Origin of the sequence: Pseudoalteromonas sp. FUC4 (assembly GCF_008370255.1) — a bacterium.
Taxonomy (GTDB): Bacteria; Pseudomonadota; Gammaproteobacteria; order Enterobacterales; family Alteromonadaceae; genus Pseudoalteromonas.
In genome coordinates this window covers 346,029-403,699 of record NZ_SEUI01000003.1, presented here as the reverse complement: position 1 = coordinate 403,699, position 57,671 = coordinate 346,029, and the positions used below count along the sequence as shown (strand labels likewise).

50 protein-coding genes, 1 tRNA gene and 1 pseudogene (2 of these 52 cut by a window edge) are annotated in these 57,671 nt (G+C 38.9%); 20 read left to right on the top strand and 32 right to left on the bottom strand.

All coding sequences use genetic code 11. The features are described from left to right. Together EU510_RS11370 and EU510_RS11365 are read right to left on the bottom strand one after the other, a co-directional pair. On the bottom strand, positions 1-350 hold the 5' portion of the coding sequence (locus EU510_RS11370) for a hypothetical protein (RefSeq protein WP_149593586.1). It extends 13 nt beyond the left edge of the window; the window shows 350 of its 363 coding nt (coding positions 1-350); the start codon lies at positions 348-350; its stop codon lies beyond the left edge, outside the window. Positions 351-426: 76 nt separating this feature from the next. Next, positions 427-675 (bottom strand): TIGR03643 family protein, encoded by a 249-nt coding sequence (locus EU510_RS11365; RefSeq protein WP_024595124.1) that lies wholly within the window; start codon positions 673-675, stop codon positions 427-429. Between the two features lie 123 nt (positions 676-798). Here EU510_RS11365 and EU510_RS11360 point away from each other — a divergent pair, with 123 nt between their 5' ends. From EU510_RS11360 to EU510_RS11350, 3 genes are all read left to right on the top strand, one after another. Further along, positions 799-1,488, top strand: coding sequence for a substrate-binding periplasmic protein (locus EU510_RS11360; protein ID WP_149593585.1), 690 nt, complete (start codon positions 799-801; stop codon positions 1,486-1,488). Between the two features lie 29 nt (positions 1,489-1,517). After that, complete coding sequence (locus EU510_RS11355; RefSeq protein WP_149593584.1) at positions 1,518-2,174, top strand: YoaK family protein; 657 nt, start codon at positions 1,518-1,520, stop codon at positions 2,172-2,174. 74 nt (positions 2,175-2,248) lie between these two features. Beyond that, a complete protein-coding gene (locus EU510_RS11350; RefSeq protein ID WP_149593583.1) occupies positions 2,249-4,309 on the top strand; it encodes a TonB-dependent receptor in 2,061 nt (686 codons plus the stop codon). 36 nt (positions 4,310-4,345) lie between these two features. On the opposite strand, the gene EU510_RS11345 is transcribed toward EU510_RS11350, so the two are convergent. Further along, positions 4,346-5,137, bottom strand: a complete 792-nt coding sequence (locus tag EU510_RS11345; RefSeq protein WP_149593582.1) for an AraC family transcriptional regulator — start codon at positions 5,135-5,137, stop codon at positions 4,346-4,348. Between the two features lie 106 nt (positions 5,138-5,243). Between EU510_RS11345 and EU510_RS11340 the strand changes: the two genes are divergently transcribed. Continuing rightward, a complete protein-coding gene (locus EU510_RS11340; RefSeq protein WP_149593581.1) occupies positions 5,244-6,440 on the top strand; it encodes an MFS transporter in 1,197 nt (398 codons plus the stop codon). Here the strand turns inward: EU510_RS11340 and EU510_RS11335 are convergent. The 7 genes from EU510_RS11335 to EU510_RS11305 form a co-directional block, all read right to left on the bottom strand. After that, entirely contained in the window at positions 6,429-6,650 is a 222-nt protein-coding gene (locus EU510_RS11335; protein WP_024605837.1) for a hypothetical protein, read from the bottom strand. The two genes, EU510_RS11340 and EU510_RS11335, sit on opposite strands and share 12 nt — an antisense overlap. A gap of 97 nt (positions 6,651-6,747) precedes the next feature. Beyond that, entirely contained in the window at positions 6,748-7,161 is a 414-nt protein-coding gene (locus tag EU510_RS11330; RefSeq protein WP_149593580.1) for a GFA family protein, read from the bottom strand. Between the two features lie 234 nt (positions 7,162-7,395). Then, positions 7,396-8,688: an amidohydrolase gene (locus EU510_RS11325; protein ID WP_149593579.1), complete on the bottom strand. Its 1,293-nt coding sequence runs from the start codon at positions 8,686-8,688 to the stop codon at positions 7,396-7,398. Between the two features lie 380 nt (positions 8,689-9,068). Further along, complete coding sequence (locus tag EU510_RS11320; protein WP_149593578.1) at positions 9,069-10,058, bottom strand: fatty acid desaturase; 990 nt, start codon at positions 10,056-10,058, stop codon at positions 9,069-9,071. A gap of 196 nt (positions 10,059-10,254) precedes the next feature. Continuing rightward, complete coding sequence (locus EU510_RS11315; RefSeq protein WP_149593577.1) at positions 10,255-12,687, bottom strand: ABC transporter permease; 2,433 nt, start codon at positions 12,685-12,687, stop codon at positions 10,255-10,257. Positions 12,688-12,781: 94 nt separating this feature from the next. Continuing rightward, positions 12,782-13,516 carry an ABC transporter ATP-binding protein gene (locus EU510_RS11310; RefSeq protein ID WP_149593576.1) on the bottom strand — a complete coding sequence of 245 codons (735 nt, stop codon included), beginning with the start codon at positions 13,514-13,516 and terminating at the stop codon, positions 12,782-12,784. Between the two features lie 11 nt (positions 13,517-13,527). After that, the gene (locus EU510_RS11305) at positions 13,528-14,778 is read right to left on the bottom strand and encodes an efflux RND transporter periplasmic adaptor subunit (RefSeq protein WP_149593575.1); all 1,251 of its coding nucleotides are present in this window, start codon (positions 14,776-14,778) and stop codon (positions 13,528-13,530) included. A gap of 356 nt (positions 14,779-15,134) precedes the next feature. On the opposite strand from EU510_RS11305, the gene EU510_RS11300 reads away from it, so the two are divergent. From EU510_RS11300 to EU510_RS11290, 3 genes are all read left to right on the top strand, one after another. Further along, positions 15,135-16,484, top strand: coding sequence for a sigma-54-dependent transcriptional regulator (locus tag EU510_RS11300; protein ID WP_149593574.1), 1,350 nt, complete (start codon positions 15,135-15,137; stop codon positions 16,482-16,484). Then, positions 16,481-17,764 (top strand): sensor histidine kinase, encoded by a 1,284-nt coding sequence (locus EU510_RS11295; RefSeq protein WP_149593573.1) that lies wholly within the window; start codon positions 16,481-16,483, stop codon positions 17,762-17,764. The genes EU510_RS11300 and EU510_RS11295 overlap by 4 nt, the downstream gene beginning before the upstream one ends. 334 nt (positions 17,765-18,098) lie before the next feature. After that, positions 18,099-18,183, top strand: a tRNA-Leu gene (locus EU510_RS11290). Positions 18,184-18,401: 218 nt separating this feature from the next. Here the strand turns inward: EU510_RS11290 and EU510_RS11285 are convergent. The 4 genes from EU510_RS11285 to EU510_RS11270 all read right to left on the bottom strand — a co-directional run bounded on the left by EU510_RS11285 (position 18,402) and on the right by EU510_RS11270 (position 22,697). Next, positions 18,402-18,875: a VOC family protein gene (locus tag EU510_RS11285; RefSeq protein ID WP_149593572.1), complete on the bottom strand. Its 474-nt coding sequence runs from the start codon at positions 18,873-18,875 to the stop codon at positions 18,402-18,404. A gap of 100 nt (positions 18,876-18,975) precedes the next feature. Next, a complete protein-coding gene (locus tag EU510_RS11280; RefSeq protein WP_149593571.1) occupies positions 18,976-19,446 on the bottom strand; it encodes a GFA family protein in 471 nt (156 codons plus the stop codon). A 102-nt stretch (positions 19,447-19,548) separates the two neighbouring features. Then, complete coding sequence (locus EU510_RS11275) at positions 19,549-21,621, bottom strand: catalase (protein WP_149593570.1); 2,073 nt, start codon at positions 21,619-21,621, stop codon at positions 19,549-19,551. Positions 21,622-21,863: 242 nt separating this feature from the next. After that, positions 21,864-22,697 carry a mechanosensitive ion channel family protein gene (locus EU510_RS11270; protein ID WP_149593569.1) on the bottom strand — a complete coding sequence of 278 codons (834 nt, stop codon included), beginning with the start codon at positions 22,695-22,697 and terminating at the stop codon, positions 21,864-21,866. A gap of 586 nt (positions 22,698-23,283) precedes the next feature. Here EU510_RS11270 and EU510_RS11265 point away from each other — a divergent pair. After that, positions 23,284-24,063: a DUF2189 domain-containing protein gene (locus EU510_RS11265; protein ID WP_149593568.1), complete on the top strand. Its 780-nt coding sequence runs from the start codon at positions 23,284-23,286 to the stop codon at positions 24,061-24,063. A gap of 79 nt (positions 24,064-24,142) precedes the next feature. On the opposite strand, the gene EU510_RS11260 is transcribed toward EU510_RS11265, so the two are convergent. Continuing rightward, positions 24,143-24,922 (bottom strand): nucleoside-binding protein, encoded by a 780-nt coding sequence (locus EU510_RS11260; RefSeq protein WP_149593567.1) that lies wholly within the window; start codon positions 24,920-24,922, stop codon positions 24,143-24,145. Positions 24,923-25,283: 361 nt separating this feature from the next. Here EU510_RS11260 and dps point away from each other — a divergent pair, with 361 nt between their 5' ends. From dps to EU510_RS11245, 3 genes are all read left to right on the top strand, one after another. After that, a complete protein-coding gene (gene dps / locus EU510_RS11255; protein ID WP_149593566.1) occupies positions 25,284-25,799 on the top strand; it encodes a DNA starvation/stationary phase protection protein Dps in 516 nt (171 codons plus the stop codon). A 610-nt stretch (positions 25,800-26,409) separates the two neighbouring features. After that, a complete protein-coding gene (locus EU510_RS11250) occupies positions 26,410-29,349 on the top strand; it encodes a TonB-dependent receptor (protein ID WP_149593565.1) in 2,940 nt (979 codons plus the stop codon). A 156-nt stretch (positions 29,350-29,505) separates the two neighbouring features. Further along, positions 29,506-31,245 (top strand): SulP family inorganic anion transporter, encoded by a 1,740-nt coding sequence (locus EU510_RS11245; protein WP_149593728.1) that lies wholly within the window; start codon positions 29,506-29,508, stop codon positions 31,243-31,245. 52 nt (positions 31,246-31,297) lie between these two features. Here the strand turns inward: EU510_RS11245 and EU510_RS11240 are convergent, their stop codons facing one another. After that, positions 31,298-31,975 carry a glutathione S-transferase family protein gene (locus tag EU510_RS11240; RefSeq protein ID WP_149593564.1) on the bottom strand — a complete coding sequence of 226 codons (678 nt, stop codon included), beginning with the start codon at positions 31,973-31,975 and terminating at the stop codon, positions 31,298-31,300. 177 nt (positions 31,976-32,152) lie between these two features. On the opposite strand from EU510_RS11240, the gene EU510_RS11235 reads away from it, so the two are divergent. After that, positions 32,153-32,869: a DUF1223 domain-containing protein gene (locus tag EU510_RS11235; protein WP_149593563.1), complete on the top strand. Its 717-nt coding sequence runs from the start codon at positions 32,153-32,155 to the stop codon at positions 32,867-32,869. A gap of 79 nt (positions 32,870-32,948) precedes the next feature. On the opposite strand, the gene EU510_RS11230 is transcribed toward EU510_RS11235, so the two are convergent. Then, on the bottom strand, positions 32,949-33,602 hold the full coding sequence (locus tag EU510_RS11230) for a hypothetical protein (protein WP_149593562.1): 654 nt from the start codon (positions 33,600-33,602) through the stop codon (positions 32,949-32,951). A gap of 182 nt (positions 33,603-33,784) precedes the next feature. Here EU510_RS11230 and EU510_RS11225 point away from each other — a divergent pair, with 182 nt between their 5' ends. Next, positions 33,785-35,143 (top strand): serine hydrolase domain-containing protein, encoded by a 1,359-nt coding sequence (locus tag EU510_RS11225; RefSeq protein WP_149593561.1) that lies wholly within the window; start codon positions 33,785-33,787, stop codon positions 35,141-35,143. Between the two features lie 167 nt (positions 35,144-35,310). On the opposite strand, the gene EU510_RS11220 is transcribed toward EU510_RS11225, so the two are convergent. Beyond that, a complete protein-coding gene (locus tag EU510_RS11220) occupies positions 35,311-36,132 on the bottom strand; it encodes an AraC family transcriptional regulator (RefSeq protein WP_149593560.1) in 822 nt (273 codons plus the stop codon). A 126-nt stretch (positions 36,133-36,258) separates the two neighbouring features. Here EU510_RS11220 and EU510_RS11215 point away from each other — a divergent pair, with 126 nt between their 5' ends. Further along, positions 36,259-36,729, top strand: a complete 471-nt coding sequence (locus EU510_RS11215; protein ID WP_024611663.1) for a YHS domain-containing (seleno)protein — start codon at positions 36,259-36,261, stop codon at positions 36,727-36,729. A 102-nt stretch (positions 36,730-36,831) separates the two neighbouring features. Next, entirely contained in the window at positions 36,832-37,266 is a 435-nt protein-coding gene (locus EU510_RS11210; RefSeq protein ID WP_149593559.1) for a nuclear transport factor 2 family protein, read from the top strand. Positions 37,267-37,334: 68 nt separating this feature from the next. Here the strand turns inward: EU510_RS11210 and EU510_RS11205 are convergent, their stop codons facing one another. The 6 genes from EU510_RS11205 to EU510_RS11180 form a co-directional block, all read right to left on the bottom strand. Beyond that, a complete protein-coding gene (locus tag EU510_RS11205; protein WP_149593558.1) occupies positions 37,335-37,676 on the bottom strand; it encodes a YajD family HNH nuclease in 342 nt (113 codons plus the stop codon). Between the two features lie 37 nt (positions 37,677-37,713). Continuing rightward, positions 37,714-38,649, bottom strand: coding sequence for a hypothetical protein (locus EU510_RS11200; protein ID WP_149593557.1), 936 nt, complete (start codon positions 38,647-38,649; stop codon positions 37,714-37,716). Positions 38,650-38,748: 99 nt separating this feature from the next. Further along, the gene (locus EU510_RS11195) at positions 38,749-39,348 is read right to left on the bottom strand and encodes an ACP phosphodiesterase (RefSeq protein ID WP_149593556.1); all 600 of its coding nucleotides are present in this window, start codon (positions 39,346-39,348) and stop codon (positions 38,749-38,751) included. Between the two features lie 232 nt (positions 39,349-39,580). After that, entirely contained in the window at positions 39,581-39,814 is a 234-nt protein-coding gene (locus tag EU510_RS11190) for a ChaB family protein (RefSeq protein ID WP_024604744.1), read from the bottom strand. 16 nt (positions 39,815-39,830) lie between these two features. Then, positions 39,831-40,400: a superoxide dismutase family protein gene (gene sodC, locus EU510_RS11185; RefSeq protein WP_149593555.1), complete on the bottom strand. Its 570-nt coding sequence runs from the start codon at positions 40,398-40,400 to the stop codon at positions 39,831-39,833. Positions 40,401-40,780: 380 nt separating this feature from the next. Continuing rightward, positions 40,781-41,275, bottom strand: a complete 495-nt coding sequence (locus EU510_RS11180) for a general stress protein (protein WP_024604742.1) — start codon at positions 41,273-41,275, stop codon at positions 40,781-40,783. Between the two features lie 464 nt (positions 41,276-41,739). Between EU510_RS11180 and EU510_RS11175 the strand changes: the two genes are divergently transcribed. The 4 genes from EU510_RS11175 (at position 41,740) to EU510_RS11160 (ending at position 44,784) form a co-directional block, all read left to right on the top strand. Continuing rightward, positions 41,740-42,120, top strand: a complete 381-nt coding sequence (locus EU510_RS11175; protein WP_149593554.1) for a hypothetical protein — start codon at positions 41,740-41,742, stop codon at positions 42,118-42,120. Positions 42,121-42,391: 271 nt separating this feature from the next. Continuing rightward, a complete protein-coding gene (locus EU510_RS11170) occupies positions 42,392-42,637 on the top strand; it encodes a DUF4235 domain-containing protein (RefSeq protein WP_024593336.1) in 246 nt (81 codons plus the stop codon). A 384-nt stretch (positions 42,638-43,021) separates the two neighbouring features. Further along, complete coding sequence (locus tag EU510_RS11165) at positions 43,022-43,330, top strand: hypothetical protein (protein ID WP_149593553.1); 309 nt, start codon at positions 43,022-43,024, stop codon at positions 43,328-43,330. Between the two features lie 305 nt (positions 43,331-43,635). Then, complete coding sequence (locus EU510_RS11160; protein WP_149593552.1) at positions 43,636-44,784, top strand: hypothetical protein; 1,149 nt, start codon at positions 43,636-43,638, stop codon at positions 44,782-44,784. Positions 44,785-44,973: 189 nt separating this feature from the next. On the opposite strand, the gene EU510_RS11155 is transcribed toward EU510_RS11160, so the two are convergent. Then, positions 44,974-47,040: an agarase gene (locus EU510_RS11155; RefSeq protein WP_149593551.1), complete on the bottom strand. Its 2,067-nt coding sequence runs from the start codon at positions 47,038-47,040 to the stop codon at positions 44,974-44,976. Positions 47,041-47,585: 545 nt separating this feature from the next. Next, positions 47,586-48,560 (bottom strand): transposase, encoded by a 975-nt coding sequence (locus tag EU510_RS11150; protein ID WP_149593550.1) that lies wholly within the window; start codon positions 48,558-48,560, stop codon positions 47,586-47,588. Between the two features lie 75 nt (positions 48,561-48,635). Here EU510_RS11150 and EU510_RS11145 point away from each other — a divergent pair. After that, positions 48,636-49,487: pseudogene (locus EU510_RS11145) on the top strand (hypothetical protein); the annotation flags it as partial. Positions 49,488-50,194: 707 nt separating this feature from the next. Here EU510_RS11145 and EU510_RS11140 read toward each other — a convergent pair. The 6 genes from EU510_RS11140 to gcvT form a co-directional block, all read right to left on the bottom strand. Beyond that, the gene (locus EU510_RS11140) at positions 50,195-51,091 is read right to left on the bottom strand and encodes a hypothetical protein (protein ID WP_149593549.1); all 897 of its coding nucleotides are present in this window, start codon (positions 51,089-51,091) and stop codon (positions 50,195-50,197) included. A 3-nt stretch (positions 51,092-51,094) separates the two neighbouring features. Further along, positions 51,095-52,000: a hypothetical protein gene (locus tag EU510_RS11135; RefSeq protein ID WP_149593548.1), complete on the bottom strand. Its 906-nt coding sequence runs from the start codon at positions 51,998-52,000 to the stop codon at positions 51,095-51,097. A gap of 630 nt (positions 52,001-52,630) precedes the next feature. After that, entirely contained in the window at positions 52,631-52,915 is a 285-nt protein-coding gene (locus EU510_RS11125; protein WP_007579952.1) for an addiction module antidote protein, read from the bottom strand. A gap of 335 nt (positions 52,916-53,250) precedes the next feature. After that, entirely contained in the window at positions 53,251-56,142 is a 2,892-nt protein-coding gene (gene gcvP, locus EU510_RS11120; RefSeq protein WP_149593546.1) for an aminomethyl-transferring glycine dehydrogenase, read from the bottom strand. A 161-nt stretch (positions 56,143-56,303) separates the two neighbouring features. After that, positions 56,304-56,693, bottom strand: coding sequence for a glycine cleavage system protein GcvH (gcvH, locus tag EU510_RS11115; RefSeq protein ID WP_002958029.1), 390 nt, complete (start codon positions 56,691-56,693; stop codon positions 56,304-56,306). Positions 56,694-56,766: 73 nt separating this feature from the next. After that, positions 56,767-57,671, bottom strand: partial view of a glycine cleavage system aminomethyltransferase GcvT gene (gene gcvT / locus EU510_RS11110; protein WP_149593545.1) — the 3' portion only. It continues 178 nt past the right edge of the window; the window shows 905 of its 1,083 coding nt (coding positions 179-1,083); its start codon lies beyond the right edge, outside the window; it ends in the stop codon at positions 56,767-56,769.

The following is a 57,671-nucleotide window of genomic DNA, read 5'->3' as shown; positions in this document are numbered from 1 at the left end:
ATTGAAAGTATTTCTCGGGTGTCGTGCACCATGTGAATAACTGTACGGTCTATTTCAATACTCACTGTACCATTATCCCTAGATCGTTCAATCACTCTACCTCGTTTGTATAAATCACGATCTAAATAGTCGCCACGGTGGTAGCTTTTACTTAGCCCTGGTGGCGTCCATCCTGCGCGAATTAGCTGCTTAGCCTCTTTTTTAGAAAGGTAGTCATTGTCGTTGTGTTTATGAGAATGATGCTTATTATGGCCGTGTTTATGACCATGCTTATGTTTATGTGGTTTTGCGTCTGCGCTTATTGAACATAAAGCCAATGCTATTAGTGTTGTGTATGTTAGTGCTCTCATAGATAATCTCTAGCGTAATTAATAGCTAAAGGTTAACAAACACGGCTGAACATCATATGAAACAACTTACACTTATTTAACGTTGTTTATATTGTGTTTTACAGTGGCTTCGCATAATGGCGGGATCGCGTAATTTTAAATGTTTTGTTTTACGACCAGCATGGCGTTTACGCCACACTTTAAAACTGCCTTTTGAAATATGTTCGCGCATAAATACTACCAGCTGCGGATACTTTAATCCGTATAGCTGCTCTATTGCTTCAAAAGGGGTTCTATCTTCCCACGCCATTTCGATAATGCGTGACTGCTGCTCTGCGTTAAACATGGTATATCTCACAAAATTTAACTTATACGCTAGGTAAAAATACTTAGATCAATGCAATTAAGCTCAGTAACTGTATAATTGGCGTTCAATTTATGTATTTTAAAAGATATCGAATTTATATTTATGCGCGCAATATTTCTGTTTTTAGCTTTAACTTTACCTTCGTTGTTACTTGCAGCGCCAAGTAAAACCCTGCGCTGCGTAACAACGCACTACCCTCCTTTTACTATTTACGATGAAAAAGAAGATACATTTACAGGTTTAGATATTGATTACATAAAGTTTATTGAAAAAAACTTAAACCTCAAGATTGACGTTGTTCATTTACCTTGGGCGCGTGTTAAAAAAGAGATGAAGCTGGGCTATTACGACTGCTATTTCTCATTGGCTAACTATAAAGAGCGTACAGAATATTTAGATTTTACTAGCGAACCTTTGCATACCACTAAGTTTGGTTTATTCACATTAAATGAAGATAATCTACTTACTGATGATTTATCAAAAGCCGCTATAGCTATGCTACGCGGTGTTATTCTTCCCGAAATTATCGCTACAAAATACACAATTAATGAAAATAACTTACTTCGTTCACTTTCTACTGAAGCCACTTTTGAGCTATTAGAAAAAAACCGTGTGCAATATGCAATAACCAACTATCAGGCTGGTTTGTGGTACTCAAAAAAATATAAAAACATTTATGCTCGGCAATTAAATGACTATTCGTTCCCCGTTTATATTGCTTTTAAACGTGGCGTAATGGATACAAAATTAGTTGACGAACAAATAAGGCGTTTTAAAGCACAAGCTCAATAATTAACTCTGCACATATTAAGAGATAACCAATGTTTACAAAACTACCAAAGTGGGTTGAATATGGCGCGTTTACGCTCGCATTTATAGCAGGCATAGTAAACGCTGTAGGCTTATTAGGATTTGAGCACCAGGCTATTTCGCACTTATCAGGCTCTGTTACCTTGTTGGGTATTAAATTAATGAGCAGCACGTCAGCCGCTTTGCTGTTATTTAGCATACTCATTAGCTTTATGTTGGGCTCTGCACTTTCTGGTTTTTTACTTGCAGGGCGTTCATTAAAACTTGGCCGCCATTACGACACGCTCTTATTTATTGAAGGCGCTTTACTGTTAGCAAGTGCCTACCTACTTAATCAATCTTACGTTTATGGCATTACCCTCGCATCTGCTGCATGTGGATTACAAAACGCGTTAGCCACTAATTACAGTGGCGCAGTAGTTCGTACCACACACTTAACGGGTATTTTTACTGACCTTGGTTTAATGATAGGCAAAGCACTTAAAGGTGAGCAATTTGATACTCGTAAAGGGGTTATGTTTTTGCTCATTATTGCAGGCTTTTTACTAGGCGGTATAACCGGTTTTGTTTTATTTGAGTATTACTTAGTGCTGGCTTTGGTGTTTCCTGCTGTAGCTTGTTTTGTTTTATCAATTACGTATCGGATTTATAGGTTACGTACGCTTTAACGCAACAAGTTTAAATGCATATTAAAACCGCATATTATAGAGGTAATGCAATATAGATTACTTTCAAGGAATGTATGAAACCTTATTTTTTGCCGCTGATATTACCCTTTAGCCACGCTGCGTTTGCCGATAATCAAAACAACGATGCAATAGAAACCATAACAACTACGGCATCACGTATTGAAGCGCTATCTACCCCACTCCCTTTATCAATAAGTACACTCAGCGAAGCGCAGCTAAATAGCATAGCGCCTACCCATATTGAAGAAACTCTACAACGTGTAGCGGGTGCTAATATTCAACGCGGAAATGGCCAAGAATATTTACCCGCACTTCGCTCCCCGGTACTTTCGGGCGCTGGCGCTTGTGGTGGCATATTAACCTTAGAAGATGGCATACCACTTAGAGCCGCTGGGTTTTGTAACATAAACGAGCTATTTGAGGCGCACAGCGAAATGGCACAGCGCATTGAAGTGCTAAAAGGTCCAGGCTCTGCACTTTATGGCTCAAATGCTGTGCATGGTGTTATTAATGTAATAACGCCCGACACCACACAAGGCGGTGGTTTAGTTGGCTTAGATTATGGCTCGTACGGKTATACTCGCTACAAATTACGCGCAGGACAAGATTACGGCAACAGCGGKATAGGCATTAACGCAAGTGTTACCGACGATAGCGGTTACCGCGATGACGAAAGCGTAGAGCAACAAAAAGTAAATATTCGCCATCGCTATTCAAATAATAATTTATTACTGACCTCAGGCCTCACTTACACAAACCTAGATCAGCAAACGGCTGGATTTATTACAGGCTTTGAAAGCTATAAAAACGAAGACCTAGCGCAAAAAAACTTTGACCCAGACGCATTTAGAAAAGCACGCGCATTTAGAGCATGGAGCAATGCAACATGGCAATTAAATAACAATGATGTGCTCTCTACTACGTTATATTTTCGCGACCAAAGCATGGACTTTTTTAAGCACTTTTTACCCGGCACACCGCTTGAAAAAAACAGCCAAACCGGCTTTGGTGTGCAATCTCTTTATCAACATAATTTACAAAGTAATGTAAAAATAAACCTAGGGCTTGATGGCGAATACACGCAAGCCGACTTTATTCAAAGCCAAAACGAGCCCACTCAAGGCTCTGCATTTTTAGTTGCTACAGTGCCACAAGGTAAGCATTACGATTACGATGTAAACGCCACGCTTTATGCGCCTTTTGCATCTATTGATTGGCAATTAAATAAGTGGTTACTTACCGCAGGTGTGCGCTACGAGCATATGCAGTACGACTACACCAATAATATGCTAGCAGGTAGAACAAAAGACGATGGCACAGAATGCGGCTTTGGTGGCTGTAGATACAGCCGCCCTGAAAGTGGAAAAAATAGTTTTAGTAATTTATCGCCAAAGCTTGGGTTGAGTTATCAGTACAATACAAATAACACGCTTTATGCGAACTTTTCTCGCGGTTACAGAGCGCCACAAGCGGCTGAGCTATACCAATTACAACGCGAGCAAACTACTGCAAATTTAAGCGCCGAAATAGCGAATAACGCAGAGTTTGGTATTAAAGGAATCTACGAAAAACTACGTTATGGCGTGTCGGTTTACGCTATGAGTAAACACAATACGATTTACCGCGATAGCGACTTTTTTACGGTAAATAATGGCAGCTCTCGCCATCGTGGTATTGAGCTTGAACTTGATTACCAACTCACAAAGTCGCTTGCGCTTAACTTTGCAGGTACCCACGCAAAACATACTTATACTAATAACCAAATACTTAATGGTTTAAATATAAACGGTAACGACATAGATACCGCGCCGCGCAATATTGCAAATATTGATTTAACATGGCAGGCATTAAATAACGCGCAATTTGCTTTACAGTGGCATCGCGTTGGTAACTACTACACCGACCCAGAAAACTTAAATAAATACCAAGGGCATGATGTTTTAAGCCTACGCGCACAGTGGCAAGTTACTAGTAATCTTGAGCTACTTGCTCGTATTATTAACTTAACTGATGAAGCTTATGCGGAGCGCGCCGACTACACCAGTTTTACCGGCGACAGATACTTCCCGGGTAGGCCTCGTAACGCGATGCTTTCGGCTACTTACAAGTGGTAGTGCTTATTTAAAGGCTAAGCTCACTTAAGGGCTAAGCTAATTTAACTGATTTAAGTCGCTCATGTATTTCATGGGCGACTTTTTCATTACCTTTTTAAACATAGTAATAAATGCACTCACCGACTCATACCCTAATAACTCCGACACCTGCTGCACACTTTGCTTATCAGAAAGCGCTTTTAAGGCTGTAATTATATGCAATTGCGTACGCCATTTTCCAAATGTCATACCGGTTTCTTTTTTAATTAACCGCGCTAATGTGCGCTCAGTCAATGCAAACTGCTTAGCCCATTGTGGTAGTGTTTTTCGATTGTTTGGGTTGTTTATAAGCTGATCGCTCATGGTTTGAATTACCTCGTTTTTAGATAATACAAAATCAAGTGGTTGTACGGGCATTTCAATAAGTTGATCAAATAACACCTGCGCTAAACTTGCTGTTTTACTATTTAAAGTATAGTGCTGATTATGCCCAGCCAACTCACACATTAGCTCTTTAACCAGCGGCGTAATAGCTAACGTACAGGTATTTAACGGCATACCGTTTTTACTACTATCAATAAATAAATGACAAAGCTGCGCGTTATCAGATGCCCTATTACTATGCACCTTTTGTGCTGGGATCCAAATTGCACTGTGCGTAGGCACCATCCACATTTTGGCCGACACTTCACACGTTACATAACCATGTAGCGCTAAAATTAATTGCCCTTTTGGATGGGTATGTAGTGGTATTTCGTGACTTGCATGGGCATGCTCAATTTTGGCTATTATGGGCTGCGCCATAATTTCAAAATTTTTAATGTCGTCCCAGCCAATTGCATCAAACATAGTTTTGTCTGTTTTTAGTTATTTAATGTCATTATCTCTAAATTATAGTTTTTGCTAAGCCTTTATACTAGCGCCCATTAAGTATTAGCTTTAATGGTCTTCCCTTTTGTTAAATAACAAACCTAAATCACGCTTTGCTGGCATATTACTTGTGCTTGGCATATTACTTATTGCCGCAAATTTACGCGCCACATTTACAGGTATTGCACCTGTGCTTGAACAAATTATTAATCACTTTGGGCTTAGCGCATCGCAAGCTGGTTTTTTAACAACATTGCCACTCATTGCCTTTGCGGTTGTATCGCCAATGGCCGCAACTCTTGCTAAAAAGCAAGGGTTAGAGCGCACCTTGTTTGTGGCTTTGCTATTTATACTTGCAGGGGTTGCAGCGCGGGTAATAAATACCTCAGCTATGCTTTTTGTAGGCACCGCTATTATTGGTGTGGGCATTGCCATCGCAAACGTATTATTACCAAGTTTAATTAAGCGCGACTTTCCTGCAAAGGTTGCGTTAATGATCTCAGCCTACGTGCTTACTATGGGCGTGGTATCGGGTGGGTTTTCCACTTTGGTATTTCCGCTTAGTCAGTTAAACGGATTAGGATGGCAACTTGCGCTGGGCTCATCAGCTCTTATTACTTTGGCGAGTATTATTGTATGGATGTCGCAATTAAGTAAGCACACAAAACCCGCGAGTATTGCTCAACACACTGACACGTCAAAAAGTGTATGGCGTTATTTACTAGCATGGCAAATTACCCTACTGCTGGGCTTAAACTCGTTTTTAAATTATATAATTATTACGTGGTTACCAAGCATATTAATCGAAACCGGTCACTCAGCTACCCAAGCAGGTGCTTATCATGGTGCTTTTCAAATAGCGACTGCATTACCGGGTTTAATATTAATTCCGTTACTTGCCAAATTAAAAGATCAAAGCGCGCTTAGCTTTACTTTAGCCATGTTGAGTGCACTCAGTGCATTGGGGCTGCTTTACATGCCTAGCTTTGCTTTTGTTTGGACCCTAATGCTGGGCTTTTGCTCTGGGGCATGTTTTATATTGGGGCTGTCGTTTATTAGTTTACGAACTGACGATTCGCAACAAGCAGCGTCGCTTTCAGGTATGTCGCAAAGCGTAGGCTATTTACTCGCCGCTATTGGGCCTATGCTAGCTGGTGCATTACACACTACAACAGGTAGTTGGAGTGCGCCATTATGGCTGTGCGCTATTGCCGGAGTACTGTGTGCTTTATGTGGTTTAGGCAGTGGTAAAAACACCACTTTAGCTAAATCAGCTAACTAGCTGCTGTAACCACGAAAATAAACCAGATGAAGGTTTACTACTCGCGTGCTTTTGCTCATAGCGTTTATTCGTTGCTTCACGCTGTTCACGGCGCTCTTGCGCTAAATTAGCTTTTGCAGCAAAACGTAAGCGCTGCTCTTGAGTAAGCTCATCATTAAAACTAATGGCTGTTTTTTTAACTGCTCGGCTGCTTTTAGGTGAACTACACATATTATTCTCCAAATGACTGACTTATAAGTAGACAGTCATTTGGTTAAATAAATTTCAAATCACTTACTAAAAAAGTAATACTGATAACCCCAACTAACTAGTTTTGTGGGGTTGTATCAAACGCAGGTACTTCGTGTAAGCCGCTCAACCAACTCAATGTTGATTTAGTCCAAATTTGTGCTGTTGGTGTAAACTGATCACGCTGATCAACCGCACCAATACGCAAGCCATATACACGGTCAGCTTTAGCTTCGTTAGTTGCATAAAGTGTTGTTCCACATGTGCCACAGAAACCTTGCGCACGCTTGTTACCGCTTTGCGCTGTTTTAACAAACTCTTTTGGCTCACCTTGAGTAAACACGACCGAATTTGGCTCTGCAATTATAACGGCTCTAAATGGGCCGCTCGACATACGTTGGCAATCACTACAATGGCAAACAAGTGCGTTGTTATTTTGAGACTTTGCTTGGTATTTAATTTCACCACAGTAACAGCTTCCAGTAATTTCCATTATTTAAATCCTTAATGCTTATGAAGATTGAATCGAGATATAAGACCGGCAATATCGATTCATTATTTTTAAAATATAAAAAACTGCTCGCCGGTTCATTTGTATGTTCGGTTAGATTTTTAATTCTTTAGAGTGATTTTTTCAAAGTTGAGCAAGTGCTACAAACATGATCCGATGTTTTAAATAAAACAGCAATACCACGTTAAGCTAATAGCGTAACGTGGTGCGCCTAAATTATTTTTTATGTGCGTTTAAATAATCAACAGCTAATAGGCTAAGCGCCTTAGTGCCTACTTTAAACGATGATTCGTCGGCATAAAAATAAGGGGAGTGATTGCTAGCCACTGTATTTAAATCTTGCTCACTAGGTGTACCGCCTAAAAATACAAATACACTTGGCACTTCTAATGCGTAAAACGAAAAGTCTTCTGCGCCAGTTATTTTTCCCATTTCAACTACGTTTTCATTACCTGCTGCTTTCTTAAGACTAGGTAACATTTGCGCAGTTAACTTTGGGTTATTAATCGTTACCGGATAACCTTCGTGAATGTGTACCTCTGCAGTAGCACCTGACGATTTAGCAATGTGCGTGGCTGTGGTTTTTATTTTTTCAAATATTTGTGCTCGGTTATCCATATCAAAATTACGAATTGTGCCTACCATTTCAACTTCTTCAGGAATAATATTATTACGTACCCCACCCGCTATCTTACCAAACGAGACAATAGCAGGCTCTTTGGTAATGTTGATTTGGCGACTAACAATATGATTAACGCCTGTTACTATTTGCGCAGCTGCGGCAATTGGGTCAACCCCTGTCCACGGTGCAGAGCCATGTGCCTGCTTGCCATGCACAGTTATTTCAAATCGGTCTGCACTGGCCATTGCAGGGCCACTTCTATAGCCAATTTTACCGCTGTGCAAACTAGATGTTATGTGCAACCCAAAAGCAGCTTCTGGTTTGTATTGTTTAAATATGCCTTCTTTAAGCATTAGCTCAGCGCCACCTTCTTCCCCCTCTGGTGCGCCTTCTTCTGCAGGCTGAAATACAAACATAATATTACCGTGTAGCTCATCTTTCATATTTGCAAGCACTTGTGCAGCGCCCATTAGCATGGCCACGTGCGTGTCGTGCCCACAAGCATGCATTATACCTACATCAACACCACGATAATTAGTCGTTTTAGTTGATTTAAAATCAACATCGGCTTTTTCGGTAACTGGCAGTGCATCCATATCTGCGCGTAACATTACCGTAGGGCCAGGCTTTGCACCTTTTAATAGCCCCACAACACCTGTATGAGCAATCCCTGTTTGTACTTCCATACCCAGCGACTTTAAGTGCTTAGTGACAATACCTGCTGTGCGGGTTTCGCGATTTCCAAGCTCAGGATTTTGATGAAAATCACGTCGCCAATCAATAACCTGTTGCTCTACCTTTTTCACTTGCTGATCAATGTTTGCATTGGCATTAAATGCACTTAGGGCAGCAAAGCCCAGCGCTACTGAAATTAGTGATTTTTTCATCCTGTTTGTCCTTATTATATTTATTGGTTTTATAATATTGATGAGCACGAGACCTTATGTATTATTGAGAACATAATTAGTTCGCCCTATAACCACTATTACTGAAGGCTCTACAATAATCAATCCCATTTAAGCTAGATGCCCAACTATGGGGGGCTTTATCTATTTTTAGTGTAAAGATTTAGCGCTAATTAGGCCTACCATTTTTGCTTTTGTTGATTTAAAAATGGCATTGAATAGTCAACCAACGCACGTAAAGTGAGTTTTAATAAGCGCGGTGGTGGATAGAAGAAGCTAGAGAGTAATAGGCTTGGTACATAATTGCTATTCAGATTATAAAATAAGAATAGCAATGTAAGACCTCCTAATGTTGGAGGTAATTATTTATAAGCATTCGCATTTTTAATGCTGTCAAAATCGTTAAAGCGCACGTTGTGTTGTGCCATTACTTTAAGTATTTTCTCACTTAACATTTGACGTAAATAAAATGGCTGATTTGGCACAAAATGATGAATGGTATGCGTTTTACCAAAGTTAAAACAAAACAAGTGAAACGGCATAAATAAACGACTCGTTAGCACGTGTGTTTGCTCAAGCATGTTATTAACGCCGCCATAGTAATGCATGCTTGAGGTAACAAAGTTAAGCGAGCTTGAGCGAATAATATTAGGCACAATAAGTACAACCATTAAAAATTCAAACACGTTCATTGTGCTTAACAACCAGCTAGGCGAATTTAGCGAAAGTGGTATAAATAAATCCACGATATGAAACACAATAACGCTGTATAAAATAGCAAAATACGCAGTTGTTACCGGAAACCCCGCATTAAAAACACTCGAAAAACTAAAGCCATTAATTTCTTTTCTAAAACGTTTAGTAGAAATAACTAACCCTAATAACCCATCTACAATAACTAGCGCACGCATAAATGGGTTTTTAATACCGTTGCCCACCAAGCGTTCTTCTAAGTCTTGTTGTGTGCCTGAGGTTTTGTGATGGTGTAAATGCATTTTACGTCGGTACCACGGGCTAATAGTATTTGGCCGCATTAACCATACTGTTAGCATCATAAAATTATGCATAAACGGCTGGTTACTAAAGTATTGTTTATGTATAAGATCGTGTTCTAACTCATGGGAAATAGACGCAGCAATAGCCGCAAGCACTATGCACACCCAAGCAGGTATTATGGCTAAATAATATAAAACCCCAACGCCAATAAGAGCACTCAGCGACAGCAATAAAATGATTAACCCTAAGATATTTTGATGTGCAAGTAATGGATGCTTTTGGCGAAGTGATGCCTCTTCTGCTTTTATGGCTTTCACAATCGCTTGAATATTTTGCTTGGCAGTTAATTGGGTCATATATAATGTCTTAAAAACCTTGTTGCGCAAATAATACCTGAATTAAGCGCAACATCGGAATAAAGCGGGAATAATTATTATAATACGATTAACTATTACCAATAGTTCAATTATTTATTAGCATCCCAGTTCGTTGGGTTTTACTTTGTAAGTGCTAGGGCTTGCTACCATTTAAAAGCCATGCTGTACAAAAGTTTTAGCTTTCGCTTTGTATGCCTGTAATTGCTGGGCGCTTTAATTGTGCATTTAGAGGTAAGTAACATGCTATTGCACCAAGAGTTACTACAAATATTAAGGTAGTAAGGAATAATACTAGCTGAGTTAGCGTAGGTACTGTATTAGCTATATTTTGTAATTGCTGTTGCAGTAAAAGTAAAATACCAACACTTAATAAAACCCCTATCAAAATAGCAGCACCACTTTGCTTAAATACTAATAAAAATAAATCTAGCGGTTTAGCGCCTATACACAAATGAATGCCAATTTCTGCACGTCGTAACTGCACTGAGTAACGCATAATACTCACCAAGCCAATGCTGGTTAATACTATTGTCGCAACAATTAGCATTATCGTTGTAGCTGATACAACGTATTGTCGAAACAGTGCAGTATCACGCTGAGAATTTAGCGACTCAAGTTTATGCACCGAAATACCTGCATCTATTTTTTGCAGTAATGTATTGAGCGTTTGCTTTTTTAATTGTTGATTATTTTTGAGCTCTATAATAAATGAGCGATACCCTTGACGAGTCAAAAAGGCTTTTGGCTCTTTTAGTGCTTTACCTGGAATTGGCATCGCCTTAACAATACCTATAATTGTTAAGTCGCTTTCACGACCAGATGTAATATCAAAACTTAAGCGCATCCCTAACGCATTACCATCACTTGATAGCTGCTTGGCAAGTACATCATTGATAACGATTACATTAGCGTCACTTTTAACATCTTCAGCTGAAAAACTACGCCCTTGTAGTATGGGTTGTTTAAGCACTGAAAAATAATGCTCGTCAACGGCTTTGCCAAACGGGAGCACCAGTTTATTGTTCGCGACTTCAATGAGTGACCAGGTAATTAAATTATCATTGATAGGTGAAGATGAGCGGCTAATTTGAGCTACTTCTGGCAATAAAGCTATTTCATTAGCTGCTTGATTTAGTACTTGGTTTGCCTTTTCTCTGTCTGCTGATAAATAATTAGCTAAATTAATTTCAACACTAGTGAGTTGCTTAATAGGCAGTGTGAAAGCTTCTTTTATATTGGCGTTATTAACGTTGAAGATTAAAAGATTAATAAATAATAAGGTACATGTGATGGCGACCTGAAATACCACCAAACTTTGCCAAATACGCTTACTTACCTGTACAGTTTTGCCTTTTCCTGCTGACTTTAAGCCACCGATTAGTTCACGATAATTAATAATACGCGTACACAAATAGGCAAATAGAGTGCTCAGTATTAAACAGCTCAGTACCGCAATAAGTACTGAGGCCATATTAACCGACAACTCACTTGCTCGAGGTAATATAGCCTGAGCTAAATGACTCAACTCAGCCAAAATAACAGCGGATAAAGTAAGGCCTATAAAGCTTGAACTTCCTATTAATAATACAATTTCAAGCCAAAATTGTTTAAACAAAATAAACCGTGTTGCGCCTACAGCAGCACTTAGTGCTAAGGTATGCTTACGCGCAGCTGTACGAACAATAAATACATTGCTAATGTTTACACACGCAATAATAACCAAACCTAGCACAGCTAAAATAAGCCAATAAATATTTTTCGGCGTTTCTTTTAATATCACATTTTGCAGTGGATTAAGCTCAAGCTGAATATGCCAACCGGAAAAAAATGCCTCTGTTGTAATATGTTGTTGCCACACACTATCAACATACTGAGATAGCTTTTTACTGGCTTGCAATAGATTTGTATTGCTTGGTAATTTAGCAACTAAATGACTGTCTGAATAACGATTCCACCAAAAAGGTTTTGCCTCTTCAGATGTTAAATTGTAATCCCAAGGCAGCCATATAGCCGTTTCTTGGCCTGTTTTAATAAGGGCTGGAGCTTTAAAATTGGCAGCAGCTACACCAATAATTTTAAATTGCTGCCCTCCTACACCCAGCCTTTGCCCAATAATATCTTCTTTAGCAGCAAAATCATTTATCCATGTTTGATAGCTGATCACTGCTACTGGGTTAAAGCTGTCTAGTTTCTCTTTTTGACTAAAGCCTCGACCTAAATGCAACTTAATAGCAAATAAATCAAACCACTGCGGTGTTACAAATGACGTATTTACGATGGGTAAGCCAGCTACATCATCAAGGCGTTGTTGTGCGTAATACACCAAAGCGACTTGTTCAAATACGTTATGATTTTTATATAAATCAATTAGCGCAGGGTAATTAAATGCACGCGTATTAAGCGTCCCTGTTGAATCTATTTGAGCGTACTCAGCTTTAACTAAACGCGTTTGTTCAGGATAAGGGAGTGGCTTTATCAGCATAATATACGCAAGCGTTAGTACTGTAATTAACGCCGCCAATACAATACTTAAGGTTGCGACAACACTTACGCTATAAATTTTATGTCTTGTAATATTGAGTAATGCATTTTTAAAATTATAAGTCATTACCTCACTCCTTTGAGTAATTGATTAATCGCGGTTTATGTTTTAAACCTTTCACATATTCCATTTTATTCTCGCTGATAAAGAGCAATTTTATTTAAGCGTTTAGTGGCTCTTTTACTGCTATTTCACCAAGTAATTCACCATCAAGGAGTTTTAGCTGACGACTTGCCATATCGGCATAGCGAGGATCGTGAGTTACCATACAAATAGTTGTTCCCCCATTATTTAAGTCAGTCAATATTTGCATTACTTGGTCGCCCGATTTTGAGTCTAGATTACCTGTTGGCTCATCCACCAGCAAAATTGTGGGCTCTGCCACCAAGGCACGCGCTATGGCAACACGTTGCTGCTGACCACCTGAAAGCTGGCTAGGTTTATGGCTCATTCGATGCCCAAGCCCCACTTTTTCAAGACACGCTTTTACTTTTTCAGCAATCTCATGCTTGCTTGGTTTAGAGTGATGGTAGCGAAGTGGCAATGCCACATTATCAAATACACTTAGTTCATCAATTAAGTTAAATGACTGAAAAATAAATCCTATTTTAGCGTTTCTAATGTCAGCAGCTTGATTCAGTGTAAGCTTAGAAACATTCACACCATCAATAAAATATTCACCACTCGTTGGCATATCAAGTAGACCTAGGATTGATAATAATGTTGATTTTCCGCACCCAGATGGCCCAGATATAGACAAATATTCACCGCTGTAAACTTTCAATTCAATACTGCGCAGCGCATAAGTTTGCAGCTCATCAGTTTCAAATACTTTACTAAGTCCTTTCATTTCTAGCACGGCACTTTTAAGGGCTTTATTTATTTGCTCTGCCATTGTATTCATCCTTAATTTATGTGAATTGTTTGGTTAGTTTGAGTAAGGTTGGCTAAATCTGAAATTATTAACTGCTGATCAGCAGCTACACCACCTAACACTTCAATATAACGTCCAGCTAAACGACCAAATTTCACTTTAACTAAACTTGCATCACCTGATATTGGATTAAGCTGATATAGCGCAACTTCGGTATATGGTTTAACGTTTGCCGGGCGCTCTATGAAGGTAACATTAGCGAGCTTTGCAACAATAATATTTGCATCAACACTTAGTTGCGGTCTCACGTTTTCGGGTAATATTTTAGGCAAAGCAAGCTCTACTTCTACCGTATTATTAACAATTACAGGACTTATACGCGTAACGCGCGCATCAACTATACCTCGGCGTGTATCTACTCGTGCGACTTGGCCTAAGCTAATATCATCAACCTGATTTTGTGGAACTTGAATCAAAGCAATTAAGCTATCAACCGAGCCAATTAATGCAATTTCTTGCCCTGCGTTCACGCTTTGTCCAAGCTCCACAGGTAAGCGCTGTAACACACCATTTATCCCTGCTTTTATCGACAAATTAGTAAGCTTTGTTTGTGACATAACAACAATACCTTGCTGCTGCTTTATTTGCTCCAACTGAATACTTTGCGCCTCTTTATGCACTTCTTTTAATTGCTCTGCACGTTGCTTAGCAATAGCCAATTGCTGGCTAAGTTGTTGCTCGTCAAGCACACTACGCTGGTAATTTAAGGTTGATACAATCCCTTGCTCAACAAGGGCTTTTTCTGCCTTTAATTTTAGTTTGGCATTTTCATACGCAGCATAACTTTGTGCCACATGGGAGCGCTCATTTAACAGCTCTCGCGTATTATTAAGCTTTGTTTGGCGCAAGTTCGCATTCAATTTATTAAGCTCTTGCTCAGCACTTTGTAACTGTTGATCGAGTTCAGGGTTTGCAAGTTGCACAATTACAGAGTCGCTACTGACAATAGCGCCAGGCTTTAATAAAATAGCTTTAACTGTGGCTGCTGTTTTAGCGGTAAGTAACTGCTGCTGTGCCGATTTTAATTCTCCATAACCCGTCACTGTAATGTCTAATGCACTTTGTTTTACCGTTTCAACAATAATATTACTACGCGAAACAGATACTCCAGATTCGTTACTTTGTTGATAAATAACCCCAATTATTACAATAACAGCTGCGGCTAAAATTAATTTTTGCCAAACAGCTAACGCTTTTGTGTTTGTTGTTTTTGCTATATCCATATTTCACTGCTTAATGCTTTGTATATTTAAGGTATAGCGAAACACGTGCCAACATTAAAAACTAAATAAATATATGAGATTAACTACAATATTACTTACTTTACTTAGCAAATAGCAGCAATAACGGACTCCTCAGTGCCAATTTGAAGCTCACAGCCCTAATTTGCAAAGTTATATTTTTATTAACCTCCTTAGCAGTGCCGAAACCGAACCATCACAGTCCGATTTCGGACTAATGCATGGGTATTTAGCCCTGTTTAGTTATTAACAGTTTGAAATTCAATAGATAAAAATCACTGGCATAGAAATCGCTTTACGCTACAATAATTTAGCTTATCCCTTTTACTTGGAAGTTTATGCCTGCCACTATTTTGATCATCGAAGATAGCCCCGAAATTCGTCTAAGCGCGCGATTTATTTTAGAAGATAGTGGTTATCTGGTGCTTGAATGCAGCGATCCTTTTGAGGCACAAGTATTGCTTGAAACAGACCAAGCTGTGAATCTAATTTTGCTCGATATGAATTTCTCGCGCGATACAACGTCTGGTAATGAAGGAATGGCTTTTTTACAGTATGTACAAAAAAAACAATTAGCGATTCCTGTTATAGCAATGACAGCTTGGTCAAGCGTTGACTTAGCTGTACGTGCAATGCAACAAGGGGCATGCGACTTTATTGAAAAACCTTGGCAAAATCAGCGACTATTAAAGTTACTTCAGCAACAGCTAACGCTTAATGATCTCACTAAGAAAAATAAAAAGTTACAGCAGCAATTAAGCGATCATCCCTCACAGCCTTTTATTTATAACTCAATAGCAATGCAACAACTGATTGGGCAACTAGTAAAAGTAGCCAAAACTGATGCTAATATTTTACTAACCGGAGAAAATGGTACAGGTAAAAGTCAGTTAGCCCAATGGATACATCTACAATCAGCTCGTAAAACTCAGCCTTTTATTGCAGTAAATATGGGCGCAATTGTAGAGTCGTTATTTGAAAGTGAAATGTTTGGGCATAAAAAAGGGGCGTTTACAGATGCTAAAAGTGAACGTATTGGCCGCTTTGAACTAGCTGAGAATGGCAGTTTATTTCTAGATGAAATTGCTAATATTCCGCTCCCCCAACAAGCTAAATTACTGCGAGTGCTTGAAAGTCAAGAATACGAAATGGTAGGTGCAAGTTACACTAAAAAAGCTAATGTTAGGCTGATAAGTGCTACCAATGGGGATTTTAGTAAACTCATCGCTAGTAGCGTATTTAGGGAGGATTTATATTACCGATTAAATACGCTTGAATTTGTTATTCCACCATTACGAGAACGTGTAGAGGATATAATCCCGCTCTGTGAGCATTTTATAAGCCATCACGCCAAAAAGTATAACCATAATTTAATAAAGCTTACTGATTGTGCCAAGCTTGCATTATTACACTACTCTTGGCCAGGCAACGTACGCGAGTTAAGCCACGTTATTGAACGCGCAGTTTTATTAGCAACAACAGATACTTTAAGTGCGAGTCACCTTAACCTAAATAATAACCAAGCTAATAATACGCTACCATTAATGACCCTAGAAAGTGCTGAACGACAGCTCATTGATTTAGCACTAAAACAAACTCAAGGCCACATTCCTAACGCTGCGAAGTTATTAGGTCTGGGTAAATCATCTATGTACCGTCGTCTTGAAAAGTACGGCATTACGGTATGAAAGCACGCTGGCTTTTTAGCTCTTCATTAGAGCGTAGTTTAATAAGCTTTGCTGCACTAAGCGGTTGTTTATCTGCAATTGGTTGCTATTTTATTAGCCAATACTTTACCTTGTCGACAGCAAGTTCAGTCACAATTGCAGTGCTATTTTTAGTTATTTATTTTAAGTTGTTTATGAGTACTTATAACAAAGTTATAAGTAGCTTTAATCGTAACCATGCCCACCTAGATGCTATTTTGAATGAGGACTACAACCAACTCGTTAAACCGAGCTACCAAGGCGGAAGCATCAACCGATTGCAGCAAAGCTTAATTACTTTAAGTGAAGAATTATTTAAAAAGAAATCACGTTATGATCAGCATGTATTTTTGGTATATCAGCTAATTGAGCACTTTAATGTACCAATAATGGTGCTCGATCAAAACAATAAGCTGAGCTATGCCAACAACGCATATAGCGAATTTAAAAATACACCATGGCAAACTCTGCGCTACTCAAGCGCAGAGGCATTAGGGCTTATAAAGCATGATGCTCATTGGCAACTCAGCGATGCGATTACTGCGCAGCAATGGCAGATACGCCACAGTGAATTTATAGAGCAAGGCAGTTGCCATCAACTTATTGTAATGATTAATATCACCTCTGCTCTTCGCGAAAACCAACTACAAGCATGGCAGCAAATAATTCGCGTACTCGGCCACGAAATTCGTAATTCGCTTACTCCGGTAATTGGTATGGCCGAAAACCTCGCGGTAAAACTTACCGAGCCACGTCAGGCACAAGCGTTAAACGTAATAAGTGAGCGTTGTAATCACCTAAATGAGTTTGTAACCCGCTACGGTGATATAAATAAAGCCCTTTCACTCAACATTGTTACGATAGACAGTCAGGCTTTTTTTAATCAAGTTTGCGCTATTTACCCTGATGTAGAGTTTACTCGTAGCATTAACTGCCCAACTTTTAATGCCGATCGTACATTTTTACATCAAGTAATTATTAACCTGATAAAAAATGCCATAGAAGCCAGTTCCTGCCCGGTTAAAATAGCATTGAAAATTGACACTCAAAACACGGTGAACTGCATTACCATCTCTGACAACGGACATGGCCTTGCAAACCCGGATAATATATTTGTACCTTTTTATACCACTAAACAACAAGGCCAAGGCATTGGTCTCAGCTTTTGTCGTAACGTAATTGAGCAACACCACGGCAGCTTGAGTTTAGTAAACAAAAGTAATGGCTTAGGTGCTGTAGCAACTATTTTGCTACCGGTATAATTAATTTTAATAAGAGTTTGCGGGTATTTGTGGGTATAAGTTTTGGTATATAAAACTTAAAACCTAATAACACAAGTATTAGAGCAGGTTAAAGTTTGAAGTACATAATCGATATGTTTTTATATTATACAAACTAGTTTAGTGTCTGATGCCTTAACCAAAACCAAAAGCGATTAATTATCAACCAGTTGTTATTGAAAACAAAAGAAAAGGCTTGCCGCCCCCTCTTTTGTTTGTATAATGCGAATACAGAATAAGAGGTATATAAGTATCCTTTTTATTTTAAGTGGTTTTTCTTTATCTTTTTATACTTAAAAGATTAAAGAAAAATTATGCCAGCGTGATGAAATTGGTAGACATGGGGGATTCAAAATCCCCTTCCGAAAGGAGTGCCGGTTCGAGTCCGGCCGCTGGTACCACTTTTTGAACCTCAGCTAATTATTGGCTGAGGTTTTTTTATGCCTAAAATTTAACTAGTAATTAATACTAATTCGCTTAATTAAGTGAGCTATTTTGAGGTAAGAAAACCGTGTCGATAACAAGGTAAAACCTAGTTAAGCTGAAGCAAAAGCTACAAGCCTTCCATTGAAGCCATCGACGTAATTAGAAAGGTACATAAATCTAATTAGCATGCGAGTTATGCGTCTTGCTCTTGATTTGTTATATTCCCAATTCGATTGTTTAACTCTTCGTCACTAACATCTTCTTTGTGTGTACCAATGATCCATATATGACCAAATGGGTCTTGTAGCGTGCCGGTTCTATCACCATAAAACTGATCATGTACGGGTCTTATTTCTGTTGCACCAAGCTCAATTGCTTTTTTAAATACGGTATCAACATCTTCAACATAAAGCATAAGGCTTAGCGCTGTACCACCGAGCTCTTTTGGGCTTTTTAAATGCTCTTCAGAACTAATATCTGAAAGCATAATATGTGAATCACCAATTTTTATTTCTGCATGGGCTATTCCACCATCAGGTAAAGGCATCTGCATTACGTGTTCAGCATTAAATGCATCACAATAAAAATCTATCGCTTTTTGTGTGTCATTCATAATTAAATAAGGTGTAACTGAATGAAACCCTTTTGGTATTGCTGAGACTGCCATAATATTCTCCTTTACTTACGCGGTGATTTTTAATATTTAATTAACTAAATATGCGTTTAATTGCCCCTAAATTTAAGCTTAGCTCATACAAAAAATTGCGTTACTTTTCGAGGTTTAAACGTTTATGCCAAGCAGCAATACTTTCATCAGGGTATTCTTTAAACTGCTTGTCACCTTCACTAATGGGTGCATTTACCCAATTTGCTTTACTACCAAGCATTAGATGAGTGCGCTCTGGTGGTATGGGTAACTCACTATCTATTGCACCTGCAAAGGGGTGAACTTGCTCAGGCCAACGTGCATCGTATAACCACAGGTTAGCACTACAATGCTTACAAAAATGACGCTCTGCCGGGCTGATTTTATCGCCTATTTTTGCATGATAAATAGTTATGTGTTCACGCCCTGTAACCTCAAGTGTGCTGTTTTGCGCGTTCAAGTTAATAGTAAACCCGCCGCTCCCTGCTGTTTTACGGCATATAGAGCAGTAGCATAGATTATAAGGATAAGGGTGTTTTGAGCTGACCGTAAATACCACTTTGCCACAGTGACAGGCGCCATTAAGCTTCATAATATATCTAATTTTATTGTTGGCTTGGACTAATACCTTAACGAGGTAAGCTTAAAAAAACCACAACAATTACATGCTGTGGTTTTTTAATTATTGAGCTTACTAACGTTTCCAAAATCTTAAATTACGCAATGTATTTATAAATTTATCGGCTGAATGTGCCTCTAAATCTATCCAACCATCATCTGCTTTTCCATCAAGGCCTGCCGCTTTAAATAAAGGCTTAGCCTCATTTGTAAAGCCTATAAATTTCATATGTGCGTACGCATCACTTACAAAGTCTTTAGCTTCTGCAATAGCAGCTAGTTTTTCAACTCCCTCTTCAGTGGTGAGTACAAGTACCGCATCGTATAAAACCGATGGACCACCATTAATAACCTGATCAGCTTTAAAGTGCTTACCTTTACTGCATTTAGCACCGCCAACTTGTGGGGCAATAATTTCAAAGTTTGCACCTTCACTTTTAAGTGCATTGGTAACCGATTCAAAAATTTCTGCATTAAAGCCATCACTTACTAAAATACCTAATTTACGGCCTTTGAAGGTGTTGGGCGCATTTTTCAAAATACTTAACGCATCAGATACAGGTAAGTCTTTACGTGTTGGCATTGCTGCTTCAGCTGGGTCTGGCATTTCTTGCAAGCCAAGTCCTTGTGCAACTTTATTTGCGAGGGTTTCGTCAATATTTAACAAGTGCGACACCAAACGTTCTCGTATTGGTAAATGCTCAACTTTAGAGAGCTCAAACACGTACGCAGATTGAATATGCGCCTGCTCTACCTCTGTTTGACTTAAATAAAATTGACGAGCTTGACTGTAATGATCGCTGAATGTTTCTGAGCGATAACGCAGTTTATCACCGCCACTTACTTCAGGTTCCTTTGAGCTTTTAAAGCCATGTACTGGGCATTCGCGCGGGTTGTTTTCGCCTGCGCTCCATGAGTTTGGCTCATAATTAACACGCCCTTTTGGATTGTGCATTGCCATGTGGCCATCTTGCTGAAAATGACGCATTGGGCATTTAGGCGCATTAACCGGAATATGCGTAAAGTTAGGACCACCTAAACGCTTGGTTTGAGTATCTAAGTATGAAAAGTTACGACCTTGCAGTAGCGGGTCGGGTGTAAAATCAAGCCCTGGTACAATGTTTTGAGTACAAAATGCTACTTGCTCTGTTTCTGCAAAAAAGTTGTCTACAACACGGTCAAGCACCATACGGCCAACAATTTGCACTGGTACTTGCTCTTCAGGTATAAGCTTGGTGGCATCAAAAATATCAAATTCAAATTCATCAGCAAATTGTTGTTCAAACACCTGCACACCTAGCTCCCACTCTGGGAAGTCGCCGTTGCCAATAGATTCCCACATGTCTCTGCGATGAAAATCAGGGTCTGCGCCGTTTAGCTTAAGTGCTTCATTCCATACTACAGATTGCATGCCGCCTTTTGGCTTCCAATGAAATTTAACAAATTTCTCATCACCTTTGGCATTAATAAATTTAAAAGTATGAACACCAAAACCTTCCATAAATCGCAGCGAACGTGGAATAGCTCTATCAGACATTGCCCACATAACCATGTGCATTGACTCAGGCGATAAGCTCACAAAATCCCAAAAGTTATCGTGTGCGGTTTGCGCTTGTGGAAAACCACGATCAGGCTCGGCTTTAGCTGAATGAACTAAATCTGGAAACTTCATCGCATCTTGAATAAAAAATACCGGTATATTGTTACCCACTAAATCCCAGTTTCCTTCTTGGGTATAAAATTTTACCGCAAAACCACGTACATCACGTGCTAAATCTGGAGACCCTTTATTACCTGCAACTGTAGAGAAACGAGTAAATACTGGGGTTTTTTCACCTTTTCGCTGAAAAATATCTGCACAGGTTAAATCTTCAAGCGTGTCGTAAGTTTCAAAATATCCGTGTGCACCATAGCCTCTAGCATGCACTACACGCTCAGGAATACGCTCGTGATCAAAGTGAAAGATTTTCTCGCGCATTATGTGATCTTCTAATAATCCTGGGCCACGCTTTCCTGCACGTAATGAGTTTTGATCATCACTTACAGGGCAGCCCTGCGCGGTGGTCATGGTAGGGTGTTCATCCGACGCTTTTTGATGCAATTCACCGCCATGCCCTTTATTACCTGAGTATTTAAATGATTCAGCCATGTTTAGTCCTTCATACAGTTTGATTTAATGGGTCAATAGTTTTTATGAGCTTTAAAGCTAAAAGCGACTATGCAAATGCAAAATAAAGACCAGCCATCTAACCTAGTAAAAAAGGGCTGTACAGATAAAAATGTAGTATTTGAAGTGATTTATAAAAGAAAAGGTTACACAGGTATGTAACTTTTTCACACAAAAAAAGAGCACTTAAAAGTGCCCTTAGGTTTAAACCGTTATAAATTTAGTTAATCTTTGCTTTCGTTAACTAAAATAACTTTACGATGTGGGAAAGGTATTTCGATGTTGTTTTCATCAAGTGCTTTTTTAATTAACTCTGGCACCGTGTAAAGAATATCGAAGTAATGCTCGCCCTTACAAAAAGGTCTTACTAAAAAGTCTACTGAGCTGTTGTTAAGTGTTTCTACTTCAACAAAAGGCGCTGGATCTTTTAGTATGTGTGGGTGCGCTGCAAGTACGCCATCTATAACTTTACGTACAGCCGTTGTATCTTCACCGTAAGCAACACCAAAATGCATATCCACACCACGAATTGGATGATGTGAATGGTTTATAATTTGCGCGCCCCAAATTTGACTATTTGGAATAATAACCTGTTGGTTATCGAACGTTTGTAAAATAGTAGTAAACATATCTACTTCTGTTACTTTACCAAAACGCCCTGCAGCCTCAATAAAGTCATTTACTTTATAAGGTCTAAATATTAGTAACATAACGCCCGCGGCAAGGTTCGACATTGCACCTTGTAACGCTAAGCCTATAGCAAGTCCCGCAGCACCGAGCAAAGCAATAATAGAGGCTGTTTGTACACCAAAGCGATTTAACACAGCAATAATAACGAACGCTAATATGATGTAGCGAGCCATGCTGCCTAAAAAGCGAAAAAGCGTATCATCAAGATGAGTGTATTTATGACACAAGCCAATAATTAAATTGCGTACTTTGCCCGCTAACCATAAGCCCGCAAGCAAAATTGCAATCGCTAGTAATATGTTGGTTGCCCAATTTATTGCTTCCGGTAAGTACTGATTTATATCAATATTATTTATTAATTCGTCCATTATCTATGCTCCGTATTAAAGTGCTTTATTTAATTGTAATTATCAAAGGTAGAATGTTAACAAAAAATTAACCGAAATACGAATTTAGAAGTAGTTTTACGGATAGTTTTTAGCAACTGTCCCGGTAGTTAATAAAACAAGCCTATTAATTGTTACGCTGACTAGGCGTATTGACCTTTCGTGATTAATTTTGCATCAGGCTGTTTAGTATTTAGGCAAGGCAGAGCCTATGTAGTGTGGTTACTCCCCATAAATTGGCGATAACGAAGCATAAATGCCAAACATGCGCTGCCCTTGGGGTTTTATAGGGACAATTAACTCTTTGTTGCCTACAGTATGTAGGTAAGAGGCGTGAGCAGGACGCGGAAGCTTTGCTCGATTTTTACTTATTCTTACAGGGATTAAGCCATTAGAATAACGCAGGAGCAGTTATCGAGCCCGCTAGGTTACAAACCTCGCGCCGCGATTAAATCGCCCCTAGATTGAACAAATTTCAATCCACAAAGATCAACAAGCCCTAGAGCAATTTGTAATTAATGCTCAACTGATCTAAACCTAAAGAGTCACCTTTAGAGGATCACTTCATATGCCTACAACTAACAAAATAGAAAGACATACCGAGTTTGCACGTTGTATAGAGTGCAACAAAGTAGATACTTTTGCCGCCTTTCATTGGCTAGCGCTTGCATTTAAAGACATGGCCCAGGCTCCAATATTGAGTCTAATTTATGGGTTAATATTTACTTTAATTCCTGTCGCTATTGTTTATAGCGCTATATTTACGGGTACTTATTTAGTTATTTTACCGGCAACGGTTGCCTTTGCTTTAATAGGCCCCGCTTTTGCTGCAGGACTTTACGATGTAGCGTGGGAGCTTGAAAAAGGCCACAAGCCAACTTTTGCCCATTCTATTAAGTCAATGTTTAGAAACCCTGTAGGTGAATGGGGTTTTGCTATATTACTTATGGTAATAATGATTGCTTGGATGCGCTTAGCTGCACTAGTACATGCTTTATACCCAAGCCACGCCAACCCGACCTTTGAAGAGCTATCGGCATTTTTAACACTAGGCAGTATTATAGGTGGAGTGCTACTAATAACGGTATTTTCGCTTTCTGCTTTTGCACCACAAATTATGATGGAGCGACGCGTAGATATAATGACCGCAGTTATTAGCTCTATGAATGCAGTAAAGACTAACTTTACTGCCATGGTGGTGTGGTCAATATGCATATTTTTATTAGTAGCAATTGGTTTTGCTACCGGGGCAACGGGATTTATTATCATTATGCCGCTACTTAGCTACGCTAGCTGGCATGCCTATATAGCCGTCATTAAAACTAAAAAAACTCGTGGGTACGAGTAACGCTTTACCAACCACACAAAATAAAAATAGCGCCTTTAGCGCTATTTTTTATATTAGTTTAAAATGCTGAAATATACTGCTAAAACACCCAAATAGCGTGTAAAAAAGGCTGATTTTCTATTTTATCAGTGCCTAACTTGTTGTACCAATAACGCCATTCAACACCAACCATTAATTGCTTAGCATCTAAATTAAAATTTTGACCAACATCCCAATGCACTGCGGGCTGAGCAAGTAGCCACTCGTTTACCTTGTTACTTTGCTCGTCATCACGGCCTGAAATATATTCAACGTGGCCGGTAAAATAAAATGCTTGGCTACCTAACGAAAAAGGGGCGCCCCATGCAAGGTCTATAAAAAGGCTGTTATCTTGTTTAGCTAGCTGATCTTTTTGTACACCGCCGTTAGCATCAATGTACCCTGCAAAAGTAGTGGTTAAAAAATCAAACCCAGGGGCATCCCAACTTAGTTTTATGCCTGGCGTGTATTTCATTAAGCCTTCTTCGCCTGCATTAATACCAAACACTAAACCTGTATCTTTTATTGGGCCATAACTTAATGAAGTATCAAGTGCTTTAGATAAACTAAGTGTTGTGTACCACTCGCCATAAATACCCGTATCTTGAAAACCATCGGTAAGGCTGTCGTTTAAAAAATCTATAAAAAAGTAGTTGTCGCCTAAATCATGCTTAGATGCATGCTCTAAAGTATAAGTACGTGTAAAAGACGATTCCCCTGTGAAAGGATTTAAAGCATCGCCAAAATTTGTATGCAGTTGCGTAACGCTCCAATTTTGTGCCACTACAGAGTGAGACAAAAGCAGCATGTACGCTGTAAACAGTGTGTTTATATATTTCATAAATTGCTAACATAACTCCAGTTAAAATGCGGCAGGAGTATACCAGTGAGCATTTACTAACTAAAGACTGGGCGTTATTAAAAAGAGTGATTTTTAATAAATTAATTAAACAAAATCAACCGAAATTTACCATCCATCAATAGCATGAGCCTCTGTGCAAATTTTACAATTAAATGCATATTTTTCATAAAAAAACCAAGGTAGTACTTAAATTAATAGGGCTTGAGTTTAGCCATCCCCTTTAAATAAAGGCTTACAGGTAAAATTACAGTATTCGGCACAAGCATTGCTTTATATAACTCAAGTTATGTTTGTAGAGCTATTTCAACTACAGGCACAAAATCACATAACAGGAGACATTATGAGTAATACAAATAAAGTAGCCGAATTTACTGCACCAGGTATGGACAATGAAACCGCGCAAAGCACTATTAAAACTCTCGATAATCGCATGGTTGCGTTAATCGATTTGCAACTTACTTTAAAGCATATTCACTGGAATGTAGTTGGCCCTAACTTTATTGGCGTGCACGAAATGATAGACCCTCAGGTTGATATTGTTCGCGAAATGACAGACACCATTGCTGAGCGAATTGCCACTCTTGGTGCAGTACCTGTTGGTACGCCAAAATCAATTGTAGATCGCCGTACTTGGGACGAATACTCTGTAGGCAAAGGTTTAGTAACCGAACATTTGGCTGCGCTTGATAAAGTATATAACGGCGTTAATGCCGATCACCGCAAGGCAATTGAGACTCTTTCTGAGCTAGATCCGGTCTCTGAAGATATGATCACCAGCCAGCTAGCCGATTTAGAGCAATTTCAGTGGTTCATACGAGCACATTTAGAATCGTCTACAGGCGAGCTAAAAAGCTAATATATTTAATCTAAGAAAGCCCAGCATTAATATGCTGGGCTTTTTTTTGCGTAAAAATCTATTTATCGCTACCTAGTGTATCGCCCCCACCCCAGCTAGTACAAAGTTCATATAAAAACAATTGATAATTGGTATTACCAAAGCAAATAACCAAAATAAAATCGAATGACTTTACACTTCTCACTATTTCGAAAAGTTACAAGCCATGTCCAACCTTTAATGTACACCTCATTATTTTTAACATCACTTAAAAAGCAAACTAAACATGTATAAAATTACATCAAAAAAGCTCAAAATCCGCATTAAATAGTACAAATAATATAAAAACACACCTTTGGTAAAGATACTTCAATAAAATTCATTCAAAATATAAAAAATAAAAACACACTATAAGCTATTAAATTTATTAAATATAAGCAAAAAAAAAGAGACTTTTGTAATACACATTGTGAAATTTTGGTAAACAAAGGTTGTAAATAAAGTTGAATTGGATTAATTTCAACCATACCACCTGTATGACACACTACAGGAAAGCAACAGTTAAATTGGTTAACCAAACCAAGTAACAACACACACAATGACGCAAGTCGTACCCAAACGGGAGAGATACATGAAACTCAATCAAATTACTTCAACATTAATTAATAAACATAAAAGAAGTAGCTCTACAGCAATTAGTGCCGCAGCCCTTTTACTAATGGCTTCTTCAAATATTGCAGCGCAAGAGGCTCCCGCAGCTTCAGAAACGGCAGCTGCAGATATTGAAGTAATTGAAGTAAAAGGCATGCTAGGCAGTATGAAAGCCGCCGCTATGCTTAAGCGTACTGACGGACGCATTGTAGATGCAATTGTTGCTGAAGACATTGGTAAGTTACCTGATAATAATATTGCAGAAGCGTTGCAACGTATTACTGGCGTATCTATTAATACCGATTTTGGTGTGGGTGACAGTGTTTCTATTCGTGGCTTACCTCAAAACCGTGTTGAATTAAATGGTCGCTCTACAATTGGTGACTCTCGTGACGGCATTAGCTTGCAAGATTACCCATCAAGCTTCTTAAAAACAGTAGAAGTAGTTAAGTCTCCTACTGCAGATATGATTGAGGGTGCATTAGGCGGAACAGTTAGCTTAAAAACAGTTCGCCCATTAGAGCTAGATAAACTAACAGGCGCAGTTTCATTAGATGGTGAATACGCAGATAAAACAGAAAAAGTAGCACCTATTTTTAGTGGTTCACTTGGTAACAATTGGGACTTTGACGAAATGGGTACCTTTGGTGCCATTGCTATGTTTTCGTATCAAGATCGTGAAATTCGTCAAGATGAAACGTCTAGTCGTGTTAAACCTCAAGATATCGAAATTAATGGCCAAGAAGGTAATACACCAAGTGGCAACGCTATCGTACGAGACGAGCACAGTGTTGAGCAATACGTAGAACAGCGTAAACGTACTGCTGTAAATTTATCTCTTCAATGGGCACCGCAATCTGGTAATGGCATGGTGTATCTTGATTTAAGCGGCACCAAGCGCTCTGGTGAGCAAAGTGGTAACTCTATTTTGGGCGTCGCGGGTTCGTTATCTACAGATGCAAACACAACTCAAGATGCTAACGGCGTAAATAATTACACGTTAACAAACGAATTTGGTATTCCTAAAACATACAGTGACTTTCGTGAAACTGACTCGTTTTCAAATGCACTTGGTGCAGAGTGGAACCTTACTGACAGCATCAAAATCTCTGGTGAAATTGCGGTAGCATCATCAGAAAGCGTAAGACCTGATTCTGAATTTACACTTCGCCCAATCGAAAAATCAACATTTGAAGCAAGTGGCGGAACTCAGCTAACAAATCATTTATACGATGGTGCATTTTCTCAAGACGGTAATAAATTACCAAGCATCATTCATTCAGATCCAAATGCATTTACTGACCCACAAAACTTAGCACTACGTACATTTAAAAGTGAAGATAGAAGAACAGACAATGACGAAACAGCTATTCGTTTTGATGTTGAAATGTTTGAGCCACTCAGCAGCTTAAGCTGGATATCTAAAGTAAAAGCAGGTGTACGTGTTACTAACCGCGATTACGAATATGAGCAATACAAAGTAGAAATTAAAGACATTTATAAAAATGCATTTAACGACTCAGATGGTTCATTAGCTACTTTATGGGTTGATGATTACAACGCTGCTTTTTCAAATAGCTTTACCACAGTTAGCCACGACAACTCATTTGACCAATTAGGTCATTCGGGACAAAACGACCTACTAACCTTTTTAAGCTACAACGGTTTATCTAACCCAGCAAATACTTACGCTCAACTTCAGCAGTTACTTGCAGGTACTAACCTAGCGTCAACAGGTAGTCTTTCAGATAACAAAGAGTTCCAAGAAAGCGCATACCGTAACGTAGTTGAAGATACAGCTGCCGTGTATATATCAGCCTACTTAGACTTTGATAACATCACTGCAATTGTGGGTGGTCGTTATGTAACTACAGATTTAGAATCAAGCGTATTTCTTAATGGCGAAAAAGTAACTGGCGACAATGACTACAGCGACTTTTTACCAAGCTTAAACGTAACGTATAACTACTCAGACGAAACATTATTCCGCTTTGCTGCTGCAAAAGTTATGCGCCGCGCTGACTTTAGCGAGCTAAGTCCTGCGTTTGACGTTAATAACGACATTACAGGCGCAACACAAGGCTCTATTGATTTAGAACCATATCGTGCAACGCAATACGACTTATCTGTTGAGCATTACTTTGACCAAGGTAACGTAATTTCTTTCGCAGTATTTTATAAAGATGTTGAATCTTTCTTAAGTAACGAAAGTAGCTGTGTAGCTGCATCAAGCACTTCAACAGGTCAAAACGTAACTCAATGGAACCAAGTATGTCAGCTTGACGTTGCAGGTGTTTCACAAGACAACCTCGTTTACTCGGATGCAACTGACTTCCCAGTAGATGCTGATGGCTTCAACCATGTTGCAGGCTTGCGTGATGCTGGGCTGACGGGTATCGATACAGTTAAAAATGTAAACGGTGAAAACGGTTCAGTACAAGGCTTTGAAGTTGGTTATCAACAGTTCTTTACAGACCTACCTGGTGCATTTTCTGGCTTAGGCATTAACGCAAACTACACATACGCAGACAGCGAGCAACCAAACGGTAACCCGTTATTAGATATTTCTAAAAATACGTATAACTTACAAGTATTTTGGGAATACGAAGGTTTCTCTACTCGTCTAGCTTATAACTACCGTGACAGTTTCTTAGATACTGAAAACGAGAAACGTGTAGAAAATATTAACTCAGACGGCAGTATTTCAGCAGAAGGTACTGTTTACGGTAATAACTACCGTGACGACCGTGGTCAGTTAGACTTCTCAGCAAGCTGGGATATTAACGAAAACGTGACCTTAGTAGGTAATGCGACTAACTTAACGGGCGAGCCTTCTATTTACCTATCTGAACTAGGTGGCGCTTGGAAGTACACTGAAGCGGATCGCCGCTACAGCTTTGGTATTCGCGCTAAATTTTAATTTTCCCTAAAAACTAAAGCCTGCTTTGATGCAGGCTTTTTTACGTCTATAAAAAAGTGGCTTTATATTACGTAAAAAACACCCCCACCTAGCTATACTTATTTGAATATTAAATTTACTATCAAAACGTTACTACCATTAACAGGAAAAGTTGAAGTGCTGTCGCGTTTATATAATTTTATGCCCGGTTTAAATACACTACTGCACTATGAACGCCAATGGCTTGCTGATGATGTAAGGGCGGCGCTATCAGTAGCTGCAGTGGCTTTACCTGTTGCCATTGCTTACGCACAACTAACCAGTGTTAACGCCGCCGTAGGGTTATATTCTTGCATACTGCCAATGATGCTATATGCACTTTTTGGTACTTCAAAACAATTAATAGTCGGCCCTGATGCCGCAACCTGCGCTGTTATTGCAGCCGTAGTAACACCTCTTGCTGCAGGTGACAGCTTTAAGCATTGGCAACTTGTTGTCACCATGACCGCTATGACCGGCTTTTGGTGCTTTATAGCTAGTAAGTTTAAGTTAGGTGTATTAGCTGACTTTTTATCTAAACCTATTTTAATGGGCTTACTAAACGGCGTAGCCATCACTATTATTGTTGGTCAATTTTCTAAAGTATTTGGTTTCACTTTTGATGAGCGCTACTTACTTGAACGCCTCGGTGGTGTGCCCACATACCTAGCGCAAACACACGTTCCCACCTTATTAATGGCTTTGTTTACACTGGCGGTCTATTTTGCCATGAAGCGGATAAAACCCACGTGGCCTGCATCTATGTTTGCTATTGCTTTTGGTGCGCTTTTGGTATGGATTTTTGATTTAAAACAATTTGATATAAAAACCATTGGCACCGTAACTGGCGGGCTTCCCGTTTTTAATACCCCTGTTTTTGATTTAGGGATTATTCGTGAGCTGGTGGTACCCGCACTTAACTTAGCCATAGTGAGCTTTGTTAGTATGATGCTTACAGCCCGTAGCTTTGCAGCTAAAAATGGCTACGACATAGACGCCGATAAAGAATTTAGAGCACTAGGTATTGCCAATATAGCGTCAGCTCTTTCGCAAGGTTTTGCAGTCAGTGGCGCCGACTCACGCACCGCTGTTAACGATGCAACGGGTGGTAAAACGCAGTTAGTATCAATAATAGCAGCGGCCATTATTGCGCTCATAGCTGTATTTTTAACAGCCCCATTTGAATTTATTCCAAGCGCAGCGCTAGGTATTGTACTTATTATTGCCTCTGTTCATTTACTCGATTTAAAAGCTGTTTGGCAATTAAAACGAAAAGACAAACAGGCATTTTATCTTGCCTCAGCCACCTTACTTGCGGTGTTATTTATTGGCGTTATACCAGGGATCACACTTGCTGTATTGCTAGGGTTATTTCAATTTATTCGCACTGTTATGCGCCCAACCGACAATATACTCGGCGTAGATGTTAACGGCGTAGTAAGAAGTTTAGACGCCACAGATAAAGCAAAAGCAGTGCAAGGCGTGTTTATTTACCGCTTTAATTCACCTTTAACTTACTTTAATGCCAGCTACTTTAAACGTAGATTACTTGAGCAATACGCAAGGCAAAAAGACGACACTCAATGTGTAATAATTGACGCTGTGCCCTGCTTTACTCATTTAGATTTAAGTGTAATGGCCATGCTTGCAGATCTCGACGTTATATTTAAAAAGCGCAATATAAGGCTTGAGCTTGCAGGTAGAAAACGCCAGTTACTTTCGTGGTTTGATATTGCAGGAATGAAGTCAGGAAAAGAAGGTATATATATTCACTCAGACTTATACATCGCCCTAAAAAGAAATAGCGTAAGCCAGCACACGCAAGAGGTTAGCTTGTTTGAGTCAGACGAAAATAAAGAACCGCTCACACAGCCATAAAATACAATAAGCAGATCAGCTAGCTGATCTGCTGTGTGGTATTAAGTAGTTTTTATACTTTTGGGTAGTTTGAAGGAAAAAACGCTTTTTTAGCATCTTCATCAAACTCTTTTTTAAAGGCTATATCAGTACCAATTGCGCGTGCACGTGCAACCGCTGGGCGGCTATCAATACTTTCAAACCAACGCTTAAGATTTGGGTACGGTGCTAAACCCTCTTCACCTAATACAACCGGTGCTTTATCAATCCAGCCCCATGCAGATACATCAGCAATGGTATACGTATCACCCACTATAAAGTCACGACCTTCAAGGTGCGTATCAAGTACTTCGTAATGGCGCTGCGCTTCACGTAAATAACGATTAACCGCGTAATCAAGCCCTTCTGGTGCCATGTGTCTAAAGTGAACACTTTGCCCTGAATACGGACCTAAACCCGATGCGATAAACATTAACCACGACAGCATTTCAGCGCGGTCATCGGTCTTGCCTTCTAGCTTTGCATACTTTTCAGAAAGGTACATTAAAATAGCATTCGAATCGAACACACGCGTTTCACCATCAACAATTGCTGGCGCTTTAGCATTTGGATTAATTGCTTTAAATTCAGGCGTATGTTGCTCACCTTTTAAAGTATCAAGAGGAACAAGTTCAAACGGTAAGCCTGTTTCTTCTAAAAAGAGTGCAACCTTCATTGGGTTAGGAGTATGGTGAAAATAAAATTTAATCATGTAAAGTTCCTCAATAATTGAGCAACGATTAAAGCACAACTTGAGCGGGTGTTCAAATTAAGTTTTAACTAAGTAAAATACACAGTTAAAACGTGATTTAATTGTGAGGATTTCGTGATACTTCATTCGTAAATATCATTTAAGCTGAATGCAATATCAGCCTTTGCGAGAAGTAACATGCCTTTTAAAGCACTATCCCATCCATTTTTTATCTCACTTGTTGGGTTAATAATTTTTTGCTTTCAAAGCCAAGCTGCTGAGCAAGTAACTATTTCCAGTACAGCTAATCCGACTACCTTTTTAGAGCTTTACACATCGCAAGGTTGCAGTAGTTGCCCACCAGCAGAGCGCTGGATTTCAACGTTTACAGATGATGAAAAGCTATGGACTGATTTAATTCCTATTAATTTTCATGTTACTTATTGGGATTATTTAGGATGGAAAGACCCGTTTGCCTCTGCTGTTTTTAGTAAAAGACAACGCACGTATAAGGCACTCGGTAAAAGTAAGATTGTAGCAACACCCGGGTTTATGGTTAACGGCAGCGGGTGGCAAGGTTGGTTTTATAAACAAGCCATACCTATAACTAAAACCCCTTATTTAGGTAATTTAAAAGCGACTATATACAACAGTAAAATTAATCTCGAATACGATACGGTTAATACCGAAGGTGGTACTAACCAAAACTTAATAGCTCATGCAGCTCTGTTAGGCTTTGGTATAGAAACACAAATACACAGCGGCGAAAACGCAGGCCATAAATTAAAGCACGACTTTGTAGTTATTGGTTACGAGCAAAGTGACATGCAAACCAAGCAGCAATTATCATTAACTGACTTACCCCTGCCTCGCGCTAAAAAAATATCGCCAACAAAGCAAGCCCTAGTGTTTTAGGTATCTAAAAAAGGCGACCCTACCCCACTACAAGTTGCAGCCGATTGGTTTTAATATGGATAAAATAAACCGCTGAAGTTTAAAAGTAAGCCACCATAATACCTTTAACTATACAGCTTGTTAGTAGTCCACTCATACCCATATACGTAAACATAAAGCGTTGTTCAGAATCTGTTTTAAACACGAAAGCGACTAAATAAAGAGAAGTAATAATAGCTACGCTTAGCATAAGCCCATAAATAAATGAGCCGCTATAGTGTGGTAATACAGCTAAAGCGAGTGCGGTTAAATTAGTGCCAAAGAATGCTACGGGCTTTTTAATACCGCGTAAAATGGCAAATAGAGGTATAACAAAAGTAAGACAATACAACCAAATAATATGAGTAGACCATCCGTAACTTAAGGGAGCTTTAACTTCAAAAGTAGAAAGCTTAAAATTACTCGAAAAGGTCAATCCTGTATTAATAATTACACTTACAATAAAAGCCCCAATAAATAGAGCGACTAACACCGCAATTGCACCGCCTGCGGTAGCCCCTGCTTTCTCTTTTTCTATAATTAAAATAATGACACTTAACAGCCCACTTAATTGTAACCACTGCCAATAATCGCTCGTAAATAGCGGAATAGCAGCTAAAACGATCGTAGTTATAATTAACTTACTTCCATCATTTGAGCGCAATAAATAAAAGGCCATTATGGCAATATAAAATAGAGCCGTTATATCAGGCATATAAATAACTTCCTTGTAAGAAAATAATAAAACTAATAAACGCAGCGATTATACCTATTACTGAGCTCCTATAAAATTCGATAATTGTGTTTACTTTTTAGCTGTGCAATATTAAATCACTATTAAACACAAGGATCGCTAAACCTATTTACAGGTTTGGTATAAAAACTAAAAGGATGAATATGATTAAGCCATTTTATACGAGCTGTTTATTAGCCCTCTTGCTATTAACACCCAGCCTTGTAATAGCAAACCCGACGGCCTCGCAATATCAGCAAATTCTTAACGAGAGCCTTACTGAAAACGAGCCTGGGGTATCGGTAATTATAAGTAAAAATGGCAAAGTACTTTTTAAAGGAGTGCGCGGTCTTGCCAACCTTGAACATAACATTGCACTTAATGAACAAAGCGTTTTACGTTTAGGCTCTATTTCAAAACAATTTACTGCAGCTGCAATTATGATGTTGCAAGAGCAAGGTAAGCTAGCGGTTACCGATGATATTCATAAGTATGTTCCAAGCTTTCCCACAGAGGGCAACCTGGTCACAATCGAAAACTTATTAACCCACACTTCAGGCATCGCCAACTACACAGATGACGACGACTTATTCGATAAAGAAATACAAGTACCCACCAGCGTTGACGATACACTCAAGAGATTTGCTAAACACCCTATGATATTTAAACCCGGTGAAGCAATGGCTTATTCAAATACCGGTTATTCACTGCTTGGTAAAATAATTGAAGTAGCAAGTGGCCAGTCTTACAAAGACTTTATTGAACAACACATATTTAAAAAGCTAAAAATGAACCAGAGTAGTTATGAAGGGCAAGAAATTGTTGCCCATCGCGCAGCTGGGTATGAGCAAACAGAGCATGGCTTTATCAACACCAGCTATATTAATATGGACTGGCCATATGCAGCAGGTGCGCTTATATCTACCCCAACCGACTTAAACATTTGGTTTAGTGCGTTATCGTCTGGCAAGCTAATTAGTAAAGCAAGTTATGAAAAAATGATCAGTCCTTTTAAGCTCAACGACGGCAGCTTTTCATCCTACGGTTACGGATTAATTATTGAGCCAATGAATGAGTACACCGTAATTAAACACACAGGTGGAATAAATGGCTTTTTAGCGCACGCACGCTACATACCAGAGCAAAAGCTATATGTAGTCGTACTGGCTAATTCAAACCACATAAACCCTATTTTTATCAACGAAAAACTCACAGCCAAAGCACTAGGTATTGCACTGCCCGAGTTTAAAAAAGCAGATGTAACAGAGCAGCAATTAGCGCCCCTATTGGGTGATTACCGTATTGATGAAAACACCTTACGCAGCCTAATTTTTGAAAATGACGTTTTGTATTCAAAGCGTACAGGTGGCGATAAAACAAAACTTATTACCATGTCTAAAAATAGCTTTTACTATCCTAATTCAAACAATTACTTAGTAATAGAAAAAGACAGCCAAGGGCAATTAGTAATGAAGTATTTTAGTGGATTATCAACAACGCCAACTGAGGCGATTAAGATTTAGTTTTATAACCCCTCCCAAAAAAAGAATGCCCGCAGCCTTCTCTACTTATAAGCTCGGGTATGACTGGTTTTATCGAGATCCTGAGATAAATTAAGATCCTATTAATTTGATAATGCAAAAAGCTTTACCAGATTCGAAAATGCAGCTTACTCAAAAAAACTAAACATTTACTGCTGACTCAATAGCCACTCCTTTGGTGCTTGCCCTGTTTTTTTTCTAAATACACGGGCAAGTGCAGAGCCATTTTCGTACCCAACCTGATTAGCCACTAAATCCATATTTTGATTTTTTAAAATAAGCTTTTTAGCAACCGATAAACGCCAATCAGCCAAATAGTCAGCTGGTGTTTGCTCAATTACTCGCTTAAACGTATCGGCAAATTTAGAACGCGACATACCACACTCCTCAGCCATAGCGCTAAGCGACCAGCTTTGCTCTGGGGTTTGATGTATTTTAATTAATACCTTAGCTAACTGAGGATGGGCAAGCCCTGCCATCATTCCGCTTTTAATTGTGCCTTCTTCTAGTACTTTTCGCAGCACACTAATTAAAAATACATCGCATAAGCGATCTATAATTAAATCCTTACCGCTGGCGTCTTTAAATGCCTCTTCAAAAATCCAAAAAGCGCTTTGATCTAATAATCCATCACCCGTTAATTCGTAATTTAAACAAAAAGGCAACGCCTGTAATAAAGGGCTATGCCCGCCGCTTTGATAGCTAATTTGTGCGCAGACTAAATCAGCACCGTCACTTTTATCCGAAAACAAACAATGCCCTGTAGAGTGAGGAAAAAAGATAACCGAAGGCGTAGATAAAACCACTTCAAAGCCACTGTTACTGCGCACTTTTAAAGTACCTGAGCGCAATAAATGTAAATGCCCAACACCTTTATCGTCACTAAAATCGCTCGTGCCACACATATTGCCGCTAAAAAACACATTCGCATTAAGTGAAAAATGCCTCAACACACTCGAAAGTACGTCCACAAACGCTCCTTTGGATTATTGGTATGAAAATACAGACTAATAGACGCATATTAACCAAGTAATAACGATAAAGTACAGTTGAGTTTTAAACAAACAAACCTATTTAATTTTTCTTTGGAGATACACATGAAATTTTCGACACTCACTAAATCAGCTTTTTTTGCAGCATCGGTACTTGCAAGTTCATTAAGCTTTGCAGCAGACATAGACGCAAATGCCGACGTTAACGACATTGCAATTAGTGGCTACGACACCGTTGCTTACTTTACCCAAAACAAAGCGGTAACAGGCAGCTCTGAATACACTGCAACACATAAAAATGCCATTTATAAGTTCAGTTCAGCTAAGCACCGCGACTTATTTAGAGCTAACCCAGAAAAATACGCACCACAATTTGGTGGCTTTTGTGCGTTTGGTGTTTCAATGGAGAAAAAGTTTGACGTAGATCCAGAAGCGTTCAAGATTGTTGAAAACAAACTTTATTTAAATCTTGATAAATCAGTTCAAAAACAATGGCTAAAAGACGTACCAGGCTTTATTAATTCAGCCGATTCAAACTGGTTTGATATAAAAGACAAAACAGCAAAAGAGCTTTAATAAATAAGGCTTAGCTTAAATATAATATTATAAGGTTGCTTTAGCTTACACCAGCAGCCTTAAATTTAGTGCGTTGTTCATTATTAGCAGTAAGAGAGTTTTATGTTGAAATCGTTGTTAGTTATTATAAGTGTTACCTTTTTATCGTTCAGTGTATACGCAGATAAAGCCTCTGATAAAGTAGCGATAAAAGCCGCAGTAAACGACTACTTTCAGGGTCAAGGGGAGGCGAGTAAAGAGCGTTTATTTCGCGCATTTGCAGCAGAGCACGCAACAATGGTTGGCGTAGTAAAAAACGACGACGGTAAAGAAGTTATTAAGTCATATAAAGATATGACCAGTGTGCTTAACCAATGGGCATCAAACAAAAATCCAGTGGGTGGAAACCTCGATGGTGAAATTATTAGTATGAACATAGTTGACGATCGTTTAGCTGTTGTTTTATTTCGCTCTACAAACCGTTTTTATGATGCACTAACATTATCTAAATTAGATAATGAATGGAAAATAATCGCTAAAGCTTACATTTTGCAATAACTGCTAAGCCAGTAATCGCTGTTATAAAATTAGATTATATTTATTTAACCATTAACGTGGTTAAAATATTACTTTGACTTATTTAACAGCGCTTTTAAATTGGCAAATGGAGAATGCGTTGCAGCCTCAACTTTTCGCTCTGTAGTCGACCCACCATACATAATATGTTCGTGATATTTATTGTGCTCATTATCGTGGCAATAAATACACAATAGCTCCCAGTTACTGCCATCTTCAGGGTTATTACTGTGGTTATGATCAACATGATGCACCGTTAACTCACGTAAATTAGAGTACTCAAATTCACGGGCACAACGCCCGCATACCCAAGGGTACAATCTTAAGGCTTTAATTCGGTAACCTTCCTCTTGCTTCACATAAGCCTGAGGTACTGCGTTATTATTACTCATAGTATTCCTGGTAAATTCACTATCTCGGTGATCAATACTAAAAAAACTTAATTACTGACAAATCACCAAAAGAAGTATTTATATGACGGCCCGTTTGCTCCCATGCACGTAGTACGACCATAAGTTTTTTATTGTCAGAAGTCCAAGAAATTCCACCGCCGTATGCTTCAACTTTTTCACCGCCCGAATCTTTTAATCCCAGCCCAGGGTTTGTGTTTTGAATATTCCCTTTACCTACTTTGTATTCAGCAAATACGTGAACATTATGCGGTAACGAAAATGATAAAAGCGAGCCAATACTCCCCCCATACGAATTAGAAATTAATTTAGTGACCTGTGGCACAGGTGAATTTAAAAAATCAGCCTGAAACACAATATTATCTTTGTTCTCAAGAGATACATGCTTGAAAGACCACGCGCCAACAACACTTAATGCCACGTCAAATTTGTTACTTAGCTTTGGTCTGTTAAGAAAAAAGTGCTCAAACAAAGACTCTTTATTATTGAAGGTATAAAAGTTGTGTTGGCCAGATAGCTCAAACTTGGTTGAGCGTGTGTTTTGCGAGAAAAATTGCTCTGACTGATTGCCGCTTAAGTTGCTAGCCGTGCTTTGCAGCCCTTCAAGCGTTTGATAGTTAAATGTGATTTTAGAATTTTTAAATTTTCTATAAGAGAGCAGTATATCTTGTGTTTTTGTTTCAACATCATCTTCAAAAATATCGGCTGAGTAGCCAATTTCAATGTCGTTAATATCAAAAAACACACCCACACGCTGGTTATTTATGGGCTCTAACGAAAACAGTGTTTTTTGATTACTGCCCGCCAAGTCATCGTATATTAGCGCATGGCTAGTGCTTGGGTTTGAAATAGTTGTGCGTACTGATTTTAGGTCAAAGTCGAAAGCCAATACAGCACCAGATTGAAATGCCGCTAAAACAGCAAAGCTCACAATAACTAAATAATTGCGATTCATTAAAAACACTCAAAAATTAATTTGTATTAGAGTAGCGCTTTTTTTACATTAAATAATCACAAAAGGTTAACAATTAATGAAGACATTAAATAAAGCGCTTTATTTCTTTTTTGAGGTGCTTTCGAGGTCAAACTCACTTACATGGTTAATTAGCTCAGGGAAAAACTCTAAAAAAGTAGCCTCTAGTTCGTCGTAGTTACGCGTTATATCATCAGCCGCACCTGCAAAAGTGTTCGTAAAACGAATGCGTTTGGCAATGTTATCCAGTGCTAACCCTATTCCCTCAACGGTTTCATATTCTTTAAACCAATCGTTTTTAGTCATGCTTGTTACAACATGCTGCATTCGCGGTGGCATAACAAGTATACGGTTATTTAAAAGCTGATAGCTGGTGTACTTAAAATCACTTAAAGGTTGCTTGCTAAATCGTTGCCAATGCACAATTAAAAAATGATCAAACACCACATCAATAGCTACACCAGCAAAGCGCTTACGCTCGGGTGAAAAGTACTGTTTAGCGTGTTTTACTGCGCGGTGAGAGTCGGTAAATTTATCGACTAAATAGTGGTTATCGAGCCCGTTTATAACTGTATTTGGTAAGTGTTCTACATGCCTTTTACCACCAAAGTCGCCCAACAAGTTCCCAAAGTGAGAATCGGCTGTAGGCTGTGCTAAATAAAGGTGAGCTAAATAATTCAAAGTGTTCTCTGATTGGCTAATACAAATAAATAATAACGTAAATTTAGACCAAACTCACATTCGTGTTTAAAGCAGTACTTATGGTTTTGCTTATCAGTTTTTACTCAAACATAATGCAAAGTATTGTATAAACAGCGCAACTATAAAACGAGTATATAAAAAGCCGCTATATCAGCTGCATCAGCTACAGCGGCTTTTTAATGCGTTAGCTTTGTTATTAGTTTGATCAAAGCTAGTTACTCGACTTTACCCAATTTCCATTCTCATTTTTGCTATAACTATTTTTAACCGCCGACCAAGCTACTTTATGCGCTGTTGTTTCGCGGTCATCATCGTTTTTTCTATCGCTTGGGTCTTCATAGGTATCCCACGCACTATTAAACGCTTCTTGATATATCTCTTGAGCATGTTTAGGTAAGTTACTTTTTACCGACTCAGGTAATTCATCACGATTTTTATATGGCATAACTTTCTCCTTATATTTACTCAATTACACCACAAGCAACACGTTTGCCACCTCCACCTAATGGCTTTGGCTTATCTGCATAGTTATCACTTCCTTCGTGAATCATTACTGCGTGTTGTTTAAGTTTTTCAAGCGTGAGCCTTGGCGCTAAAACGGGCGATTTAGCTTGGCCACTTTCATTTACATACAACGCCGGTAAATCGCCTAAATGGCCATCCCCCCAAGGAGAATCGTGATGCTCGCTAGCTTTTGGATCGAAATGCCCACCAGCGGCACCACCTGGCACTACCTTATCGCCTTTTTTCTTGGGTTCACAACTAGCAAATTGATGAACATGAAAGCCGTGTTGCCCCGGCGTTAAACCTTTTAAGTTTGGTGAAAAAACAACGCCGTGATCATTTTCTGTTAGTGTAATAGTGCCTAGCAATTGCCCCTGGCCCGACTTAGTAACTTGGTGCATTTCAACGTTTACATTAGCCAGTGCACTATTTTGTAGTAACACGCTGGTAAATAATATTGCAAAAGCAGGTTTTAAAACGCGGTTTAAACTTCTTTTAGTTTTTGAATCAAACTGCAAACAATTCATCATCATCTCCTGGTTTAGTATCAAATTAATAAAACAATATCGCTAAATTAAGCGGCTATTAAACAAGTAGTTTCAATGTCTATACCAGCCCTACGCGGAAGCATTAATTTATGAATAATTTATTTTTAATTTATTGATTAAAAAGTAAATTTATAGTTTTTATTAAACTTAAATAAGTAGCTAATTAACTAACAAAACTGACTTTCAGCCAAAGATTGAGCAAAAACCAAGGCATATTTACAAACAAAATGGCAACTTTACAAAACTCATAAAAGGAGATTACCAACGATCCAGCTCAAAAAGCCAAGTTAAAAAAACGAAAAAAAAAGGTGAAACTAAGTTTCACCTTTATAATTAATTTTGAAATTAATTAGTTAGCGTTAAGCCGTAGAAACGTTACTTGCGCCTGCATTGTTAAGTATTTCTTCAATAGCGTTTTTATTGTCACTATCGTACTTAACACCAATTAATATAGAGCCCTTTTCAATGGCATCTTCATAATATTTAATTTCGTGCTCAGGGATAAACGCACCAATTGCAGCGCCTAAAGTACCACCTACTGCGGCGCCTGCACCACCAGCTGCAAATGCTGCGACTAATGGTCCGGCAACTAATAAGCCCGTACCACCTGTTGCTACAGTACCCACTGCAGTAAAACCGCCAATAATAGCAGCAAGAATACCACCTGAAGCCGCGCCTACAAGGCCACCTTCAGCCGCTTTTGTACCTTCGTCTACAGCAAAATCTTCCTTTGCGTATGAGTCATTGGCTACAATGCTTATGTTAGCTTCATTAATACCTAAAGCTTCTAATCTATAAATTGCGAGTGTTGCTTGTGATGCACTTTCGAATAACCCAGTAATAACGGTACTCATAATAACTCCTTTATTTATTTAAGAAAATACACTTACTACTAAGCAAAACCCAAACCAATAAATTTATTATTTAAAATCAATATGATAAAACAAAGGCCATAACTAACCCTTTCATTGTTAGAGTAAAAATTGCCAAATTTTGTAAAAAACTCCTATCTACAAAAAAACTCCTTACGAAATAAAGGGAGGTTTTTATTACTCTCTTGTTTATGGTTATTACCGTGCTTACCAATAAAATTAAAAACACCAAAAGAGCATTATTTTTTATACGCTTTAAAGATTAAAAAAAGACGCTTACCCTCTTCAGGCTCCCTACCCAGTTACAATTGTGTTTTATTAGTTCAGTAAAGAGTCAGCCTAATTTTGTTATCACTGCGGCTAATTTTTCGGTGCGCATAAATCGTAAAATACTGTGCTAAATCTCCTTTTTATATTGCCCTGCTATTAGCAGATATAGGCCGGCCATGAATTACGAAAACAACTTTTTAAATCAATCACAACAAACTGCACTGCAACAAGCGATGATTAATACCAAGCTTTTAAACGGCACTTCAAATACTAACAACATGCCAACACCTGAACAGCAGGCTTATGGGGCTATTGCAGTTATGCTTTATCGCTTTAATTTACAAAAAATAAAATGGTCATCATTTTTAAAAACGGCAATAAACACAGCTAGCAACGCCTGCCAATGGCTAGCCAGCGAGCTTACAAGATGCCAACAAGAATACAAAGCCCAACCTAATGACGCTGTAATAATTGAGCAAAACGCTTTTTTAAATGGCATTTTTAGCGAAGAGCTCGCCTATATTGACGCCTTACTAGGTACTGAGTTACTAACTTAAGAAATACCCTAACAACAGTAGAGTAATCTTTAGCTTAATATTCTAACTAATGCCACGGTATTGGTTGCTCTATAACCACCAACCCTCAACTAAGTTAGCATCAGGCTAATGCTTCAAATTGATTAGTATTATTGCGGGTAGATATAAATGCTTTGTGTTTCTCGTAATACCTATTTTAAGCCTATCGGTATATAAATTGCTGTTACTACTGTTCTTACTTAAAGAGTTACCTATTAATAACTCAAGTTACAACTAAATAATCGAGGATAATATGAGTAATAAACAGCTAATTACGACAATAGGTATAGGTCTGGCCGCTGCATCTGCAGGTATGTTAACAAGGAAAACTTTACAAAAATCGTGGGAAAAGGTTACCAACGAACCAGCCCCAAAAGATAGACCAAGCGAAGAAACAGATCTTAAAGAGGCCGTTACATGGGCGGTAGTTTCAGGCATTGGTGCGGGCGCTGCAAGAATGGCCGTACGCTATGTGCTAGACAAGCGCCGATCTAAATAAACCGTCCCTATTGATACCTCTTATAAGTATTAAACGTAATACGGAGAGGCTCAAAAGGCGGCTTGCGACAGCTACTCCTGTGTTGTCGTAAGCCACTTGGCAAAACCCTAGTTAAGGTTACTTAACTATTGAGCCAAAAACATATAAATACCCAAACCGGGGTTCAGTGATGAAACTTAAAATGTCGGATGGCACGGCTACGCCACTTATCCGACCTACATAAGTTAGAAAAGCCGAAGGCGCCTTCCAACATGTACTCCATATTTTAAACAGATACACTCTATTAAGCATTAACCCCCTTTCAAAGTTGTTGCCTGCCCACAAGCTTGCGTATAATGCCCGCATTCCGGCTGCATTTTTTAGCCGCTAACTTGGATTTTAATAATGAAAAAACTCTCTGCAGTGCAAGTAAAACAGCAAGCACTTGTACTTAATACTGCCGAAAAATTAGAAGAACAAGGCCGCGCTGAGCTCCCAGGCATGCTGCAATGCTGGTTTGATGTGGAATATCACTTATTTCCAAGTTCATTACTGCTGTGCTTTCAGTTTGAAAACGAGCAAGCCTTAGCCGCCGCAGAGCCTGATTTATTAAAGTGGCAAAAGCGTTTAAGCGGCGCAATGCTTAAAAAAGGCGTTATTTTAAAAGATATGCGTAAACATTTAAAATTTACGCTCAAAGGGCCTGACGATTAAAACGAGGTTTTTAAAGGGGTATAAAACCTTTTACTCATGTAGCCGAAGCGCATAAAACCATAATCGAAAGCCGCTGCATTAATGCTACGGCTTTTTACTTTTATGAGCGCTTAAAGTAGAACCCATAAAGATCAATTTTTAACTCATAAATTTTTATTAGCCGATAATGCTAATTGGCCAGTTAAACAATACCAATGCTCGGCAAAAGCAAATATCAGTCGATTCAACGTTAATTGGTTGCCCTAAGTTAGCAATAGTAGGATAGTAAATTACATATAAAACAATAACCTTATATTAGGAATATTATGATCAAAGTATTATTAGCGACCAGCTTAATTGCTTCTTCATTCGCTGCTTTAAGTAATCCTTTAACTGTTGAAGAACAGCGTATCAACAAAGCCCAATCGGCAATGCCAAATGTTTTAAATGCATTTACCTCACAAGTATCAAGTTTTGAGCAACAATTTAAAGAATTAAACGACTTTAAAAGTGCAAAAATTTTAGTACAAAACTTTAGCTTTGAACTGTGGGAAAGCGCCAAGCAACGCATAATAAAAACCAATAACTACGACGACCGAGAGCTTTACTGGGCGCGCCTACTTTCAAGCAAAGTAATACGCACAACATCGCCTAAGTTTTCAATTACGCAGGCTCAACTAAATACTTTACTAACCCTACTTGAGGAAGGCAGCAGAGGCCGCACCGACCTTGCTTTTTCATCAGGCAGCACTAAAAAAATATTACTTACGGGCTTTGACCCTTTTTTACTCGATAGAAACATAAACCAAAGTAACCCCTCAGGTGTTGCGGCGTTATTACTCGACGACCAAGTTATTAATTACAACGGCATCAGCGCAGAAATTAACACCGTTATGGTGCCTGTGCGCTACGAAGACTTCGATCAAGGTATAATAGAATCACTACTTGCCCCTTACTACGCACTTAATAATGTAGACATGGTAGTAACCGTAAGTATGGGCAGAACAGAATTTGATTTAGAGCGTTTCCCAGGTAAACGTCGCAGTGTAACCGCCCCCGATAATGCCAATATTGTGTATGGCGGCACGCAAACAAGCCCAGTAATACCAAAGCTTAATGGCCGACCACTCCCAGGCAACGAGTTTGTAAAATTTAGCTTGCCTGTAAGTTACATGCAACAAGCCAAAGGCCCTTATAAAGTTATCGACAATCACGAAGTCACCACGCTTGAAAAAAACTATAAAGCGGGTTCGTACGGCGAGCTTAAAAATAGTATTGCGGTAAATGGCGGCGGCGGTGGTTACCTCTCTAACGAAATATCGTATAGGAGTATTCGCCTGCGCGATGCGCTTAATTCAAGTATACCTACAGGGCATATTCACACCCCACGTATACAACAATTCGAACCTGAAACAGAAGCAAAAATAGTAAAACAAATAAAAGCAATGCTAGAGCAAAGCTTAGTAGCGCTATAGTTTATAAAAACCAATTTAAGCGCATAAAAAAGGGCAATAATATTGCCCTTCTTAGCTTCTTTATCAAATTATTTTTTAAGGAGGTTACTACTTTTTCTTAATCTTAAAAGCAAAAAGAAAGACCTGTCCCTACCTATTTTTATAAATCTAGACCAAATGTGTTAGGTCAGGTTCGAGTCCTTTTATTTTCTAAAGTGATCGCGTAATCTCGTCACTGCTGTTAACAACCTGCAAAGCTGCGCTTGTTACAAATCCGCCAGCATCATCAAAGTTGATACGTACCCAATTGCTGCCTTGTAGTAGATCATGTGACACAGGAATTTCAATTACGCCAAAGAAACTTGCGCGTCCGTTGCGAGTTTTACCTTGTTTCTGGTCATATCCTCTGAAGTCAGTAGGCACTTCAACTGGTACGTTATTCACATTTACTGTCGGTGTGAGCGATTTACCGTGCTCCCGACCAATACCTAATCGTAAAACGGCTTCGCCTTGTGCTCCCACCTCCACATCTTTAATATTAAAATAGATATCCACGTTCGCTTTTATAGGCTGCTTATAGGTAGTGGCATAATATTTATTTTGTTGATTCACCTTATCAATGTTAATTTTATTGTGGTAAGTAATTGTCATGATTTGGGTGCTTTCTTTCGGTAAAGAAACCGTTTTAGGTACCGATGACATTGTTTTAGTAACCAATTTTGCATGGTTGTTATTATCATAAGATAAAGTTTTTACTTGGACTGATTTGATAGTATTTCCATCGTTCCCAAGTGCTTTTAATGCAACATCAGTATCTTGAAACTCTAAGCTCGTCATTATGATATGTGCTTTATTATTCTGTACATATGCATCGACCATGATATCAAGATCAGATGCCCAACTGTCCACATGTATACCTTTAACTTTAGACCACAATTGGAAGAACTTTACTAAGTCAGTGTAGATCCAATCGGTTCCTGTTTGCCCTGACTTTTCAAATTGTTGTCTCATTAATCTATTTTCATAAGGGTAGCCGGTGTCACTATGACGACCCCATTCAGCTTTCACGGGAATAAAAGGAATTGCTTTAGCTATAACGTCAGGACGTTCTAGAAAATGAGTTAATAGTGCATTATAACCGCGTAACTTTTCAGCATCTCTTACTTGTGACCATGGTTTGTTTCGCAAAGCATGTACTGACGCACCATATTCTGAAATTAATAATGGTTTAGTACGACCGAATTTGATATTAGAATATTGCTCTAGCATATCGAGTGTTGCTTCGACATTACTGCCTCGTCTATATTCTTCTCCTCGAGGATGAGTTGGAAAGTCATACAGATGAATAGAAAATACGTCCATATCGGCACCTGCCGTATCGATGAACAATTTGTCATTACTTTCCCAGCGTTCAAAATTATCCCAATCATAGTTAGGAAAGGCAACGGTATAGCCTGCAACCTTGATATTTTTGTTTAATGTTTGATTATTAGTTTTACGAATTTCTTGCGCGACACTTTTATGGTATTTGAAGATCTCAGCTATAGGTGCCTTATCACGTCCGTTTTTAGGCGCAATATTAAGGTCATACAAAGGTTCATTTACAACTTCTAAATAAGCAGGTTTAGGCGCACCTGCACCGGTGTTCGTTTGCGCAAAATATTTTTGTAGAAACTGCCCCATATAATGGCCTGTAGCGGTACCAATAGGCTCTTGGTTAGTGTTTTTTTGTGAGAATGCCCAATTACTATTACCAATATTAGTGCCGTCAGGATAATAAGGATGTACTTGCCCACCAACAACCATATCTTTAGATCTATTTTTAAAGCGTCTGGCGTTAACAAACCGAGTAGCGTTACCGTTTTCAAAGGAGTTAATTGCAGCATTGCCCTTCTTAGTTAAAACAGATTCATCAATAAAGCCTAAACGATTACTATCTTGTTTTTGAGCAAATAATTGATTTTTCATGTATCCCGTATCACGGCCAAAATAAACATCATAACCATTAATAAAGCTACCAATTAGGTCTGATTTGGCGTTGTTACCTTTGTTATCATGATCCCATTCATTTTCTGTTGGGGCCGAATGCAATGAGATGAATTTTTCACGGTTAAAGCGTTCGATGTTACCTATACGATGTTTAGTGTCTAAATTTATATCAACAGAAACTTTATTTTCCGCTGCATGAACAATGTTAAAACTGTTGAAAGTCGTTATAAGCAAAAGCGTTACAGCTGCTTTTTGTAGAGAACATTTTTTATTGTATTTTTTTATCATTATAGATTTAACCTTATCATTTCTTATTTCAATAACTTATCAAGTGTCGCGTTTATAATTTTTCCGTTGTAAAAACGTCAAATTTAGCGTTTCGCAATCAGCAAAAATTGACACTGAATAAAAAGATTTAAATGATGTGTTAAAGTAAAATATCCATGCAGTCATTTTTCATAATAACGCCCAAAAATTATTAATGGCCACAGACTAGCGATAAATTACTCCCCCATTAACCCTGTAATTTTGGTTACTTATCACTCGCACCCAAACAATACACTTTAAAATATTTAATTGTCAACAATTAACATTGGTTTTAAAAGTAGCGATATATACTTATTTTCTTTTTTTTATTTGTAATACTATAAAATCTCATTGTGCTTATTAGATCTAACAAGCGAAAAATGAAGGGCCTGAAGGGGTCAAGGGTCTGAAGGGGTCAAATCTTGACTTCATACATCAAACTATCTCGAAGCTTTTCGAACTGTAAGTTGACCTTATCATCTTCAATTATTAACTTATTTAGTCTAGATACCGTTGGTCTGAAGGGGTCAAATCTTGACTTCATACATCAAACTATCTCGAAGTTTTTTGAATTGTAATCTAACCTTATCATCTTCAATTATTAACTTATTTAGCCTGCGTACCGTTTGAGATATGGCTGAATAATGTTGAACATTAAAAGCAACGGCTAACGCTTTCAAATTTTGCCCTGTTAAATCTTGGCATAACTTTATAGCAAACATACGTGGTAAATTTTTCTCTTTACGCCCTTTCTTAACCGTTACAATATTACGTGCATCTATACAAAAATATTTAGCTAAGTACGCAATAACATCATCAGTTGAACGCCTCTGAACAACAACGCTTTTTTCGTTGTCTGATTTTGCAATATACTCTTTAATATTCTGAATAAATTCATCGCCGCCCAACACCGAAAATAACTTTTTAGCGCCATAAAAAGCACTTATTTCTTTATTATTTTCATATTCAACAAACTGTTTGTACGCAGTATATTTACGATTTTTTCCTTGAAGCGAAAATATAAAGTCTCGAACTAACCATTTTGGCGTCGCTGTTTTTTTGATGAAGGCTGAATAGCTAGACCATTTATAGTCAATGAGTTCATCTACTAGCGGTGTACTGGTTTCTATAGGGTTACGATGTATGTAACGACTAACGTGTAGTAAGTAATTGTCAGCATCCACCAGCACCGCTTTGTAACGACCTCTAAACAGTGCACCGTCTGTGTTGTGTGTTCTATTAAAATATTGCGTATAGAGACCATTAATATGTTTCATGGCTCTGCCTAAATTTGCATCAGGGGTTTTTATTAGTAGGTGGTAATGATTGGTCATTAAACAATACGAATGCACTTCAATATTAAAACGAAGGTTTGCTTGCTCAATGCAGTATAAAAAATGCTTAAAATCGTTATCACTCAAAAAGGTATTTTCACGCCCTCTTCCGCGATTCATCACATGATAAAACGCATTTTCATACTCTATTCGCAGCGGTCTAGACATAATAATAAACTCAATGAGCAATAAACTATAAATCTAGACCATTGATGTATGAAGTCAAGATTTGACCCCTTTGGTTCAAGCAAAGTAATACGCACAACATCGCCTAAATTTTCAATTACGCAGGCTCAACTAAATACTTTACTAACCCTACTTGAAGAAGGCAGCAGAGGCCGCACCGACCTTGATTTTTCATCAGGCAGCACTAAAAAAATATTACTTACGGGCTTTGACCCTTTTTTACTCGATAGAAACATAAACCAAAGTAACCCCTCAGGTGTTGCAGCGTTATTACTCGACGGCCAAGTTATTAATTACAACGGCGTGAGCGCAGAAATTAACACAGTTATGGTGCCTGTGCGCTACGAAGACTTTGATCAAGGCATAATAGAGTCACTACTTGCCCCCTACTACGCACTCAATAATGTAGACATGGTAGTCACCGTAAGTATGGGCAGAACAGAATTTGACTTAGAACACTTTCCGGGTAAACGCCGCAGTGTAACCGCCCCAGACAATGCCAATATTGTGTATGGTGGAACGCAAACAAACCCAGTAATACCAAAGCTTAATGGCCGACCGCTCCCGGGTAACGAGTTCGTAAAATTTAGCTTGCCTGTAAATTACATGCAACAAGCCAAAGGCCCTTATAAAGTTATCGACAATCATGAAGTCACCACGCTTGAAAAAACCTATAAAGCAAGTTCTTACGGCGAGCTCAAAAATAGTATTGCGGTTAATGGCGGCGGCGGTGGTTACCTGTCTAACGAAATATCGTACCGAAGTATTCGCCTGCGCGATGCGCTTAATTCAAGTATACCTACAGGGCATATTCATACCCCACGTATACAACAATTCGAACCTGAAACAGAAGCTAAAATAGTAAAACAAATAAAGGCAATGCTAGAGCAAAGCTTAGTCGCGCTATAGTTTATAAAAACAAATTCAAGCGAGTAATAAAGGGCAATATTATTGCCCTTTATTTTGTCACGCAATTTCCCACGGTTAATAACATGGTAAACGCATTTTTATATTCTATTCGCAGTGGTCTAGACAAAGTAATTAACTCGATGAGCAATAAACTAAAAACCTAGGCACTTGATGTGTAGTCAAAATTTACTGCCTTTGGTTCCACTAGAAAGTCGACTTGCTGCACAAATGTTATGGGGCTTTGGGGATCTGCATGAAGGCTAAATCCTTTTACCATACTATAGAAATAATTAACCCCTCGCAGGGCGCTGAGCTTACGGGTAGCGGGAGGGGTGTTGTTACGGGTAATTATAGGGCTTAAAAGTATAACTTCAAGATATTTGTAGCTTGGCTGATATTGGCACTAAACGATGAGTGAGAGGTAAGCCAATGACCTTAATTAATCATCAATAATACTTAATTAAACTGCCTAAATTCATATGGCGCTCTTTATTCAAGCCACGGTGAATATTCACACCAATCGACGTCATTACTCGCTGTATAAGGTACAGTGCGTAGTCATATTTACATTGAGTTTAAATAATAAAAACACTTGGTTTTTGAATAAAAAAGATCAAGAAAATATAGCTTCCAACTTGATCGGAACTTTCTAATGGGTGACCCTTTTGATTCACATTTATTGTATATTTCTTGTATTGTTAGTTTATCTATTCAAATTTAAAAGCAATAAATTCACTCGCTTTTTCATATAAACCTATATACGGTTTGTTATTTTTAGAACTGTTGTAATAACCATACACTAAGAAGCTTGCTCCATGTAATAGTGGATAAGTATTTTCATTCTCTTCAAGCTGAGGGTGGCGAGATTTCAAACTTTCCAAAACTGTTTTAGGTATCATGATGGATAGCTCATTTTTGTTATCTCCAATGTTTAGCCATATAGCACCGTCATGCATTACTTTAGTTGATACGATCATGCCGTAAAAAAAAGCTGGGATAGATTTTGGCTTGAGATATTTAACGACTCTTTTTGCATGATAGAATGCTTTATTTATAGGTTTAACGTATCCCATAACTTTTATTTTGTCATTACTCTTAACGAAATCATCACTTTCACATAGAGTTCTAAGTATCGTACTTAGCCTTCTTGACCATTCACTTTTACCTATTTGATTAGCTTCGCCAAATTTACGATATGTACCAGGCTTTTTTCTATAAAGCTTTTCAACATCTTTACTAGATTTAGCTGGTTTTACAACTTGTTCAGATGCTCCAAAATTGAAATCAACAACAAAAATGTTATCATCATTTTTTAATTCATTAACTGATTTATATGTATTTGGATCAATATGAATTGTATCGGCACTCTTTCGATCACAATCTTTACCATTTACCTGCCTATGAACACTTTTAAAATGTGGAGCTCTCCCGTCTTTACCTCTTGACACAAAAGCGGCTTGAGAAAAGCAACCAGGACAAAAAATATGATGCCTAACTTTTTGAAATTGAATTTCAGGTAAATCTTCTAGTCGAGTAGCTCGATAATAGTTTTCACTCGGCTCAACCTCAGGCGTATTGTCTTCTGAGTAAATTACAACTTCCATTTTTTATCCTTTATTCCTAAATTTAGAACTGCTTTCTTTAGCTAAGTTTGCGTAACATTCTAATTTGTCATCTTGGTTTTCACGGATTATCATTTTAATTAAATCATTTAAAGTATCATCTTTTGACAACGTATAAATTTCAGATAATGAAGCAACTAACCGTTTATATCTACCGCCACCAAGAAAACAACCATTTATATTCATGAGATCGAATGTAAGCATAATAAATTCATGTAAATAGGTCGTTTTTAAAGATTTAACACTACATTCAGCCATTAAAATTTTCATTATTTCTGCATAATGTAAAGCGCAGGTTTCTACTGAGTGTGCTCTTAGTTTTATTTCATGAGGGAGGGGTCTGTTCATGAAGTAAAATACTTCAATGGATACTAATAGGGAAAACGTACGGGAATCTCGAACAGATAACGGCTGTTTATGAAGTAACTCAATTAACTTGCTGTTCTGCCGTTCGACTAAATCACAAACAACCTTATTATTCTCTTGTGTTAAAAGGTGCTCTAGCTGTTTCTTTGCTATTTTAGATTGCTCAGCAGCATGACTTTCTGTTTTACTAAGAGCTGCAGAAGATTTAGCTAATTCTTCACGTGTTAATCTTAGCTCTTTTCGTTGGTAAAAAAGAGAGACCAACAAAAGTAAAATTGTTACAAAAGAGAAGATTGGGTTCAATATCCCACCAAAATAATCACCGAGAGCACCAAGACTACCTCTAATCTGGCTCTCATTTGGCGTAAAATCCTGCTGTGGAATTACTGAATCAAATGTACCTGTGTATGCAGTAGTAAATAACCACAAAATTGAACACACTATTAATATGCAAGTTATAATTAGCAATAGCGGAAAATATTTACTTATACCTAGAAGATATTTATTTTCCTTTTTATTTTTCATTAAAAATCCTTTATCTATAAATTACCCACATAAAAAGTAGAGGAACATATTAGAAACGTTTCAAACTCCGCCTCCAGCTTATCTAATACCACACTTGTAACAGTCACGCGACCAAAACACTGCATAAGTGCTTAGGAAGCGTTGGAAAATGCAGAGGTGAGATTTTGCATCTTGCCAAGACCAAGCACCAATATCACGTTTAACACCCTTCCCCGTCATCATGCCCTGAAAATAAGCAATTGATGAGTAATGCATTTCGTGGATGAAATGAAAGCCATGCTTGCACATGGATGTGCTTTCATAGCGTTTACGTTCACATCAACTGTGTTTTGAAGGGAATAGCGTGATGCTCGGGTGCGCTGGGAGAGTCCAGAGAGGGGGCAGCGGCAGCCCTTCTTTGGCTGCTGTCGCCAGCGCGACAAAACCTTGAATAAGGTTTCTAATTTCTAGAAGTACCAAACGTATTCGCGTTATCTGTAATAGTAACCTCAAACACCCATTCAAATACTTATTCGGGCTACCGCCCGCGCGTAAGCAAGCTAAACGCCTACAATAAATAACACATACTCTTGGTTTTTGAGCGAGTAAGTATATTTGTGATTCGTTGGGTTTCGTTTCACTCAACCCAGCCTATGCAACTTGTGTTGTAAGACGAAAGTTCAGTGCTTTCATCACTTTAAAAATAGTTTCCCAACGTGGCTTGGTTTTACCGTTAACTGCTTTATATAAGCTTTCACGGTTTAATCCCGTTGCTTTAGCAATATCACTCACGCCATGCTTTTTAACTAATAAGCCAAGTGCTTCAATAAAGGTATTTGGATCATCATCAGCTAAACACTCTTCTAAAAATGTATTAATTTCTTGCTGTGTTTCCATATAATCAAACGGATTAAAATCTGATGTTTGTAGCGCCATAATAATTACTCCAATTTATTCAACTTGCTAAACAAATGTAGCCTAAAGGCTACGAGTGCACAATGTTATTTATAACTTTTGGGCTGGCGCCCGCGCGCCAGCAAGCTAAACGCCTACGATAAATAACATATACTCCTGCCTTTTGAGCGAGTAAGTATATTTGTGATTCGTTGGGTTTCGTTTCACTCTTCCCAACCTACGCCCATATTATTTATGACGAATCACCACACACAAAAAAGCCGTTGCATTGCTGCAACGGCTTTTATAATTTTGATAAATTTTCATACTATAATGGAACTTACTAACCATTAAAGTTCAAAAATCAGTCTCTGCTCTTAGTCGCGATAAGTCTCAACCGCTGGGCATGAACATACTAAATTACGGTCGCCGTATACGTCATCTATACGTGTAACCGTTGGCCAAAACTTGTCTTTAGCAACGCTTGGTACTGGGAATGCAGCGTAAAAACGGTCGTACGCGCGCTCCCACTCGTTACCTAACACGTCGCCTTGTGTATGCGGTGCAAATACTAGCGGGTTGTTTTCGATTGACCATTCGCCAGAGATTACTTTTTCAATTTCGCCTTTAATCGACACCATTGCTTCGATAAAGCGGTCAATCTCACCTTTTGATTCAGACTCAGTTGGCTCAATCATTAATGTGCCAGCTACTGGGAACGACATAGTTGGTGAATGGAAGCCATAGTCTTGCAGGCGCTTAGCTACGTCCATTTCAGTAATGCCTGATAGCTCTTTAAGTGGGCGTAAGTCAACAATACATTCGTGAGCAACACGGTTGTTACGACCACGGTATAAAATTGGGAAGTGCTTGCTTAGCTCATGCGTTAAGTAGTTAGCATTAACGATTGCCATTTCAGTGGCTTGTTTTAAGCCCTCGCTCCCCATCATGGTAATGTAAGCCCATGAAATAGGTAAAATAGCGGCTGAGCCGTAAGGCGCTGCCGATACCGCACCGTTACCGATGTTAGTACCTGGTACGTTAATTACGCTGTGGTTTGGCATAAATGGCGCAAGGTGCGATTTAACACCAATTGGGCCAACACCTGGACCACCGCCACCATGTGGAATACAAAACGTTTTATGCAAGTTTAAGTGCGATACGTCTGAGCCAATAAAGCCTGGGCTTGTTACGCCCACTTGTGCGTTCATGTTTGCGCCGTCCATGTAAACTTGGCCGCCGTGCTCATGAATAATGTCACAAATTTCGCGAATTGTTTCTTCGTATACACCGTGAGTAGACGGGTATGTGATCATAATACACGATAGGTTTTCAGACACTTCTTCAGCTTTCGCTTTAAGATCTGCCATGTCTACGTTACCGTTTTTGTCGCAGTTAACTACCACAATTTTCATGCTGGCCATTTGCGCAGATGCAGGGTTAGTACCGTGCGCTGAGCTTGGGATTAAACATACATTACGGTGCGCATCGCCGCGTGACTCGTGGTATTTACGAATGGCGATTAAGCCTGCGTATTCACCTTGTGCGCCAGAGTTTGGCTGAAGTGAAACCGCATCGTAACCAGTAATGTTAACTAGCCAGTCGTGCAGCTCGTTAATCATTATTTGGTAACCTTCTGCTTGATCAAGCGGGCAGAATGGGTGCAAGTTTGCAAACTCAGGCCATGTAATTGGGATCATCTCAGCGGTCGCGTTTAGTTTCATGGTACATGAGCCTAACGAGATCATTGAGTGATTAAGCGATAAGTCTTTGCTTTCTAGTCGCTTAATGTAGCGAAGCATGTCTGTTTCGCTGTGGTAGCTGTTAAAGTTTGGATGCGTTAGTACTTCGTCGTCACGTACTAAACTTGCAGGAATTGACTCGCTGCCATTTGCTTCAACGTCGGCCGCAATAGCGTCAACACTTAGGCCATGGCCTTCGCCTAAAATAATATCGAATAACTCAGTAATATCGGCACGTGTTGTTGTCTCTGATACCGAAATTGAGTACTCGCCTTCGTGGTTTGTTGCAAAGTTTACGCCTTTTGCAATTGCACGTGCTGTTACGTCGTTTTTGTTGTCGCTTACAATTGTAAGGGTATCAAACCATGTGCTGTGCTTAAGTGCGATGCCTTTAGCTTTAAGACCACTTGCTAAAATATCAGCAAAGCGATGTATACGCTGCGCGATAGTTTTTAAGCCTTGTGGACCGTGGTACACCGCGTAAAACGCTGCCATGTTGGCAAGTAATACTTGCGCTGTACAAATGTTTGAGTTGGCTTTGTCGCGACGAATGTGTTGTTCGCGCGTTTGCATTGCCATACGTAGTGCGTCGTTACCTAAACGGTCTTTAGATACACCAATAATACGACCTGGTAATGAACGTTTGTATGCGTCACGTGTTGCAAAAAATGCAGCATGAGGACCGCCGTAACCCATAGGTACGCCAAAGCGCTGAGCCGAACCAAGTACTACGTCTGCGCCTAGCTTACCCGGTGCTTTCAATAGTAATAAACTCATTATGTCGGCAGCAACACAAGCAATGGCCTTTTTGCTTTGTACGCCAGCAATTAGGTCAGTTATATCTACCACTTCGCCTGATGTAGTTGGGTATTGGAACAACGCGCCAAAAATATCGTGGTTAACGGCATCTGCTGCTTTACCTACAATTATTTCAAAACCAAACTGCTCAGCACGTGTTGTTACTACGTCGATTGTTTGTGTGTGTACGTCGTCAGCGATAAAAAACGCATTGGCTTTTTTAGCTTTTGATACGCGTTTTGCAAGGCCCATAGCCTCTGCAGCCGCTGTTGATTCGTCAAGCAGTGATGCACTTGCTAAATCAAGACCGGTTAAATCTAGAGTCATAGTTTGGAAGTTTAATAATGATTCTAAACGCCCTTGTGCAATCTCTGGCTGATACGGTGTGTATGCTGTATACCAACCTGGATTTTCTAGTACGTTACGTAAAATTACGTGCGGTACATTAGTTGGGTGGTAGCCTTGGCCAATGTACGATTTGAAAACTTTATTTTTGCTTGCTACTGATTTTAGGTAGCTTAGTGTTTCAACTTCAGTACGGCTTTGTCCAACTGTTAGCGGTTGTTCTAGACGAATGCTAGCCGGTACAGTTTGGTCAATGAGCTCTTGCACACTCGATACTTCTAAAGCACTTAGCATATCGCTTACTTGTGCTGGGCTTGGCCCAATATGGCGGCGAATAAAATCTTGCTTTTGCTCTAGTTCTTCAAGAGATTTGGCGTTTGACATGAATCCAGATTCCTATGATCCTAAATGCTAATGGGTAACTAGCATTAATTAAAATATTTGACGATTTAACAGCTCACTCAGTATGGGGTTGTGCGCTGTAAAATCATAAAAGCCCCATTTTTATACATTAAACGGGGCTTTTAGTTATCTACAAAAAATGATTATTCTTCGTCGATAGTGTGCGAGTAACCTTCAGCGTCTAATAAGTTGTCTAGCTCAGACTCGTCAGATGCTTTAATACGGAATAACCAACCGTCGCCGTAAGCGTCGTTGTTTACCGTTTCTGGTGAATCTTCAAGTTCTTCGTTAATAGCAACAATTTCGCCACTGATAGGTGCGTAAATGTCTGATGCTGCTTTAACAGACTCTGCTACTGCACAGTCTTCGCCAGCGTCTACTTCGTCGCCAACTTCTGGTAATTCAACAAATACCATGTCGCCAAGAAGTTCTTGTGCATGCTCAGAAATACCAACAGTAAATGTACCGTCGCCCTCGTTACGAACCCATTCGTGTGAAGGTGCGTATTTTAACTCGCTAGGAATGTTGCTCATTTTATTTGTCCTTTGGTTTATATTGGGAGGATATCAATCACTGTAATTACACTGATTGATATAACCAAATTATTTAAATTATTGATTTACCGTTACGTACAAAGCTAGGCTTTACTACTTTAACGTTTACTAATTTTTTACGCATTTCTACTTGAGCTGTATCGCCTGTTGAACGTGGTACACGTGCAAGGGCTACACTAAAACCAAGTGTTGGTGAGAAAGTACCTGAGGTAATAACCCCTTCACCACCGTCAACAATTACTTTTGAACCGCTACGCAAAACGCCTTTGTCTTCAAACACTAAGCCAACAAGTTTGTCAGTGCTTTTCTCTGCGCGTTGCTTAACAAGCACGTCACGACCAATAAAATCGCGATCTTCTGGTTCCCATGCAATGGTCCATGCCATGTTAGCTGCAAGTGGTGATACGCTTTCGTCCATATCTAGGCCGTAAAGGTTCATACCTGCTTCTAAACGTAGCGTGTCGCGTGCACCTAAACCAGCAGGCTTAACACCTGCGTCTAGCAGTTGTTGCCATAAATCGGCTGCTTGGTCGTTCGGTACTACTATTTCGTAACCGTCTTCGCCAGTATAACCCGTTGTGGCAATAAATAAATCACCTACTTGAACACCAAAAAACGGCTTCATACCTTCAACTGCGGCTTGTTGCTCAGCATTTAAAAGAGTGGCTGTTTTTGCTTTAGCATTAGGGCCTTGTACTGCAATCATTGCAAACTCAGGGCGCTCTGTAACAGTTACCTCAAAGTCGCTCGATACGTTAGCTAAATGTGCTAGGTCCTTTTCGCGCGTTGCTGAGTTAACAACTAGGCGGTAAAACGTTTCACTGAAAAAATAAATAATTAAGTCGTCTATTACACCGCCTTGCTCGTTAAGCATGCCTGTGTAAAGCGCTTTGCCTGGTACGGTTAATTTTGCAACGTCGTTAGCTACTAGCTTACGTAAAAATGCTTTTGCTTGAG

What these genes read in the sequence shown, in the direction of transcription:
- EU510_RS11310 (WP_149593576.1), bottom strand. Translation starts at nt 13,516, where the DNA reads ATGGCAGAGCAAATAAATAAAGCCCTTAAAAGTGCCGTGCTAGAAATG.
- EU510_RS11275 (WP_149593570.1), bottom strand. Translation starts at nt 21,621, where the DNA reads ATGGCTGAATCATTTAAATACTCAGGTAATAAAGGGCATGGCGGTGAA.
- sodC (WP_149593555.1), bottom strand. Translation starts at nt 40,400, where the DNA reads ATGAATTGTTTGCAGTTTGATTCAAAAACTAAAAGAAGTTTAAACCGC.
- EU510_RS11170 (WP_024593336.1), top strand. Translation starts at nt 42,392, where the DNA reads ATGAGTAATAAACAGCTAATTACGACAATAGGTATAGGTCTGGCCGCT.
- dps (WP_149593566.1), top strand. Translation starts at nt 25,284, where the DNA reads ATGAGTAATACAAATAAAGTAGCCGAATTTACTGCACCAGGTATGGAC.
- EU510_RS11180 (WP_024604742.1), bottom strand. Translation starts at nt 41,275, where the DNA reads ATGAGTACCGTTATTACTGGGTTATTCGAAAGTGCATCACAAGCAACA.
- EU510_RS11320 (WP_149593578.1), bottom strand. Translation starts at nt 10,058, where the DNA reads ATGACCCAATTAACTGCCAAGCAAAATATTCAAGCGATTGTGAAAGCC.
- EU510_RS11335 (WP_024605837.1), bottom strand. Translation starts at nt 6,650, where the DNA reads ATGTGTAGTTCACCTAAAAGCAGCCGAGCAGTTAAAAAAACAGCCATT.
- EU510_RS11135 (WP_149593548.1), bottom strand. Translation starts at nt 52,000, where the DNA reads ATGAAAAATAAAAAGGAAAATAAATATCTTCTAGGTATAAGTAAATAT.
- EU510_RS11280 (WP_149593571.1), bottom strand. Translation starts at nt 19,446, where the DNA reads ATGAAGCTTAATGGCGCCTGTCACTGTGGCAAAGTGGTATTTACGGTC.
- EU510_RS11270 (WP_149593569.1), bottom strand. Translation starts at nt 22,697, where the DNA reads ATGGACGAATTAATAAATAATATTGATATAAATCAGTACTTACCGGAA.
- EU510_RS11240 (WP_149593564.1), bottom strand. Translation starts at nt 31,975, where the DNA reads ATGATTAAATTTTATTTTCACCATACTCCTAACCCAATGAAGGTTGCA.
- EU510_RS11360 (WP_149593585.1), top strand. Translation starts at nt 799, where the DNA reads ATGCGCGCAATATTTCTGTTTTTAGCTTTAACTTTACCTTCGTTGTTA.
- EU510_RS11345 (WP_149593582.1), bottom strand. Translation starts at nt 5,137, where the DNA reads ATGTTTGATGCAATTGGCTGGGACGACATTAAAAATTTTGAAATTATG.
- EU510_RS11140 (WP_149593549.1), bottom strand. Translation starts at nt 51,091, where the DNA reads ATGGAAGTTGTAATTTACTCAGAAGACAATACGCCTGAGGTTGAGCCG.
- EU510_RS11365 (WP_024595124.1), bottom strand. Translation starts at nt 675, where the DNA reads ATGTTTAACGCAGAGCAGCAGTCACGCATTATCGAAATGGCGTGGGAA.
- EU510_RS11330 (WP_149593580.1), bottom strand. Translation starts at nt 7,161, where the DNA reads ATGGAAATTACTGGAAGCTGTTACTGTGGTGAAATTAAATACCAAGCA.
- gcvP (WP_149593546.1), bottom strand. Translation starts at nt 56,142, where the DNA reads ATGTCAAACGCCAAATCTCTTGAAGAACTAGAGCAAAAGCAAGATTTT.
- EU510_RS11260 (WP_149593567.1), bottom strand. Translation starts at nt 24,922, where the DNA reads ATGAAATATATAAACACACTGTTTACAGCGTACATGCTGCTTTTGTCT.
- EU510_RS11315 (WP_149593577.1), bottom strand. Translation starts at nt 12,687, where the DNA reads ATGACTTATAATTTTAAAAATGCATTACTCAATATTACAAGACATAAA.
- EU510_RS11230 (WP_149593562.1), bottom strand. Translation starts at nt 33,602, where the DNA reads ATGCCTGATATAACGGCTCTATTTTATATTGCCATAATGGCCTTTTAT.
- EU510_RS11210 (WP_149593559.1), top strand. Translation starts at nt 36,832, where the DNA reads ATGTTGAAATCGTTGTTAGTTATTATAAGTGTTACCTTTTTATCGTTC.
- EU510_RS11155 (WP_149593551.1), bottom strand. Translation starts at nt 47,040, where the DNA reads ATGATAAAAAAATACAATAAAAAATGTTCTCTACAAAAAGCAGCTGTA.
- EU510_RS11265 (WP_149593568.1), top strand. Translation starts at nt 23,284, where the DNA reads ATGCCTACAACTAACAAAATAGAAAGACATACCGAGTTTGCACGTTGT.
- EU510_RS11300 (WP_149593574.1), top strand. Translation starts at nt 15,135, where the DNA reads ATGCCTGCCACTATTTTGATCATCGAAGATAGCCCCGAAATTCGTCTA.
- EU510_RS11285 (WP_149593572.1), bottom strand. Translation starts at nt 18,875, where the DNA reads ATGGCAGTCTCAGCAATACCAAAAGGGTTTCATTCAGTTACACCTTAT.
- gcvH (WP_002958029.1), bottom strand. Translation starts at nt 56,693, where the DNA reads ATGAGCAACATTCCTAGCGAGTTAAAATACGCACCTTCACACGAATGG.
- EU510_RS11325 (WP_149593579.1), bottom strand. Translation starts at nt 8,688, where the DNA reads ATGAAAAAATCACTAATTTCAGTAGCGCTGGGCTTTGCTGCCCTAAGT.
- EU510_RS11355 (WP_149593584.1), top strand. Translation starts at nt 1,518, where the DNA reads ATGTTTACAAAACTACCAAAGTGGGTTGAATATGGCGCGTTTACGCTC.
- EU510_RS11150 (WP_149593550.1), bottom strand. Translation starts at nt 48,560, where the DNA reads ATGTCTAGACCGCTGCGAATAGAGTATGAAAATGCGTTTTATCATGTG.
- EU510_RS11250 (WP_149593565.1), top strand. Translation starts at nt 26,410, where the DNA reads ATGAAACTCAATCAAATTACTTCAACATTAATTAATAAACATAAAAGA.
- EU510_RS11225 (WP_149593561.1), top strand. Translation starts at nt 33,785, where the DNA reads ATGATTAAGCCATTTTATACGAGCTGTTTATTAGCCCTCTTGCTATTA.
- EU510_RS11165 (WP_149593553.1), top strand. Translation starts at nt 43,022, where the DNA reads ATGAAAAAACTCTCTGCAGTGCAAGTAAAACAGCAAGCACTTGTACTT.
- EU510_RS11205 (WP_149593558.1), bottom strand. Translation starts at nt 37,676, where the DNA reads ATGAGTAATAATAACGCAGTACCTCAGGCTTATGTGAAGCAAGAGGAA.
- EU510_RS11295 (WP_149593573.1), top strand. Translation starts at nt 16,481, where the DNA reads ATGAAAGCACGCTGGCTTTTTAGCTCTTCATTAGAGCGTAGTTTAATA.
- EU510_RS11160 (WP_149593552.1), top strand. Translation starts at nt 43,636, where the DNA reads ATGATCAAAGTATTATTAGCGACCAGCTTAATTGCTTCTTCATTCGCT.
- EU510_RS11200 (WP_149593557.1), bottom strand. Translation starts at nt 38,649, where the DNA reads ATGAATCGCAATTATTTAGTTATTGTGAGCTTTGCTGTTTTAGCGGCA.
- EU510_RS11175 (WP_149593554.1), top strand. Translation starts at nt 41,740, where the DNA reads ATGAATTACGAAAACAACTTTTTAAATCAATCACAACAAACTGCACTG.
- EU510_RS11125 (WP_007579952.1), bottom strand. Translation starts at nt 52,915, where the DNA reads ATGGCGCTACAAACATCAGATTTTAATCCGTTTGATTATATGGAAACA.
- EU510_RS11235 (WP_149593563.1), top strand. Translation starts at nt 32,153, where the DNA reads ATGCCTTTTAAAGCACTATCCCATCCATTTTTTATCTCACTTGTTGGG.
- EU510_RS11190 (WP_024604744.1), bottom strand. Translation starts at nt 39,814, where the DNA reads ATGCCATATAAAAATCGTGATGAATTACCTGAGTCGGTAAAAAGTAAC.
- EU510_RS11305 (WP_149593575.1), bottom strand. Translation starts at nt 14,778, where the DNA reads ATGGATATAGCAAAAACAACAAACACAAAAGCGTTAGCTGTTTGGCAA.
- EU510_RS11215 (WP_024611663.1), top strand. Translation starts at nt 36,259, where the DNA reads ATGAAATTTTCGACACTCACTAAATCAGCTTTTTTTGCAGCATCGGTA.